Origin of the sequence: Halodesulfovibrio marinisediminis DSM 17456, assembly GCF_900129975.1 — a bacterium.
Taxonomy (GTDB): domain Bacteria; phylum Desulfobacterota; class Desulfovibrionia; order Desulfovibrionales; family Desulfovibrionaceae; genus Halodesulfovibrio; species Halodesulfovibrio marinisediminis.
Genome location: NZ_FSRG01000003.1, coordinates 288,358 through 344,022 on the forward strand (window position 1 = coordinate 288,358; position 55,665 = coordinate 344,022).

Below are 55,665 nucleotides of genomic sequence, written 5' to 3' on the forward strand. Positions count from 1 at the left end.
ACATGGTAGGTCACAAACTCGGTGAATTCTCCCCGACCCGCACTTACTACGGCCATGCTGCCGACAAAAAGAGCAAGGCTAAACGCTAGGGCAGGTGAAGTAATATGCAAGCTCAAGCAACCGCCAAGTTCGTACGCGTATCTACACGCAAAACCCGTCTTGTTGCTAAAAACATCGTGGGTCTGCCAGTAGAAGACGCTGTAAATATCCTTAAGTTCACCCCGAACAAAGGTGCAGCTGTAATTAATAAAGTGCTGCACTCTGCAATCGCCAACGCCGAACAGGTGCCTGGCTCTGATGTGGATGCTCTCGTGGTGAAACAGGTTATCGTCAACGAGGGTCCAACCTGGAAACGCTTTATGCCTCGTGCACAGGGTCGCGCAACTCGCATCCTGAAGCGTACCAGCCACATCACTGTCATTCTCGAAGAAAGTTAGGATACAGTTATGGGACAGAAAGTACATCCATATGGTTTCCGTCTTGGTTTTAACAAGAACTGGAGATCCCGCTGGTTCAGCAAAAAAGAATATCCTGCCTTTGTCTTCGAAGATAGCAAGATTCGTAAGTACGTAAAAAAGGCCCTGTATCATGCAGGTATTGCTGACATTGAAATCGAACGTGCTGGCGGAAAAGTTCGTCTTATTCTTAGCACAGCACGTCCGGGTATTGTCATCGGCCGTAAGGGCGTAGAAATCGAAAAGCTTCGTGCTGATCTTCGTGGCAAATTTAAGCGCGAATTCTCTATCGAAGTAAACGAAATCCGTCGCCCTGAAACCAATGCTCAGCTTGTAGCTGAAAACGTTGCTATGCAGCTGGAACGCCGTGTTGCTTTCCGCCGCGCTATGAAACGCACCGTTTCTATGGCTCGCAAGTTTGGCGCAGAAGGTATCAAAGTGTCTTGTGCTGGCCGTCTGGCAGGCGCCGAAATCGCACGTACCGAATGGTACCGTGAAGGTCAGGTTCCGCTTCAGACTCTGCGCGCTGATATCGACTACGGTTTTGCAGAAGCTTCTACCACTTACGGTATCATCGGTATTAAAGTCTGGATCTACAAAGGCGAAATCCTTGACAGTGAGGTAGGGCAGTAATGCTTCAGCCTAGAAAGACTAAATTCCGTAAGCAGCAGACTGGTCGCCTTAAGGGTAAAGCTACCCGTGGCAACAGCATTGCTTTCGGTGACATCGGTTTGAAAGCGCTCGAACATGGCAAGATCTCCAACCAGCAGATTGAATCTGCTCGTATTGCGATGATCCGTCACATTCGACGCGGTGGTAAAGTTTGGATCCGTATCTTCCCGGATCACGTAAAGACCTCTAAACCTCTCGAAGTTCGTCAGGGTAAAGGTAAGGGTGCTCCATGTGGTTGGTACGCACCTGTTAAGCCTGGTCGTATCCTGTACGAAATCAAGGGTGTTGATATCGAGCTTGCTAAAGAAGCGCTGAAACGTGCATCTTACAAGCTTCCTATCAAGACTACTATCGTGGTTAAGGAGGGGCTCTAGAATGAAAGCCGCAGAACTTAAAAAACTTAGCGTTGAAGAACTCAACACTAAGCTGGAAGAAGCACGCAAGGAACTTTTTGACTTGCGTTTCAAGCATGCAACTGCACAGCTTGATAATACTTCCGGTATTCCTGCTACAAAACGTGCTATTGCACGTATTTTGACCATTTTGAAGGAAAAGGGAGCGTAAAATGTCCGAAGCTATTGAACAGCGGAAGGGTCGCGCGCTCGTTGGTACTGTTGTGAGTGACAAGAACGACAAAACTATTGTTGTTCGCGTTGAGACACTCGTAAAGCACCCTCTTCTTAAAAAGTACATTCGTCGTCGTAAGAAGTTTACTGCTCACGACCCTAACAACGAGTGTGCAATGGGTGATAAAGTAAAAATCATCGAGTTCCGTCCACTCAGTCGCAACAAACGCTGGCATCTCGTTTCTATTTTGGAAAAAGCCGTTTAGGGGTTTGCTATGATTCAGGTAGAATCTACTCTTGAAGTAGCGGACAACTCCGGTGCCAAAAAAGTTGCTTGTATTAAAGTACTCGGCGGTTCTAAACGCCGTTATGCTTCCGTAGGCGACATCATCGTAGTATCCGTGAAAGAGGCTATGCCTCATTCTAAGGTGAAAAAAGGTGACGTGATGAAAGCTGTTGTTGTGCGCACGAAGAAAGAAATTCGTCGCGTAGATGGCACTTACATCAAGTTCGACACCAACGCAGCAGTTGTGCTGAACAAACAGGGCGAGCCTGTTGGTACACGTATCTTCGGACCAGTTGCACGCGAACTTCGCGGTAAAGGTTTTATGAAGATTGTATCCCTCGCACCTGAGGTATTGTAGGAGCAACCATGAAACAGTATCGTATCCATAAAGACGACAAGGTCATGGTAACCTCCGGTAAGGACAAAGGCAAAATCGGCAAGGTTACTAAGATCCTTCGTAAGAAAGATCGTGTAGTTGTCGAAGGTGCAAATATGGTTAAGCGCCATACTAAGGCGAACCCGTATGCACAGCAGCCTGGTGGAATCGTCGAAAAAGAAATGCCTATTCACGTTTCCAACGTAATGGTCATGTGTGGTGCTTGTGCTGAACCTACTCGCGTAGGTTACCGCCGCACCGAAGACGGTAAAAAAGTGCGCTTCTGCAAGAAGTGTAACGAAATTCTTGGGTAGGGTGAAAGACGATGACCCGTCTGAATAAGATCTACAAAGATAACGTGGTGCCGGCCCTGCAGAAAGAGTTCCAGTACAAAGGACCTATGCAGGTTCCCGGGCTGGAAAAGATCTCCCTCAATATCGGCCTTGGCGAAGCAAGCTCTAACAACAAAATCCTCGAAGATGCTGTTGTTGCTCTTACCGCCATTGCTGGTCAGAAGGCCGTTGTTACTCGTGCTAAGAAGTCTATCGCTGCTTTTAAACTGCGTGAAGGCATGCCAATTGGCTGTCGTGTAACTCTTCGCGGTAAAGTAATGTGGGACTTCCTCGATAAGCTCGTTAACTTTGCACTGCCTCGTGTACGTGACTTCCGCGGTATCCCTGATCGTGGTTTTGATGGTCGTGGTAACTTTACCTTAGGTATTAAAGAACACACCATCTTCCCTGAAATGGAAGCAGATCGTGTTGATAATGCCTTCGGTATGAACATCACCATCGTTACTACCGCTTCCTCTGACAAAGAAGGCAAATTCCTGCTTGATCAGCTCGGAATGCCTTTCAAGAAGTAAGGAGAACCAAAGATGTCTCGTAAGTCTCTTGAAGTAAAAGCTGCACGTAAGCCTAAATTTAGTGCACGTGCATATAATCGTTGTCCTATTTGTGGACGCCCACGCGCATTTATGCGTCGCTTCGGCATTTGCCGTATCTGCTTCCGCCAGATGTCTCTGCGCGGCGAGCTTCCAGGCGTTCGTAAATCGAGCTGGTAAGTCACAAGGAGTTTTAGATGCTGACTGATCCTATTGCTGACATGCTTACCCGTGTCCGCAACGCGCACTTGGCCCTTCATAAGGAAGTGAGTGTGCCGCGCTCGAAGATGAAGGAATCCATTGCCTCCATCCTCAAGGCTGAGGGTTACGTAAACGACTACACTGTTGAAGATCGTGAAATTAAGATCACTTTGAAATACGTAAAAGGTAAAGCTGTAATCGCTGGCCTCAAGCGTATCTCTAAGCCAGGTCGTCGTGTTTACGTAGGTGCTCAGGATGTACCATCCGTTCAGAACGGTCTCGGTATTTGTATCCTGTCCACCTCCCGTGGTGTACTAGAAGGAAACGCTGCTAAAGAAGCTAATGCTGGCGGCGAAATCCTCTGCGAAATCTGGTAGCGGGTGCAGTCATGTCACGTATTGGTAAGCAGCCAGTAGCAATCCCTTCCGGCGTTGAAGTTAAGATTGCTGGCGAAGCTATTAATGTAAAGGGCCCTAAGGGCAGCATTTCTACCCCTGTAGAAGCTACCCTCAATTACGAAATTGCTGATGGCAACGTAGTAATTACCCGCAAAGATGAGTCCCGCGTAGCACGTGCACAGCACGGTCTCCGCCGCACTCTCATTGCTAACTGCATCGAAGGTGTAAGCAAAGGCTTCTCCAAGACTCTCGAAGTTAACGGTGTTGGTTACAAAGTTGCGGTAAAGGGAAACAATGTTGAACTTGCAGTTGGGTTCTCCCATCCAGTTTCTATGCCTCTTCCAGAAGGACTCGAGGCAAAAGCTGAGGGTAACAAGCTGACAATTAGCGGCATCGATAAGCAGCTCGTAGGTGAGTTTGCAGCTACCGTTCGTCGTGTTCGTCCGCCAGAACCTTACAAAGGCAAGGGCATTAAATACGATAATGAGCAGATCCGCCGCAAAGCCGGTAAGTCTGCAGGTAAATAGGCAGGTGTAGACAGATGAAGTCCAAGAACGAAAAAAGGTTGCGTCGTAAAGTTCGCATCCGCAAAAAGATTTCAGGCACTGCTGAATGTCCGCGTCTCGTTGTCTTCAGGTCTAACCTGCATATCTACGCTCAGCTCGTGGATGACTGCAAAGGTGTAACCCTTGCAGCAGCTTCCACACTGACTCTTAGCAAAGACGGCGAAGCTCTTAAATCCAACAAGGCTTCTGCAGCCAAGGTTGGCACCGAAATCGCTCGCCTCGCTAAGGAACAGAAAATCGAGCGCGTCGTGTTCGACCGTAACGGCTACATCTATCATGGCCGCATTCAGGCAATTGCTGATGCAGCTCGTGAAGCAGGCCTGCAATTCTAACAGGTATAGGTATAGTCATGGAACAAAACGAACTCGGTTTGATTGAAAAGATTGTCTATCTCAACCGCGTTGCGAAAGTTGTAAAGGGCGGTCGCCGTTTCAGCTTCTCCGCATTGGTTGTAGTTGGCGACGGTCAGGGCAATGTAGGTTTCGGCCTCGGTAAAGCACAGGAAGTTCCTGAAGCTTTGCGTAAAGCCTCTGAGCGTGCAAAAAGAGACATGGTTCAGATCTCATTGGTTGACGGTACCTTGCCTTATGAGGTATTAGGTCGATTTGGCGCTGGTCGTGTACTTTTGAAGCCTGCTTCAAAAGGTACTGGTATCATCGCTGGTGGCCCGGTACGTGCGATCATGGAAGCTGTTGGTGTAACTGATATTCTTGCAAAAGCTATCGGTACCAACAACCCACATAACGTACTCCGTGCAACCATGGCTGGTCTGACATCCCTGCGCAGTGCTGACTATGTTGGCTCTCTGCGCGGTAAGAAGCTCGAAGCTCCTAGGAAGTAGGTATAGCCATGATCAAGGTTAAACTTGTACGTAGCCGGATCGGCTCTCTCCCTAAACAGCGTGCTGTACTGGACGCTCTGGGCCTGAAAAAGATCCGTCAGGAAAAACAGTTTAAGGACAATGCTGCAGTGCGCGGTATGATTGCTAAAGTTTCTCATATGGTGGAGGTTACGGAGTAATGCAACTTCATGAACTTTTCCCATTTAAAGAGGAACGCAAGCAGCGTCGTCGTATCGGTCGTGGCTCCGGCTCTGGCTGGGGTAAGACTGCAGCAAAAGGTCATAAAGGTCAGAATGCTCGTGCTGGTGGCGGCGTTCGTCCAGGTTTCGAAGGTGGCCAGATGCCTCTGGCTCGTCGTCTGCCTAAGCGTGGTTTCTCCAACGCTAAGTTTAAAGCAGTATACGACGTGATCAATCTTGATCGCCTTGTTGAAGCTTTTGAGGGTCAGAACTCTATCTCCCTCGAGGACATCTACGCACGCGGTCTTGCTAAGAACGGTGCAGCTGTAAAAATTCTCGGTCGTGGCGAAATTTCTGCTGCGCTGACTATTGAAGCTCACAAGTTCACTGCTTCTGCACTTGAAAAAATCCAAAACGCCGGCGGCGAAGCCAAGGCGCTTGAAGGGTAGGTAAAACGTGGCGCTCAGTGGTGTTGATAATCTGGCGAAACAGCCAGAACTGAAAAAGAAATTGTTGTGGACCTTCTTCTTACTCGCTGTATACCGTATCGGTATTCATGTACCTGTTCCAGGTGTTGACACAGCAGCGTTGTCTGATTTCTTTGCCAGCGTTCAAAACACCCTGTTCGGCCTGTTTGACATGTTTTCCGGGGGCGGACTTCGTAATCTGTCGATTTTCGCCCTCGGCATCATGCCCTATATTTCTGCCTCTATTATCGTGCAGCTTATGCAGGTAGTTTCACCTGATCTTAAGCGTATGGCGAAAGAGGAGGGGGCTTCTGGTCGTCAGAAGATTACCCAGTACACCCGTTATGGTACAGTTTTGATTACCATTATTCAGGGCTTGGGTATCGCATTTGGTCTGGAAAGTATGACCAGTCCAATTGGCGCACCAGTTGTACTTACAGCCGGATGGGCTTTCCGACTCACCACTATCATCACGCTTACTGCAGGTACCGTTTTGATTATGTGGATCGGCGAGCAAATTACCGAAAAAGGTGTTGGGAATGGTATTTCCTTAATCATCTTCGCCGGTATTATTGCTGGTCTTCCGGGTGCCCTGCTTAGATCCTTCAACCTCGTTGGTGCGGGTGAACTCAGCATTTTTGTTGGTATTATCATCCTTGCCATCATGGCTGCCGTTTTGGCATTCATCGTCTTTATGGAGCGTGGTCAGCGCCGTATCCCTATTCATTATGCTAAGCGTCAGATGGGTAGAAAAATGGTCGGCGGTCAGACAACTCACCTTCCACTGCGAATTAACACCGCTGGTGTTATTCCTCCAATCTTCGCATCCTCATTGCTTATGTTCCCGGCTACAATCGGTACATTTGCACCGGATGTAGAGTGGATTCAGCAGTTCTCAGCATGGTTCGCTCCGCAGACAATTATATATAACATCATTTTCGTAGCTCTCATTGTATTCTTCTGTTTCTTCTATACTGCAATTGTTTTTGATCCAAAAGACATTGCTGAAAACTTGAAGAACTCCGGTGGCTTTATTCCTGGCATCCGTCCGGGTATAAAAACCAAAGAGTACATTGATAAGGTTCTTTCCAGAATTACACTCTGGGGTGCCTTCTACATCGCGGCAATCTGTGTACTTCCTATGCTTCTCATTGCAAAACTCAATGTTCCGTTCTATTTTGGTGGAACAAGTCTTTTGATTATCGTTGGGGTAGCTATGGACTTTATGTCACAGGTTGAGTCTCACATGATCTCTCGCCAGTATGAAGGGCTTATGAGTAAGTCCAAAAAAGGTAGAAAGTAGAAGTGAAAAAATACCGCGGTGTTTTTTTAAAAAATGAGAAAGAAATTGGCCTCCTTCGGGAGGCCAATCGAATTGGTGCTATCATTCTTGACGTCCTGGGTGAACATGTTCGCCCAGGCGTTAAGACTATCTTTTTCCATGAGCTGACAATGAATTTGTGTAAACAGTTCAATGTCAAACCAGCATTCCTTGGTCTCTATGGATTCCCGTATTCTTTATGCTGCTCAATTAACGAAGAAATCGTTCATGGTTTTCCTTCTGATCGCGAGTTGAAAGAGGGCGATATAGTTTCCTTTGATGTTGGTGTCTGCTATGAAGGTTTTTATGGTGACAACGCCAGGACTTTTGCGGTAGGAGCTGTATCGGAAAATGCTCAAAAGCTTATCGATGTAACTCGTGAGTCTCTCATGTTGGGCATCGAGCAAGCTCGTCCTGGAAATAATCTTAATGATGTTTCCAGAGCTATTCAGGAACATGCTGAATCCCATGGTTTCGGTATTGTCCGTCGTTTCGTTGGGCACGGCATTGGTCGTAAGCTTCATGAAAAGCCGGAAGTTCCTAACTTTGTTCCGCAGGGCTCTGCGGGGCTCCCTTTGAAAGCTGGAATGGTTATTGCCATTGAACCTATGGTAACAGAAGGTTCATATGACGTTGATATTCTTGACGACAAATGGACTGCAGTTACTAAAGATAGAAAGCTTTCTGCTCATTTTGAGCATTCTATTGCTATTACATCAGACGGCCCAGTTATTTTGAGTTTGTCTGATTAATTGAGTCAATACTTGTTATTTGTGTTGACTACTTGTGGAACTTGGTGTTACTGACCTCAGTTCTGGGCTTGTTCAAGCTCAGTTTTTGTTGTGTCAGAAGATCCAGACTATGGAGTCAAAGATGAAAGTCAGGCCTTCAGTTAAGAAAATGTGCTCTAAGTGCAAGGTTATCCGGCGCAAGGGCATCCTGAGAGTCATTTGCGAAAATCCCCGACATAAACAGCGTCAGGGCTAAGCATACCAGGAGTAAATTGTGGCTCGAATTGCAGGTGTAGATCTCCCAAGAGGTAAGCGTGCAGATATCGCTCTTACCTACATCTTCGGCATCGGTCGTCATACCGCTCTCCAGATCCTCGACACCGTTGGTGTTGACTGGACACGTAATATTGATGACGTGACTGCAGAAGAAGTTAACGAGATCCGTAAAGTTATTGAGCAGGACTACAAGGTAGAGGGTGACCTCCGCCGTGAAGTTTCTTCCAACATTAAGCGTCTTATGGACTCCGGTTGTTACCGTGGTCTTCGTCACCGTCGCGGTCTTCCTGTGAACGGTCAGCGCACTAAGACCAACTCACGTACCCGTAAAGGTCCACGTCGAGCTGTTGTTGGTAAGAAGAAGAAGTAAGTCCATCCTCATGTAGGATCAGGCGTGGAATCTCTCCCGAGCTAAGGGTGCTTTCAGATGATGCAACTCCTTAGACCCGGCGTATCACGGCTTAGTCATACTAAGCTCGTATGAGGTTCCCAACCCCATCTATCAATTAATCTAGTTGAGAGAGTATAGTTATGGCTAGACCCAAGCGTACGGGCAAGAAAAAAGAAAGAAAGAATATTCCCGTAGGGATCGCCCATATCCAGGCTACCTTCAACAATACCATTATTACCTTTACCGACACCCGTGGTAACGCAGTAAGTTGGGCATCCGCAGGCCAGTCTGGCTTTAAAGGTTCCCGTAAGTCTACTCCGTTTGCTGCTCAGGTTGCAGCTGATACTGCAGCTAAAAAAGCACAGGAAAACGGAATGCGTACTGTCGGTATCTACGTCAAAGGTCCAGGTACCGGTCGCGAAGCCGCCATGCGTGCTATCAACGCTGCTGGATTCAAGGTTGCGTTCATTCGTGACGTAACCCCGATCCCTCACAATGGCTGCCGTCCACCTAAGAGACGTCGCGTCTAATACAAGAGGAGATTGTTTTGGCTAAATATAATGGTGCTAAGTGTCGTATTTGTCGACGCGAAGGTTCAAAGTTATTCCTGAAAGGCGATCGCTGTTACACTGATAAATGCGCATTTGACCGTCGTCCATACGCACCTGGACAGGCTGGTCGTGCTCGTAAAAAAGTAAGCGATTACGCAGTAATGCTGCGCGAAAAGCAGAAAGTTCGTCGTATGTACGGCATTCTCGAAAAGCAGTTCCGCAGCTACTTTAAAAAGGCTGACATGCAGAAAGGCGTTACTGGTGAAAACCTCCTCGCTCTTCTCGAACGTCGTCTTGACAACGTGGTTTACCGTCTCGGTTATGCTAACTCCCGTCAGCAGGCTCGTCAGATGGTTCGTCACGGCGTATTTACACTCAACAACCGTCAGGCAAACATTCCTTCTATGCAGGTGAAAGTTGGTGACGAAATCGTTGTTGTAGAAAAACATCGTAAAGATCCAGTTCTGGCGGAAGCTCAGGAAGTTATCGCTCGTCGCGGTTGTCCAAATTGGCTGGAAGTTGACGCCCCTAACTTCAAGGGTTCCGTTAAGGCTCTGCCTCAGCGCGAAGACATTCAGTTCCCAATTCAAGAACAGCTGATTGTCGAGCTCTACTCCAAATAAGCGGGTTTAAAGCATGCTCATCAAACAAGGCGACAGAACTATTAATACTCGCAACTGGTCTGAGTTGGTTAAACCGGACACCATTGCGCGTATCGGCGAAGGCAACACTCAGTACGGCAAGTTTGTATGCGAGCCTCTCGAACGTGGGTACGGTAACACTATCGGTAACTCATTGCGTCGAGTGTTACTTGCATCCCTTCAGGGCGCTGCCGCTGTTGCAGTAAAAATGTCTGGCGTACATCATGAGTTCACCACCATTGAAGGTGTACTTGAAGATGTTACTGACATTGTACTGAACCTTAAGTCAGTACGTTTTGCTATGGACACTGAAGAGCCTCAGCGTATTGAGTTCACAGTGAACAAGCAGGGCGCTGTAACCGCCGAAGCCATTCAGGGCAACCAGCACGTAATGGTTCTCAATCCGGAACAGCCATTGTTTACTCTGACCGAGGACAAAGAAGTTACCTTTGAACTCGAAATCAGAATGGGTAAGGGCTACGTGCCAGCTGACATGCACGAAGGACTTAGCGATGAGATTGGTCTTATCAAACTTGACGCAAGTTTTTCTCCAGTTCGCAAGGTTGCCTACACTGTTGAGCAGGCCCGTGTCGGCCAGATGACCAACTATGACAAGCTCATCCTCGAGGTTTGGACTGATGGTTCAGTTTCCCCTGAGGATGCCATTGCCTACAGTGCAAAGATCATTAAAGAACAGATCTCTGTTTTCATTAACTTCGACGAACGTATCTCTGAAGAAGAAAACGAACAGGCTGCTGCTGATAGCGGTCTGAACGAAAACCTCTTCAAAGGCATCGACGAGCTCGAACTTTCCGTTCGTGCTACTAACTGCCTGAAGAGTGCAAACGTTGCATTAGTTGGTGAACTTGTTCAGCGCACTGAATCTGAAATGCTTAAAACCAAAAACTTTGGCCGTAAGTCACTCGATGAAATCCGTCGTGTACTTGGCGAAATGGGTTTGGATTTCGGCATGCAAGTTGAAGGCTTTGAGAAGAAATACCAGGATTGGTTGAAGAGGAAGCAGCAAAATGAGGCATAGCAAATCTGGAAAGAAATTCAGCAGAACTCCTGCACATCGCAAGGCTATGTTCCGTAACATGGCGAAGTCTCTGCTGACTCATTACTCTCTTCGTACCACCGTGGTTAAAGCTAAAAGCCTGCGTGGCGTTGTTGAGCCCCTGATTACTCTTGCTAAACGCAATGATCTTCATGCTCGCCGTCAGGCTTACAAAGTTCTTGGTTCTCACCAGCTCGTTAAGGCTCTGTTCGATGAAATCGGACCGCTTTTCGAAGGTGTACCAGGCGGCTACACACGCGTTATTAAGCTCTCTACTCCACGTAAAGGCGATAACGCACCTATGGCTGTTATTGAACTTATCCGCAAGCCCGGTGTAGAAGAATCTGAGTCCGCAGCTCCTATGAGCAAGGAACAGAAAGACGAAGCAGTTAAACAGGCTGTAGAAGCTGCAACCGCAGCTGAATAATCTGTTATACTGAATCGCACTATGCATATCAAAGGCCGTTGTTTTACAACGGCCTTTTTTTATGTCTGTTGCAGTATTTTGTTTTTCGATGTATTCAATAGATATGATTGATTACAGAAAGTTAGAAGCGTTTTGTAAGGTTTATGAGTTGCAGAGTTTTTCCCGCGCAGGGAAAGACCTTTTTTTATCGCAACCGACTATAAGTGCTCATGTTTCAGCTCTTGAGTCTGAGTTAAACGTCCCGCTTTTGGATAGGATGGGGCGAACCGTTCTGCCTACAGAAGCGGGTACAATTCTGTATAAATATGCCAAGAAAGCTTTCTCGGCTCTTGATGCTGCCCGCGCTGAAATTGCACAGCTGCATGACGAGATTGCCGGTGAAATTATTATTGGTGGCAGTACAATACCTGCTCATTATCTATTACCACGAGTGATGGCTAAGTACATGTTGAAAAATACCAACGTGGACGTTTCGCTTAAAGTTGCAGATTCTGAGGCAGTTATTCAAATGCTGTCACAAGGTGAGCTTTCTGTCGGAGTGGTAGGTGCTTTTGAGAATGACCCTGAACTGACTTTCATCCCTATTGTTGATGATGAGTTGGTTGTTATCGCTTCACCTTCTTATGCTTCGATAAAAGAACCATTGTCTGCAGAAACATTGGCAGAGCATAGTTGGGTGATGCGTGAGCGTGGCTCAGGTACGAGAAAAACCTTTGCGAATGCTCTTGCCGAGCATAATGTTGATATCCGTTCACTTCCTTCTGTGGTTCAGGTTGAATCAACCAATGCGGTTATTCAATTTGTTAAGGCGGGAATGGGGTTATCTATTACTTCCAAGCTTGCAGTTTCGGCAGAGGTTGAGCGAGGAGATTTGGTAATTCTTCCCGTTTCAAACATGAAGCTTAAGCGTCAATTTTTCTGCGTTTATCACAATCGTCGTCATTATTTCCCTGCTATCCATAGCTTTATTCAATTTTTAAAGGATGAAACACGCTCTATGCGAGTTGATTCAGGTGCTGTGCATGACTAAGCCTACTGTTAAAATGGTAGATACTGTTAAAGCTGCTGGTTGAGCAGCGAAAATTTCTCCAGGGGACCTGGAGGAGATTTTACAGTCCCTGCCGCATGCTAGAGAGAATGAACAGGGTAGGGTGCTCACCGGTACAAGTAACAATGAGGATGCAGCAATACTGTCTTTTCCGGCAGGAAAGGCAATTGTGCAGACTCTTGATTTTTTTACTCCCATTGTGAACGATCCATATCGCTTCGGGCAAATTGCTGCAGCGAACTCGCTATCTGATGTTTATGCGATGGGTGGTACTCCCTGGTGCGCGATGAATATCGTATGCTTCCCGGTGAAAAGTATGTCCAAGGATATGCTGAGTGAAATTATTCGTGGTGGATACGATAAGATTGTCGAGGCAGGAGCAGTGCTTGCGGGGGGACACAGTGTCGAGGATGCAGAAATCAAATACGGATTGTCTGTAACAGGCTATGTTGAGCCGGATGCATATACATCCAATGCTGGTTTGCAGCAGGGAGACGTGCTTATTCTTACTAAACCTGTAGGTACCGGTGTCCTTGCTACTGGTGTAAAAGCCAGTTGGGATGGCTGTGAAGAAATGGAAGAGCTTCTGTATAGCTGGGCTGCAAGATTGAACAATGTTGGTGGCGAGCTTATTCAAAAAATGAAGTTGAAAGCAGCGACGGATGTTACAGGTTTTGGACTGGGCGGGCATCTTGTTGAAATGGCACAAGCATCAAAAGCACTTGTAGCTATTGACTCTGAGGCCATTCCTGTGCTTGATAAGGCGCTTGAGCTGGCAAGTATGGGACTAGTGCCGGAAGGTAGCCACGCAAATAAACAGCATTGTAAAAATGCAACAGAAGTTGCTGAGGGTGTTGACTCTTTGCGGGTTGATCTTATATTTGACGCTCAGACATCAGGTGGGCTGGTCTTGGCAGTTCCTGAAGAGCGTGTCGAAGAGGCCGTTTCTTTCCTTACAGAACGGGGCGAGATGGCTGCTGTGATCGGCAAGGTGTTAAAAAGCGGTACAGAATGCGGAACGTTACTAATCAGATAGTAATAATGAGGCAAGAAGGTTTGTAAGTACCTTCATCTACTTAGAGCTTTTTTTCACAAGAAATGCAAAAAATCGCATTTTAATGCTTGAACTCTGTGCGCAGCAATGGTAAATGTCTGCGCCTTCGACATGTTACCAACCAAGCAAACAAGAACATACAAATTTTTGTTTCGGTAAATGTCATACATATGAATGAATGCGAGAGTGGCGGAATTGGTAGACGCACCAGATTTAGGATCTGGCGGTTAATCCCGTGAGAGTTCGAGTCTCTCCTTTCGCACCATATATTTCTATCCGGTACTTAACATCGTTGATGGCCGGAGAATTTTTCTAATTTTCCACTGGACAAGAAGGAGCGTGTGCCATGGAATATAAAGTAGAAGATCTGTCTCCGGTTAAGAAACAGATTAATATTACTGTTCCTGTGGACGAGGTTAATGCTGCACTTGCTGCAACAATCGCAATGTACCGTACCAACGTAGACCTCAAAGGTTTCCGTAAAGGTAAAGTACCTTCCAGCGTAATCGAAGGTCGCTTCAAGAAAGAAGTTTATTCTGAAGCAACTCAGGACCTCGTTAACGTACACATCAACGAAGTAATCGGTCAGGGTGAATTCTCTCCGGTTTCCCGTATTGACTTCGACGGCGGCGAACTCGTTCGTGATGAAGAGTTCACTTACGCTATCTCCTTTGAAGTAATGCCTGAGTTTGACCTTCCAAACTACGAAGGTATTGATGTTGAAGAAGAAAAAGTTGTTGTAGACGAAACAGAAGTTGACGAAGTAATCGACCGTATCCGTGGCAACATGGCGGAAACTGTAGCAGTTGCTGAAACTCGCGCTGCGAAAGACGGTGAAATTGCTGTAATCGACTTTGCTGCTTACGAAAACGGTGAGCCTGTTGAAGGTGTATCCGCAGAAAACTTCCAGATGACTCTTGGCGACAAGCAGGCTCTCGAAGATTTCGAAGCCCTCGTTAAAACAATCACTGTTGGTGAGTCCGGTGAAGGCGAAGTTACCTTCCCTGAAGACTTCATCAATCCTGAGTTTGCAGGTAAATCTGTAACCATGAAAGTGACTGTACACGCTATTCAGGAGAAAAAACTTCCTGAACTCAACGACGAACTCGCTAAGAAAGCTGGTGGTTTCGATTCCGTTGAAAAAATGCGTGAAGCTGTAGTAGAATCCTACAAAAGCAGCCGCAATCAGCTCAACAAATCTCAGGCTCAGAAAACCATGCTTGATACCCTCTTGAAAACTGTTGAATTTCCTCTTCCAGATTCTATGGTTGACGGTCATGTTGACAGCCTTATTCAGGAACGCATCGAACGTCTCGAGCGTCAGGGTAAGTCTATTGAATCTCTTGGTAAAACTCCTGAAGAGCTTCGCGCAGAAGTTCGTCCAGAAGCAGAAGAGATTGCAAAAACTCAGGTTTTCCTTATCTCAGTAGCTAAGAAAGAAGGCGTTGAAGTAACTGACCAGGAAGTTGATATGCAGCTTCACCAGATCGCAATGCGTGCAGGTCAGGAATTCCACGTAGTTAAAGATTACTACTCCAAAAACAACCTTCTCTTCAGCCTTCGTGACCGTCTCCTCGCTGACAAAGCTATGGACGCAATCTACGAAAAAGCTAACGTTACTGAAGTTGAGCCAAAGAAAGAAGAAGAAAAAGAAGACTAAGCTTTCTCTTTCCTTTCTTCAGACTTTACAATCTAAACGGGGCGGCATATATGCTTGCCCCGTTTTTTGCTTTATATTGCAAGTTATCACAAATTGAGTCTCTTTGCTTCTTGAGCAGTTGGGTCAACTTCTGCTAGGTTGCTATAAGTCCGTTTGTTTGGACGGGTGGTACGCGTCAGTTATATATAATGCGTACATTCGCTGCCCTTTCTTTTTCCAAGCCTACAACACATACTTTTTTACCACTGTTAGGAGTGCGTTATGGCAGTGCCTATTGTTATTGAAACCACCGGTCGGTCTGAACGTGCCTACGATATTTACTCCCGTTTGCTTAAAGACCGGATTATTCTCCTTGGAACTCCAATTGACGATCAGATCGCTTCTTTGATTTGCGCTCAGCTCCTGTTCCTGGAATCAGAGAATCCTGAAAAAGAAATTTACATGTACATTAACTCTCCCGGCGGCTCTGTAACCGCAGGGATGGCAATTTACGATACCATGCAGTACATTTCTGCGCCTGTTGCGACGCTGTGCATGGGACAAGCTGCAAGCATGGGCGCATTGCTGCTCGCTGCCGGTGCTGAAGGCAAACGTTTTTCTTTGCCTCATAGCCGTATAATGATCCATCAGCCTCTTGGTGGAATTCAGGGGCAGGCAACGGATATTGATATCCACGCTAAAGAAATTTTGCGGTTGAAAGACTCCTTGAACGGTATTCTTGCTCATCACACAGGCAAGGCGATTGAAACCGTTGTGGAACATACAGAACGTGATTACTTCATGGGTGCGGAGCAAGCTAAGGACTTCGGCATTATCGACGAAATCCTCGTATCCCGTAATGACATTCTCAAAAACGAGAAGTAGTGGAATAGCCTATGGATAAAAACTCTATCGAACAAAACGAAGAGCTCAATTGCACTTTCTGTGGCAAGAGTCAGGAGCAGGTTGCTCGACTTATCGCAGGTCCGGAAGTCTACATTTGTGACGAGTGTATCGCTCTTTGTAACGAAATTATCGCGCAGGAAGGCGCTGAAGTCACTGAAGATGACGGTAAGCTACTTACTCCTGAGGAAATTAAAAGTAAGCTCGACGAGTATGTTATCGGGCAGCATCAGGCAAAGAAAATTTTGTCTGTAGCTGTACACAACCACTACAAGCGTGTGTTCTATGAGCATAAGCTTGGTGATGTTGAGCTTGAAAAAAGTAACATTCTTCTTGCTGGTCCTTCCGGTAGTGGTAAGACCTTGCTTGCAAAGACCTTGGCGCGCACTCTCAACGTTCCATTTGCCATTGCTGATGCAACGACCCTTACTGAGGCTGGATATGTTGGTGAAGACGTAGAGAACATTCTTGTGCAGCTTTTGCAGAATGCTGATTACGACATTGAAGCCGCTTCCAAAGGCATTATCTACATTGATGAGATCGATAAGATCTCCCGTAAAGGTGACGGACCATCCATCACCCGTGACGTATCCGGTGAAGGTGTACAGCAGGCACTGCTTAAAATTATTGAAGGTACAGTAGCAAACATTCCTCCTAAAGGTGGCCGTAAGCATCCACAGCAGGAGTTTATCCGCATGGATACGTCCAATATCCTGTTTATTGTCGGTGGTGCGTTCATTGGTCTTGATAAGATCATTGAAAACCGCATGAGCGGCAAGGCAATGGGCTTTGGTGCAAAGATTACCTCCAAGGAAGATTTGTCTTACACTTCTTTGCTGACGCAGGTACAGCCGAACGATCTTGTTAAGTTCGGTCTGATTCCTGAATTTATTGGTCGTATTCCTGTAATTACTTGTGTTGAAGAACTCGGTGAAGATGACCTCGTACGCATTCTAACTGAGCCTAAAAACGCACTTGTTCGTCAGTACCAGAAACTCTTTGAATTCGACAAAGTTTCATTACGCATTACCACAAATGCCCTTAAGGCTATTGCTCGTCAGGCAATTGACCGTAAGACCGGTGCGAGGGGGCTGCGTAACGTTATGGAAACTATAATGCTCGAGATTATGTACCACCTTCCTTCCCTCAAAGGGGTTAAGGAGTGTGTTGTAAACAGAGCGGTAGTTGAAGAAGGAAAAGAGCCAATGCTCATTTATGAGAATGAGGCGAAAACGGCATCCTAATCAGGTAGTTATCAAAATGCATCACATGTATTTGTGATGCATTTTGAGTATATTCAGCTGAAGCAATTGACAATTCGGCACCGAGACTTAACTATCTCGTTGTGCCTCTTGTCTTCCTTGCGGAAGAGTGCATGGCACGAAACGAGGAGGATATATGACTGAGATTGGATCAAGCGACGAGAAGCGCCTTGCTACCATTCAACTCCCACTGATGTCCCTGCGGGAAGTAGTAATGTTCCCGCGTTCGATTATTCCTTTGTTTGTAGGTCGTGAGGCCTCCATCAAAGCTATCGAGCATGCAATTGCTGATAGCAGTAAAGAAATCTTTCTTGTAGCTCAGCGTGAGCCGGAAATGGAAGTGCCGGAAGCAGAGGACCTGTTTGAGGTTGGTACTGTTTCTAAGGTGCTTCAGATGCTCAGACTGCCTGACGGTACGATAAAAGTCTTGTTTGAAGGTTTGTATCGTGCTCGTTGGACATCTGCCGGTGTTGAAAAGCTTGAGGTGGAAGAAGAGGGCGAAGAAGAAGTTTCTTTTGTTCTCGCCAACGTAACTCCTGTAGAAGAAAATGACATTGAGGGTACAGAGGCAGAAGCGCTTGCCCGTGCTTGTCATGAATCTCTGGAAGAATACGCAAAAATTAATAAAAAACTTGCTCAGGAAACTCTGCTTGCTATCAACGCTGTAAGCTCTGTTGGCAAACTGGCTGATGCCATTATGCCGCACCTTAAAGTTGATTATCGTGTGAAGCAGGAAGTGCTTGAGCTTACAGATCCTGTTCAGCGACTTGAGAAAGTATATGAGCTTCTTCAAGGTGAAATTGCGATTACATCTATGGAAAAACGCATTAAAAACCGCGTTAAGCATCAGATGGAACGTAACCAGAAGGAGTACTACCTCAACGAGCAGATTAAGGCGATCAATAAAGAAATGGGTCGTGATGACGATCCGCAGGAAGAACTTAACGAGCTTGAAGCTAAGCTACGCAGCAAAGATATGCCTGACGAAGCCCGTGATCGCGGCTTGCGTGAGCTTAAAAAGTTGCGTGGTATGCCTGCATCTTCTGCAGAATACACCGTAGTCCGTAACTACATTGACTGGATTGTAGATCTTCCTTGGAACAAGCTGAAAGAGACTCCGATTGATATCGACGGAGCACGTTCTATTTTGGATGAAGACCACTTTGGTCTTGAAAAGCCTAAAGAACGTATCTTGGAGTTCCTCGCAGTACAGAAGCTTGCAACCAAGTTGAAAGGTCCTATTCTCTGTCTTGTAGGCCCTCCGGGTGTTGGTAAAACTTCACTTGCACGTTCTATTGCACGCGCAACTAACCGTGAGTTTGTTCGTCTGTCTCTTGGCGGCGTGCGTGACGAAGCGGAAGTGCGTGGTCATAGACGTACTTACGTTGGTGCATTACCGGGTAAAATTATTCAGTCTCTCAAGCGAGTAGAGTTCAATAACCCGCTCTTCTGTCTTGATGAAATTGATAAAATGAGCACTGATTTTAGAGGTGACCCTTCCGCGGCGCTTCTTGAGGTGCTTGATCCGGAACAGAATGGCACCTTTAATGATCATTACCTTGATCTGGACTACGATCTGTCTCAGGTATTTTTCATTACGACAGCCAACAGTTTGCAGTCTATTCCGCTTCCACTTCAGGACAGAATGGAAATTATTCAGTTGCCTGGCTACCTTGAAACTGAGAAGAAGCGCATCGCTCGTGACTTCCTGCTGCCAAAACAAATTGACCAGCACGGTATCAAGAACGAAAACCTGCGCATGTCTGATAATGTAATTATGGATATTATCCGTTACTACACTCGTGAAGCTGGTGTACGTAGCCTTGAGCGCGAAATTGCATCTATTTGCCGTAAAGCAGCTATGCGTGTGGTAGAAGCGGATGATATGGATAAAGTGATTTCCATTACCACTCAGAATCTTCCTAACATGCTTGGTGTTAAAAAATACCGTTATGGTGAGCGGGAAGATGAAGCACAGGTTGGCGTAACTACAGGACTTGCATGGACTGAACTTGGCGGTGAACTGCTGCTGGTTGAAACTGCAATTATGCCGGGTTCCGGCAAGGTTTCTACTACCGGTAAGCTTGGTGAGGTTATGACTGAGTCTGCACAGGCAGCTCTTTCATATATCCGCTCTCGCTCCAGTTTGTTTGGTTTGAAGCCGAACTTCCATAAGGGCATCGACATTCATGTTCACGTACCGGAAGGCGCAACTCCTAAGGATGGACCTTCTGCCGGTATTACCCTGTGTACCTCAATGGTATCTGCTCTTCTGGGTATTCCTGTACGGAATGATATTGCGATGACCGGTGAGATTACGTTGCGTGGTCGCGTACTGCCAATCGGCGGTTTACGTGAAAAGCTTCTGGCTGCTCGACGCGGACTTATTACCACAGTGCTTATTCCAAAAGATAATGAAAAAGATCTTAAGGATATTCCAGCAGACGTTCTTAAAGGTATGACAATTGTTCCTGTTGAGAATGTCGATGAAGTGCTCCCGTACGCACTTAACTCTGCGGAGCTTTATCAGGGAAAGTCGCAGACTAGAGAGTTACTAGACTCTCTGAAGATTTGCGAACCTGAAGCAACACAAGTTACGCATTAAGCATGTGTATTGAATATGTACTTAAAAAGACCGTCCAATGGGCGGTCTTTTTTTTGCTCTGTTAACCTATGATATTCTATTTAAGTTTTCCTGCCTGACGCCGATAGTGAATGTAACTCGGTAAACAATGAACGTACCTTAACTAGTACGAACTGATATGGAGGACTGGCATGTCTAATGCTTTTCGCAGCGTAGGTATAGCGCTCTTGGTTATTATGGTTGGTGTCCCGCAGGTATGGGCAGAAGAACAACCACCGCAGAAGGTCTATGGTGCTGTTGAGAGCATGGTTCCTGAATCGGCAGATGCTACTTATCAGGAAGACACATCACTGACTTCCGTTACGACCGTTGTTAATTATGATAACGGGGTAATGCTTCCGGATGGAACTGGTGGCATGCTGTGGCGTAAAGGTAATGTTCAGTCAGATATTCCAGCTGTTGATAATGCTCGCGAAGTAAAGCTTAAAGTTCGTGAACTTGCAGATCAGCTATTAACTGATCTTGACTGGGAGATTTTTAAGAATGCAAGCATTCTTCCAGTCACTTTTGTAGAGCAGGATGACTTTGAACGAAGCTCAGCGTTCGGTCGTTATATTACAGAAGCACTTATTTATGAATTCAACCAGCGTAATGTGCCTGTAAAAGAATATCGTATTGGTAATGAGATTAAAGGACGCAAGGGTGAGGGTGAGTTTATGCTGACTCGTAACCATCGTACTTACGTCAAAAATAGACAGTCCTTGGCTATTGTCGGTACTTACTACCAAGTAAAAGGCAATGTTTTTGTGAATGCCCGTATGGTGCGTGTCTCAGACAACGCTGTATTACGCACAGCGCAGCTTGTGTTCCGACAGACTGATGTTGTTCGTAGAATGCTGGCAGATACTGGGCCTAAATTAAGTTCAGGATATGTTTCAATGCGTGACTTTGAAACTATGACCAGAGCAAATGACCTGACAGCCATCGATCTTGGTGAAGACCTGCATTAGGAGTTGATATGAAACGTGTTTTAATACTCATAGCGATGGTTGCACTTTCAGGCTGTGCGCTGAAAAGCAAAAAGCCGGTGGCAGTGCAGCGCCCTGCAGAATACAAGGTCGTAGCGTCCCCTTACAGCAGTAATTCTATGCAAAACTTATATATTGGCAGACAGTATGTCGCACAACAGCGGTATGAACTCGCAAGAGAGCATTTCCTGCTTGCGTTGGCGTCTGCTGAACATGAAAACATGCGTGAGCAGCTTGTTTCAGAGATTACAGCTGTGAATCGCTTACTCGAAACACTTCGGTAGAGGGAGGCCAAAATGATTCGTTGTATTTTTACCGCACTGGTGATGTTTGTGTGCCTGTTGCTTCCTTTTGCCGCTTCAGCTGGAACATATGAAGACTATATGGCAGCAAAACAAAAACAGGCTGAGGCCACAAAGCCAGCTATAAGAAAGACTATCCCTGTCGTTGCAGACACTCTTGCAGCACAGTTAGATGCCCAGCTGCGTCAGAAGCTTGATTTGGATGAAGGTGATGTAGAGGGCTACGGTGTCATTGTAACTACTCCGGTAGCACTTGAGGATTTGGAAGAAACCAGCTCTCTTGCTCGACAGATGAGTGAAGAGGTTTCTCGCTGGCTTGTAAATTCCGGTTACAACGTGCAGGAAATTCGCAAAAGTCGCTCTGTTCTTTTTGAGCCACGCGGTGGAGAATTTGTTCTGAGCCGTCGTACCCATGTGCTTGCTAACGAAAACGTTCGTGCAACCATCATTGTTACAGGTACCTACACACAGACTTTGAATCGTGTACGATTTAATATGCGCTTTATTCATGCACCAACAAACGAGGTGCTTGCCATGGCAACTCAGACCTTGCCGTTGAACGCTGAAATGCGGCTGCTTACTGCAAGCAGTAACGACAACCGAGGAGTTCTCCCTAGTGTTGGCACTAGCTTCTAAGTTATCCGACCTGAAGTGAAAGAAAAGCCCCTGTACATTTTGTGCAGGGGCTTTATTTGTGGTGTATTGCTATGTCTTGCTGGCACGATAGTTATGGAATTGTTCAATTCCAACTACTGCGAAGAAGGTGGCTGAAGCAACAGCAATGATGCTCGCGCCGGAGGTTAGGTTGAACCAGTATGCTAGTCCTAGTCCGAGGGTGCAGAATACCATGCTCCAAAAGACAGCAGTTCCCATCATCCAAGCAAGGTTGCGTGCTTTACGTTCTGCAATAAATGGCGGGATGGTCAGCAGGGCGATAACAAGAATAAGTCCTACTACGCGGATGATCATAACAATTGATAATGCAGCCATACATACGAGCACTGTGTGAAGGATAGAGGCAGGCAAGCCACGGGATTCGGCATACTCGGCATCAAATGAAATACTGAGCAGACCGGGGTAGGCCAGAATTGTTGTACCTAGAATGAATATATCCATCCCGAACATGAGCCATAAGTCAGACGCGGATACTGTGAGAATAGAGCCGAAAAGAAAGCTCATAAGATCGACGTTATACCCCGGTGTAAGATCTATGAGAATGATACCAAAGGCCATACCAGCTGCCCAAAGCACTCCTATGACAGTGTCTGCTTTTTCTTTATATTTTCTGGCGATAGTGGACATGGCAACGGACGAACCAAGCGTAAAGCCAAGTGTGCATGGGAGCACTGGCAGTCCCCAGAAAAACGCCAGACCTACCCCACCGTAAGCTGCGTGTGCAACTCCACCTGCAAGAAAAACAAGGCGGTTAAGGACGATCAGAGTACCGACAATGCCACATGCAATGGATGCCAGCAAAGAGGCTGCAATAGCGTTTTGCATGAAGGGGAGTGTGAGTATGTCCATTTCACTTACTCCTCGGTGTCAGGAAAGTTGATGTTTTTTGTAAACGGCTTGAATGAGAGTATCTGAGGTACATTGTTCATAAAAGCCCCCATCGGACAGGTACTGTCGTGTGTTCCATATAGATGGGCAAGGAAGTCCGGAGAAAAATCTTTTCCTTCGTGATACTTCAGGTCTTGGTTCACAACGGCAATGCCGGTAAACGGTGAAGCTGCGATGGAAATGTCATGGCTAACCACAATGGTTGTAATGTTATCTGGAAGACCTGCGAGAAATTCGTAGAAGCAGAATTTACCGCTTGGGTCAAAGTTCGAAGTCGGTTCATCCAGAAGCAGCAATCTGGGGTCAGACATAAGAGCTCTAGCAACAATAACTCGCTGACGTTGTCCGCCGGAAAGGTTGTGCAGTTTTTCTTTTTCTAGTCCAACAAGGCCAACTTTTTTTAATGCCTCAACAGCTTTTTTCTCATTATGCTGACGCTCTTTTCGCGAAAATGAGATCAGTAAGGGACTGGTAATTGCGCCCATCATGACAATATCAAGTAGTGTGGCTGGAAACAGGTCTTTAGTAGTAGCGTACTGTGGAACATATCCGATGTATCGTATGCTTTCCGATGGCTTTCTTCCAAAGACCTTGATGTTGCCAGATTGTGGTGTAAGAAGGCCTAAAATGCATTTCAACAGGGTAGTTTTTCCTCCACCGTTAGGACCTAAGATTGCAATGTACGCACCTTGCGGCACTGTAAAGTTTAGATTTTCCAATACAGTGACATGTGAGGCATTAGGGTATGCGTAGGTAAGTCCTGATATGTCGATGGCTGGTTGATTCATAGCTATTCACAAAGGATAAAAGATGCTGCGAGCTTTTTAGAAACGTCGCGTAAATTTTCTTCCCAGTTTTCGGCAAGTGGGTCGGCAGTTACAACAGAGCCGTTTATTGAACCTGCAATGGCTTTTGCGCTCGCTTGCGAGAATTGTGGCTGCACAAATATTGTCCGAAGATTTCGTTTTTTTGCAATAGCTGTGATTTGTTCAAGATCCTTAGGAGACGGAGCCTTACCTTCGAACTCAATTGGAATCTGGATGAGGTTGTATGTCATGGCATAGTATCCCCATGAAGGGTGGAAAGTCATAAAGACACGTTGTTCTGCTGGAATAGCCTTAAAGATTGCGTGAATGTCTTTGTCCAGAGCGTCCAATCGTTTTGTGAAACGGCGTGTATTGATACGGTATTGCGTGGCGTGATGTGGTGCCACCTTGGTGAGGGCAAGACGTGTTGGCTTTGCCATAGCTTTTACCCAGCGGGGAGATAACCATATGTGCGGGTCGAGCATGCCTTCATGATTATGAACTTGCTTCTTCTGGTCGTGGGCTGAGGCGTGCGCATCGTGCTCGGCTTTAGAGTTTCTGAAGTTAAGCAAAAGAGCACCACGTGGATTGGTGTCGACTTCTATTGCATTGGAAGTCATAGGGAGCTTGCGGAGAGTCTTGTCTATGTAGATAACTGCGAGATCAGGATTGGTGGCTTTGATGCGTGGAAGCCAGGTGCGTTCAAAAGGTACTCCGATGGCAAGGTACATATCAGCTTTTGCAAGCATAGTCATTTGCCGTGGCAGTGGTTCATAGGTGGCAGGGCTTGCACCGGGCTTAACCATAACCTCTACTTGAACAGTGTCACCGGCGATTTGTTCCACAAAATATTTTTGCGGGAGAATGCTGACAAAGACAACAGGCTTTTGAGCCAGCGCGGTGCTTGATAACGGGGCAGTAACTAGAAGCGTGAGAAAAAGAAGGGCTAGTGCTTTTTTATATAACTGCATGGTGGTTCTCTTTACTGTGTCTGAAGTTAAAAAGTTTGGTGATACAGAGAGTTAGCATATTGTAACGTATTTTTTGAGCACAAGGCAATGCAGGTTCGGAACCTATAATCTTAAAATTTATGAGAGAAATACGCGTAGCATCATAATAGTGACCTCACTGTGTTACTTTGCAGTTGGGGATTCTTAGGGATAGGTCGCACTCACAGTAGTAGTCAGTGAAATGACAAAATAACGTATCTTCCTTATTAGATATTTAGTCTATCTGCGAATGTTTTTGAGAATGACATTCACTCCTGTTTTGTCAATACAAAATCAGCTTACCATTCCTCTTGGCTTGCTATATGAAATGCAGTAATGAGAATGGATTGTTTTTGAAACATTCATGGGGAAATTTAGGATAGAAAAGCAGAGTTCGTAAGTAGAATAGTTGTTTTTTGGTAAGCCGTTATGTTTCTGCATTAGAGTGAGTAATCGCGTTAGCTTGATGTTGTTTTCAGGTTGCGTCTGCGTAAGACAAAAAAAGAGCGGTAAGAATCTGTTTGTCGCGTAGTATCTTTTTTTTTGGGATTGCAGCGGATTGTAAGATTGAGAATTTATATAAGTGTAACCGATAGCTACTCTTTAAAGCGCAGGCAGGAATATGCATAGGCGAAACAGCGTATTAGTTTTTTGAACGACTCTGCATAGTAAGGAGTAAAAGGAAGCTATGTCCTTAGAAAGAAGAAAGACTCGTGAAGTGACCGTAGGGGCACTTAAAATCGGTAGTGAGCATCCTGTAGTTGTGCAGAGCATGACAAACACAGATACTCGCGACGTAGAGTCAACCGTTGCTCAGATTGAGGAGCTTGTAGCAGCTGGGTGTGAGCTGGTACGTGTTGCTGTTCTTGATGAGCAGGCTGCATGGGCAATTTCCCGAATCAAGGATCAGATTTCTATTCCACTTATTGCTGATATTCACTTTGACCACAGGTTGGCAATTAAGTCTTTGGAGGCCGGTGTAGATGCATTACGTATTAACCCGGGTAACATTGGCGGTGAGAAAAATGTGGATAAAGTAGTGGACGCTGCTAAAGCACACAATGCAGCTATCAGAGTCGGCGTTAACAGCGGCTCTGTAGAAAGGGCATTATTGGACAAGTTTGGTGGTCCGACTCCTGAAGCCATGGTAGAAAGTGCGATGCAGCACGTTGCCATGCTTGAAAAGCGTAAATTTTATAACACCAAGATTTCTTTGAAGTCTTCTTCTGTTCTGCATACCATTGACTCTTACAGACTGCTTGCAGAGAAGTGTGATTACCCGCTGCATATTGGTGTGACAGAAGCTGGTACGCTGTTGCGTGGTGCCATAAAATCTTCAGTAGGTCTTGGTGTATTGCTCTGGCAGGGCATTGGTGATACTTTGCGCGTTTCCCTGACGGACGATCCTGTTCAGGAAATGACTGTCGCCTGGGAACTCTTACGTTCTCTCGGTTTGCGTCATCGTGGACCGGAGATTATTTCCTGTCCCACCTGCGGTAGAACCGAAATTGGCCTTATTAATCTTGTTGAAGTCGTAGAAAAACGCCTTGAAGGCGTTGTCGACCCTATCAAAGTAGCTGTAATGGGCTGCGTTGTTAACGGGCCGGGCGAGGCTCGGGAGGCTGATATTGGTATTGCCGGTGGCAGAGACAAAGGTATTATTTTCCGTAAAGGAAAAGTTATTAGAACGGTAAAAGGCGGAGCAAACTTGCTTAACGCCTTTATGGAAGAATTAGATAAATTTCTTATAGAACGAAATAAAGGATAGCTATGCGCTGGAGTCGTTTCTACATTCCTACGCTTAAGGAAGCACCAGCTGACGCAGAAGTTGTCAGCCATAAATTGCTTACCCGTGCGGGTATGATTCGTAAACTTACATCCGGTATCTACACATACATGCCGCTTGGTTTACGTTCCATCACTAAAGCTTCTGCTATTGTCCGTGAAGAAATGGACAAAGCAGGTGGTAACGAAGTGAGCATGCCAATGGTGCAGCCTGCCGATTTGTGGCAGGAATCTGGACGCTGGGACTTTTATGGTAAAGAATTACTTCGCCTGAAAGACCGTCACAACCGTGATTACTGTCTTGGCCCGACACACGAAGAAGTTATTACTGATATCGTGCGCGGCGAAGTACGTTCCTACCGTCAGCTGCCTATGAATCTTTACCAGATTCAGACTAAGTTCCGCGATGAGGTTCGCCCTCGTTTCGGTCTTATGCGTGGTCGTGAATTCATCATGAAAGATGCTTACTCTTTCGATAAAGATCAGGCAGGTCTCGATGAAAGCTATGACGCAATGTATGCAGCATACAATGCCATCTTCTCCCGTATGGGACTTGAGTTCCGTCCGGTAGAAGCAGACAGCGGCTCCATCGGCGGCAGCTTCTCTCACGAATTTATGGTGCTTGCAGAAACAGGTGAAGATACCATCGTAGTATGTGATTCCTGTTCCTACGCAGCAAACGTAGAACGTGCAGAGATTTTATGTTCAGGTGAAGAGTGCGCAGCGCTTGAAACCCCAATGGAAGAAGTTTCAACCCCGAATGCACGCACCATTGAAGAAGTTTCCAGCTTCCTTAATGCTCCTGCAACTGCATTTGTTAAGACTCTTCTTTTTGATGCAGACGGTGAGCCTGTTGCAGCGCTTGTTCGTGGCGACAGAGAGCTTAACGATGTTAAACTCAAGAACCTGCTTCAGGCAGACACTCTTGAGATGGCAACACCTGAGCAGGTTCGCGAATGGACCGGTGCTCCAGTAGGTTTCGCAGGCCCTGTGAAACTCAACGTTAAGCGTATTTATGCAGATAATGAGCTGCGTTTTGCGACTGACTGGATTGTTGGTGCAAACAAAGCTGACGCGCACCTCAAGCACGTTTGTCTGAAGCGTGATGTTGAGCTTACCGGTTACGCAGACCTTCGCGTTATCACCGAAAATGACGTATGTCCTAAGTGTGGCAAAGAAATTAGCCTCCCTAAAGGCATCGAAGTTGGTCACGTTTTCAAACTCGGTACTAAGTACTCAGAATCTCTTGGTTGTACTTTCCTTGATGAGAACGGCAAAGAGCAGGTAATGCTCATGGGTTGTTACGGTATTGGTGTTTCTCGTGTTGTTGCTGCTTGTATTGAGCAGAACCACGACGAGAACGGTATCTGCTTCCCGCCTCCGATTGCTCCATTTGAAGCGCTTGTTGTAAACCTCGACATTAAGAGTGACGAAGTTAATGACAAAGTAGACGAGATCTACACCTTCCTGAAAGAGCAGGGCATTGACGTGCTTGTGGATGATCGTAAAGAGCGTCCGGGGGTTAAGTTCAAAGATGCGGACCTCATCGGCATCCCAATGCAGCTTGTTGTTGGTGGCCGCGGTCTTAAAAATGGCATCATTGAAGCTAAAGACCGTCGTACAGGTGAGAAAACAGAACTTCCAGTTGAAGGCTTCATTGAAGCATTTAAAGAGTGGAAAGAAAAAGTATACGCAGGATGGAACATCGGTTAGTCAACCGTTCCTGTCTACTGGGTATTTCTCTGTATATTACTTGCGCAGTAATAAAAGTGAATACACGGTAGCTGTTACCTGAGTAAAATATGATGCTCCTGTTGCGCATGCACGCAACAGGAGCGTTTTTCTAGCATTCGTGTAGAATGGTAAGCGTCTCACCTAATCGGTGATGCGGATGTAAGGCAGGTTCTGCCCGTCGAGACTTGCCGGAGGCAAACTACGGAATGAGTCAGATTTTAACAGTCAGAGAATTAACAGACGCCCTCAAGAAGACCATTGAGGGTGCGTTTCCGTTTGTGTGGGTGCGCGGTCAGGTTTCTAACCTTTCGCGTCCTGCTTCCGGTCACTTATATTTCTCTCTCAAGGACACAGATGCTGTGCTGAACTGTGTCTGGTTTAAGGGGAACCAACGCGGCGATGAGCGGTTCGATCCCCTTACCGGTGAAGTTTTTGAAGATGGACCGAGACCCTGCCTTGCCCGTACCATGCAGAATGGTTCGGAGATTATGTGTGCTGGCAGATTGAATGTGTACCCTCCGCGCGGCAGCTATCAGCTTGTTGTTGAGCTTGCACAGGATGTGGGGCTTGGTAAGCTCTTTATGGAATTTGAAGAACTGAAGAAAAAGCTGAGCGCAAGAGGTTTCTTCGACTCCACGCGCAAGCGTTCTCTGCCGTACCATCCTGAAAAGGTTGCTGTAATTACCGCTCCTTCAGGTGCAGCTATTCAGGACTTTTTACGTATCTCTGCTACCCGTGGCTGGGGTACCCATATTAGAATTTATCCGGCCTTGGTGCAGGGAGATCTTGCAGCAGGGCAGTTAGCAGCGCAGATGGATAGAATTAATGCTGAAGGATGGGCGGATGTTATAGTGCTCATTCGTGGCGGCGGTTCTATTGAGGACTTGTGGGCGTTTAATGATGAAACGCTTGCTGAGAAAATTTTTGGTTCCAGAATACCTGTTATTGCCGGTGTGGGGCATGAAGTAGATACGACGATTGCTGATATGACAGCAGATGTCCGTGCTGCGACCCCAAGCCATGTTGCCCAGCTGCTATGGCCTGAACGCTCCATGTTGATTCAGTCTCTGGATGAATTGGAGATTCGCTTAGCTCGCAGAATAGAGCAGCAGTTGGGTGCAAAAGAGCATAGTCTGACCACGTTGGAACGTGGGCTGGGGTGGTTGTCTCCTGTGCAGCGCTTGAAACGGCTGGATGAGCAGTTTGTTGGGCTTACTGAGCGTCTTGAAAGAGCTGTTGTTCTGAAACTTGAAAACGCTGAACGGGCCGTGACATACGGTGAAGAGCGGATAAAGCGTGCTTTCGGTGAAGATTCGATCAACTACCAGTTGCAGAAGGTGCAGAGCTTAAAGAGTCGTTTACAATGGGCTGGGGATGGAATGCTTGCAACGGCTGAACGCACACTTGATCGTTTTTCTATCATGCTAGAAAGTCTTGATCCTCGAAAGCCTTTGGAGAGAGGATACAGTTTAGTTCAAAAGGCTGATGGTACATTTGTCCGTAGCGTTGATGATGTCGCCAAGGGTGAGCATTTGAATGTGATGGTGGCGGACGGTTCTGTTGGTGTTCAAGTTGAAACTGTGGAAAAGAATGGGAGTGATGAATGATTCGTCGTACTATCTTATTGATCTGTTTTGTTCTGCTCAGTGTTGTTCCTGCATTGGGAGCACTACGCATTGATTTGCCTGAACATGCCATGAACGGCAGAGCGTTTTTAGTTACAGTACACACAAACGCTCAGGCTCCTGTTTGTTTGAAGTGGAACAATACAGAAATTTCCGTAAGTTGTGTGAAAGATAGTGACGGGTACCGGGGTGTTGCATTGTTGGCGCTGCCTCGTGATTTTTCAGAAAAGACTCTGCAAGTTTCTGCAGTAGAAGAAACAGCTGCGGGGACTAATATTGTGACTCGTACAATTCCGGTGCAGCATAAAAAATATCGAGAGCAGCATCTTAATGTAGATAGGAAATACGTTGAGTTAAGTAAAAAGAGTCTGGATCGACATTATGCAGAGCGGGCAACTGTTCGCAGTATGATGACATCTCTTGCGGCAGAGCGAAAGTGGGATGCTGATTTTCTTCGTCCTGTTCCGGGAGGCGTAAGTAGTGAATTTGGTGTTCAACGGTTCTTTAATGGTAAGCCACGTAAGGCACATAGTGGTATTGATCTGCGCGGCAAAAAAGGGACATCAATTAAGGCATGTGCAGACGGTGTTGTACGAATAGCCGCTTCACATTTTTTCTCCGGTGAATCAATATATATTGATCACGGGCAAGGCGTTGTCAGTATGTACTTTCACATGTCAAAATTGCTTGTACGTGAAGGGGAAACTGTTAAGAAAGGGCAGGTCATTGGTCAGGTTGGTTCCACAGGTCGTGTAACTGGTCCACACCTGCATTTTGGCTTGAATGTTTCAGGCGTAGCCGTTGATCCTATTCCGCTTTTTACAGCGAAGAAATAAGAGAGTTACTCATGGCAGCAAAAAAGAAAAATTTTGAAGCGCAGCTAAAGCGGCTTCAGGCTATCGTTGAGTCTTTAGAAACAGGTGAGCTTGCTTTGGAAAAAAGTGTGGCATTGTACAAGGAAGGAATGACCCTTTCTAAAGAATGTCGTACTCAGCTTGAAAATGCGCGCAATGAGATTCGTCTTTTTACAGAAGAAGGCGAGGTTCCGTTCGAAGAAGAAACAGCAGCTGCTACCACAGCAGACTAGGTGGAATATACGATGACTATGATGAGTGTGCAGGAGTTTAAATCTGCACTGAAGACTGAGGCTGCATCTGTTGAAGAATTTCTTTCTACCTGTTTGCATAACAGAAATATTCCTCAGCGCTTACTTGATTCAATGGAATATAGTCTGCTTGCTGGCGGCAAACGTTTGCGTCCTGTGTTGTGCCTTTTCGTTGCGGCTATGTTTGGCGCAAACAAAGAGCATGTAATGCCGTTTGCTTCTGCTATTGAATGTATTCACTCTTACTCTCTTGTGCATGATGATCTGCCAGCGATGGACGATGATGATTTGCGTCGTGGAAAGCCTTCCAACCACAAGGCTTTTGACGAAGCAACTGCAATTCTTGCAGGTGACGGTCTGTTAACAGAAGCTTTTGTCTTGATGACAGAGACAGCGGAGCATATTTCTGCAGCTTCCGTGTTGGCAGCTATTAATACAATGGCAGTTGCGGCGGGCTCTGGCGGTATGGTCGGTGGCCAGCAGCTTGATATGGCTTTTACCGGTCGTGATAATGTCTCTCTTGAAGAATTACAGACAATGCACGCAATGAAAACAGGCGCGCTTATTCGATGCTCATGTGAGTGTGGTGCAATTTTGGGTGGAGCCAGTGCTGAAGATCTCGAACGCATTCGTACGTATGGTGCAAACATCGGTGCAGCGTTCCAGATTGTAGATGACATTTTAGACGAAACTGGAACTGAAGAAGAACTTGGTAAGCCTGTAGGCAGTGATATTGAACAGGGTAAAAACACTTACCCAAGCATGCTTGGTATCGAAAAAAGCCGCGAGCTGGCTCAGCAACTTGTTGATAATGCAGTAGAACAGCTTGCAGGGGGCGACGGTGCAGAAGCACAGTTTTTGCGTAAGCTTGCCCAGTACATTGTTGACAGAGTTTCATAAAGAGTACACTACCTTTGTCTGCAACGGTTTGAAGCTTCATTCCTAACTAATAGCACCCCGGATTTATAATGCCTGATAAGAGCCAATCTTCTCCTCGCCTACTGGACAGCATGAATTTGCCGTCTGATGTCCGCAAGCTTGATCTATCACAGCTTGAGCGGCTTGCAGGGGAGTTGCGTGAAGAGATAATTTCCGTAGTTTCTCAAACTGGTGGTCATCTTGCTCCTTCTCTTGGAGTTGTTGAGCTGACCCTTGCATTGATGTCAGTTTTTGATTTCGATCATGATAAGCTTGTATGGGACGTCGGCCATCAAGCCTATGCTTGGAAGCTGTTGACAGGACGTAAGGATGATTTTCATACCTTGCGTACCAAAGACGGCGTAAGCGGTTTTCCAAAAATTGCAGAAAGCTCGTATGACCATTTTGGAGTAGGGCATTCATCTACTTCCATTTCAGCTGCCTTAGGTATGGCTGTCGCGCGAGATTTGGCTGGCAAGAAAAATGAAGTGATCTCTATTATCGGAGATGGTTCCATGACAGCGGGCCTTGCTTTCGAGGGGCTTAATCAGGCTGGTCATATTGATAAGAAAATGCTCGTTATTCTTAACGATAACGAGATGTCTATCTCCAAGAACGTTGGGGCGATGTCGCACTTTATGTCCCGTAACCTGTCTTCCCGCTGGGTGCGCAGGTTTAAAAAGGATGTAGAGACGATCCTTAACGCGGTTCCTGCTATTGGTGAAGAAATGCTCAATTATGCTCGTCGTAGTGAGCATAGTTTAAAAAGTTTCTTTACGCCGGGGATGCTGTTTGAAGCGTTCCAGTTTAACTACATGGGGCCGGTTGACGGTCACGATATTAAAGCCTTGCAGCGTGCATTCAGACTGTATCAGGATCTTGATGAGCCTGTGCTGTTGCATGTTCTTACCAAGAAGGGCAAGGGCTACGCTCCTGCTGAATCTAACCCGACATTCTTTCACGGTGTAGGACGCTTTGAACCTGAAACTGGTCAGGCTAAGAAAGCAGCCAAGATTAACACTGTGCCTACCTATACAGAAGTTTTCGGCAATACCTTATGTGATCTTGCAGAGCAGGATGATCGCATTATGGCGATTACTGCGGCAATGCCAGAGGGTACTGGTACGGCCTGCTTCGAAAAGAAATTTCCGGATCGGTTTATCGATGTGGGCATATGTGAGCAGCATGCTGTAACCTTTGCAGCAGGTCTTGCTACTCAGGGATACCGTCCATGTGTAGCGATTTACTCCACCTTTATGCAACGCGCGTATGATCAGATTGTTCATGACGTTTGTTTGCAGAATCTGCCGGTTGTTTTCTGTCTGGATCGTGGTGGTATTGTGGGTGAAGATGGCCCGACACACCACGGTGTATTTGATCTGAGCTTCATGCGCCATATTCCAAATATGACAGTGCTGGTTCCTTCCAGTGAAGCTGAATTGGCGGACTGTATGGCAACAGCGCTTAAGCATGACGGTCCTGTGGCTATCCGTTACCCGCGTGGCGCTGGCTACGGCGTTCCTTTAAAAGAGAAGCCGGAACCGTTTGCTATTGGTACCGGTGAAATACTGGTTCAGGGTGAAGGGGTAGCTGTTGTCGCTGTAGGTTCCAGAACATACCCTGCAGTTGAGGCAGTGAAAGAACTGGCTGCAGAAACAGGAAAACAGGCCACTGTCTTTAACGCTCGTTGCGTAAAACCACTTCCTGAAGAGCAGTTGCTTGAACTTGTGAACACACATGACTCCTTGTTGTTGCTTGAAGAAAATGCGCTGCAGGGCGGCTTCTCCTCTGCTGTGCTTGAATTTTTGTCTGACAGTGGCGCTTTAGGTAAGTGTAAAGTAAAGCGCTTGGGTATCCCTGACAAATGGATTGAGCACGGATCACAGATTGAATTGCGTGAGCAACTTGGCCTTAATAAGAGTGGCATTAAAGAAGCTGTTCAGGAATTGTTTGATAAAAAATAGAATGTACCTGTGCGATGCAGACGCATTGTTAGGTGTCTCTGTATGAGAATAAAGAAAAGCCGGAGCAAAATGCTCCGGCTTTTTTTCTGGCGCAAAAGCCAGGATGGGATGAGCCTGACTTTTTGCTGGGGATATGACCATATTTGGGTCATTCTTCCTGATGCGTATATTTCGCCGCTAAGAGGCCTTAGCGTTTATTTATGTAGTGTACGGGCATAATTACCGTGGTACTTGTAGGCGAAGTATGTGCCGTAGTCACTTCCGGCGTCTGTGAGCATATCTTCAGTTGTCGGGGAGATCGATGGTAGTTGTTTACGTTGCACCTTAGGATTTGAGAGCTTTTGGGAAAGCATTTGCTTTAGAAGACGATCTTTTTCTTTGCGTTCCATCCAGATGCCGTTTCCGTCTGTATAGCGTTCTATCTTCCCGTTAGTATTGTTAATTATAGTGCGATCTACATTATAGTTATGGCATGTCATAATATTCTCCTTAAACGCACTTTAGTAACTATGTAGTCGTGCTGGTAATGTATATGTTTATCCGTATTAATACGTTTTGTTTGTTTCAGTAGTGTTGCAGTAGCTATTCATCTTATAGTCTTATTCGCTCATTTGAGCGAACCATCAATGATTGATGTGGAAGCTGTTGCTTGTTCTTGTTTGAGTTAGAGCAAAGTACGTGCCGAAAATGAAAAAACTATGAGACTAGTATGTTACATGTTCAAGAATATAGCTGCTTCTGCTGATGTTTGAAAATTGCTCAGATAGGTGTCATTTGTGCATTGTAAGCGACTAAAAATTGCACAAATTTTTTGTAACATGCAGTGAATACAAGAAAGGGGTGAGTTTTTTTGAACTCACCCCTTTCGCGTTTTTCGAATAGTACGTTTTGTTTTTCTTTAGGTAGTAGTTAGTTGCTTTTACTCAGGTGTGTGATGTGTGATCGCGGGCTGTGCTACCGCAAGTGTGTAGGGAGCCAGCTCTCCCCTCTTGCTTGTTTCAAGTTGTTTGTTCGTCATTTTGGGATGATTAACTAATCTATGTAAAAAAGAGCTGCAGGTAATACTTTGAATGGTAGAGCCAGTAAATGTTGCTGCCGAGGAGGGGTACTGTTTTAACAAATTACTTGTATGTAACGTAGCGGGGCAGTTACATGTCCGTATGTATTATCCTGCGGCTCTTTGTATGAAGGTCTTTAGTCAAATAGATCCATAAACCAAGGCTTACGGTGTTTTTTATGACCGTATTTATGGTTGTGCGAATCGTATTGCTCTCGATGGTGTATTTCTGGGAAACCATTTGGAGAAACTTGTACGCCTTGCTGTGGTGTTCGTATCTGGTGATGCTCTTGTTCATCGGCTAGAGTCTTTTCCACAATTTTATCCAGTTCCCCTCTGTCGAGCCAAATACCGCGACAGTCTGGACAATAATCTATTTCAATTCCCTTTCGTTCAGTCATATGCAGTTTGGTATTGCAATTTGGACAATTCATAGGCGTCCCTCCCCCTTGTCGTGCAGTAAATTTTTATTGGTGATAATATTTTTGTATATAATTACTACTGTGTTTGTTTTATAGATAGCATGATGGCTGCATTAACAATGCACAGTGCATTGGATGCTAACGGATAGAGTGAAAAAAACGATCTACAAAATTGTAGTGAGGTGACATCGTATTAATGCAGCCATCATGTTACGTGCACAGTGTGTTGCACATGCTTTGTTTTAGCAATAGCTATGCCATTTTTTTTGTGTACGGTATTTCAGCTAGTTGCAGTGTTGCAATTCCACAATGTTCAAATTGTGTACAAAATATATGCAGGCATGTGTATTTATTTGCACATCGGGCAAGGGGAATGAGCAAGATAATTCAGGTGGTTAAGGGGAAAGGCGAATGAAAACAGCGTATTGTTTGTTTTTGTATGTGCAGTGCTGTGTGCAAGAATTTACTTAAAGCACAGCGTGTTATGGGGGTATAGTGAAGAGAACAAGAAAAGCTGGGGCACGTAGAAGGGGGCATTGTGGTTCTTACAAGGCTATGCGAGCTTGCTTGAGAGGAATAGTCGGTGCAGATATTTCAACAGATGATCCGAAAAAAGATATTATCAGCATGCGGTATGCTTAGTGGGGCTTAATTGCGATAGTGGTATTACATTCTCAGAGAATGGGAAATAAAAAAAGCCCCTCTTAAATTGTAAGAGGGGCTTAGTTGTTTAAGAAGGAATCTTAGAATGTCTCTACGAACATACGGATACCGTCTTCAAGCATTTGAACAGCCATAAAGATGAGGATAAGCCCCATAAGGCGTTCTGTTGCTCGCAGTCCTCGTTGTCCCAGAATTTTAGTGAGAGATGAGGAGCAGAGTAGGATAATTGCAGTAACAAGCCATGACAGGAAAATAGCCACCAGCAACTCTGTGTTACCGTGTGGGCTTTCCTGAGAGCGTGCTGCGTAGAGCATTACTGCTGCCAACAGTGAAGGACCGGCCAGAAGAGGAACCGCAATTGGTACAATAAACGGATCTTTTTCAAGGTCAGCTGAAGAGCCGCTTCCCTGTGGAAATACCATCTTCATGGAAATAATTAGCAGAATGATGCCGCCCGCAATACGCAGGGTAGAGTGGTGGATATTAAGTAGGCCCAGCAGGTTGTCGCCAAGGAAGGTGAACAGAAGGATGATTCCAAGCGCAATAACAACTTCACGCAGCATAATTTGTCGCTGCTGTTTGGGCGTAAAAGCACCAAGCATCGGCAGACACACTGCAGCGTTACCCAGTGGGTCAAAAATCAGAAAGAGCGTAATGGAAATTTCAAAAATAACCTGCCAGTTCAAATCCATCATGTCTTACAACTCCAGATAGGTCGCAGACTGTGCAGCTTTTTCAGACACAGTTACGGAGTAGACCCGCACACCGTATGACTCGATGCGCTTGCCAAGCTCTTGATAGATGAAGCGGGCAAGATTCTCAGAAGAAGGGTTCATTTTGTCAAAAGGAGGTGTGCAGTTCAAATCTTTATGATCAATAAGCTCTGTTACTTCTTTCAGTTTGTTTTTCATTACTTTGAAATCAAGCAGAATTTCAACATCTTCAGAAAGCTTGTCACCTTCTACCACAGCTTCAACAGCAAAGTTGTGTCCGTGAATATTTTCGCACTTACCATCATAGTTGCGCAGTGCGTGTGCGGCTGCAAAATCGGAACGCACAGTAAGCCGCCAGATACCTTTAGCCATGGACAACTCCTTTCCAATTGGCATAGTCTTTTTCGAATTGTGGGCCCGGATGAATAGAGTATGCTTCATCCAGACTAAAAATAGCATCAGAGTCACTGATCATGGCCCGTACGTATACCGGAACGGGACCATTATGTTTTACTAAAATTTCTTTAAGTTCTGCGATGGCTTGAACGCAAAGTTTATTATGTGGTATGTCAATTGTTGTCGGCTCAAGATTGCACTGACATGCTTCAGAGAGTGACTCAACTTTCTCACATAACAGCTTAATTTCTTTTACAGCATCTTCATCGTCAGAATCTTCGTTGTTCTGTTGGTCGCTGATTCTGGCGGTCAGTAAAAGCGGCTGTTCACTCTGAAAAAGTTCTTTGCCTTCGGTATAGGCTTCAGGGAAAACAACAAGCTCGCCGGATGCAGTCAGGTCTTCAATATCCATGAAGGCCATTTTGCTTCCTTTCTTGGTAATGTGTTCCTTCATGGCGGTTACAAGAACTGCACATTTGATTTCGGCACCTTGCTCAAGGTCGGCTGCTTCTTCCAGAGGTTGCAAGTGCAGGCGGTGTAATTCACGACGGAAAGGCTGCAACGGATGGCTTGTTAAGTAGAAGCCTAGAGCATCTTTTTCAAAGCGCAGCTTCTGTTCGTCGTCAAATTCTTCAAGGGTCTGTTCTTCACAGTCAAATCCGATGCCTCCGATAACTTTCGGCTCTTCAGAGATCATGGTGAACAAGGAGACTTGATTGGAATCTTTGTCCTTGGCTTTCTTTTGTGCCTTGGCAACAACGTTGTCCAAAGCTGCCAACATGCCGCGGCGGGAAACACCGAAGCAGTCCATTGCACCGCCCTTGATGAGGTTTTCCAGTACGCGTTTGGTAACTTTTCTCAGGTTAACGCGGCAGGCAAGGTCGAGCATGGATTGGAATTCGCCATCTTCTTCCCGAGCTTCGACTATTTCGCGGATAGCTTCATCACCCACTGTTTTAATAGCGCCGAGACCAAAGATAACTTCGCCGTTATGCACCGTGAACTGTCGCCGGGATGCTTGTACGTTTGCCTGTTTAACGGAAACGCCCATGTCGCGACAAGCTGCAACGTATTTAAGTACCTTGTCTTGGTTGCCCATCTCTGAAGTCATGAGGGCAGCCATGAACTCTACAGGATAGTGAACTTTTAAGTACGCAGTCCAATAGGAGATAAGCGCGTATGCAGCAGAGTGGGATTTGTTAAAACCGTATGCTGCAAACTGTTCCATGAGGTCGAAGATTTCGTCGGCCTTTTCTTTTGGAATATTGTTTTCAGCAGCACCGGCAACGAACTTGGTACGCTCCTGCGCCATTGCTTCCGCAATCTTTTTACCCATTGCGCGACGTAGCAAGTCCGCACCACCAAGAGTGTAGTTGCCAACAATCTGCGCGATCTGCATTACCTGTTCCTGATATACGATAACGCCGTATGTAGGTTTCAGGCAGTCTTCCAGAGAAGGAAGTGGGTAAACAACAGGCACTTCGCCGTGTTTACGCTTAATGAATTCATCTACCATACCGGAGTTCAAAGGCCCCGGTCGGTAGAGGGCGAGCATCGCGATAATATCGTCAAAACAACTTGGCTTGAGCATGCGCAGGTAGGTACGCATGCCAGACGATTCTACCTGGAAAATACCGTCGGTATCACCGCGCTGGTAAAGTTCATATGTTGCTTCATCATCGAATGGCAGTGTGTCGAGGTCTGGTTGAGGCTTACCTGCAAGTCCGATGTTATCGACCGCATCCTGAATAACAGTCATGGTACGCAGTCCGAGGAAGTCGAATTTTACAAGGCCGACTTCTTCAACCTTTTTCATATCGAACTGTGTAACCCTGCCGCCTTTTTTATCTCGGTACAATGGCAGGTATTCAACCATTGGTTTGTCGGAGATAACAACACCAGCCGCGTGGGTGGACGCGTGACGACAGAGACCTTCAAGACGAAGGGAAATATCGATGAGCTTGGTAACGGAAGGATCGTTGCGGTACAGAGTTGCAAGCTCAGGTTCCGCTGCCAACGCTTTTTGGATGGTCATTTTCATTTCATCAGGGATAAGTTTGGATATCTTATCACCTTCTTGGAATGTTAGACCTTGAGCACGAGCAACGTCTTTAATTACCGCTTTTGCCTTCATTTTACCGAAGGTCGTGATCTGGGCAACTTTGTCTTCGCCATATTGCTCCATGGTATATCGGATAACTTCACCACGACGGCGTTCGCAGAAGTCAACGTCGATATCCGGCATGGATACACGCTCAACGTTCAGGAATCGTTCGAAGAGCAGGTCATACGGAATAGGGTCAAGGTTGGTAATACGCAGAGCCCACGCGACAATGGAACCTGCAGCGGAACCACGACCCGGCCCTACAGGAATACCATTGTCCTTTGCCCAGTTAATAAAGTCCTGTACGATGAGGAAGTAGGCAGGGAAGCCCATGTCGTTAATAACTTTAAGCTCAAGCTCAAGTCTGTCCCAGTACACTTTTTTATCAATTTCGTACGGAACGACATCAATACGTTTTTGCAGACCCTCTCGGCACATGCGGCTGAATTCTTCCGCCATGGTCATGCCTTTAGGCAGGTCGTATTCAGGGAAGTAATATTCGCCCAGTGTCAGCTCGATATCAATCTGATCTGCAATTTTGACTGTGTTGGAAATAGCTTCCGGAACATGGGCAAAGGCAGCCTTCATTTCTTCCGGAGACTTGTAGTACAGTTCTGTGGTGTCAAAGCGCATACGTTTTTCATCCTGCACTTTTGCACCGGTCTGGATACAAAGCAGGGTGTCGTGCGCTTCAACGTCTGAGGCGTTTAGGTAGTGGCAGTCGTTAGTTGCCACAAGCGGAAGCCCTGTGCGTTTTGACAGCTCAATAAGCTTATCATTAAGCTCATCCTGTTCTTTAAGCCCGTTTGATTGCAGTTCAAGGTAGAACCTGTCAGGAAAAATTTCTGCGTATTCTTTTGCGACTTCTTCTGCTTCTTCCATGCCGTTGTTTAACAGATAACGAGGAACTTCACCCGCAAGACAAGCGGAAAGAGCAATAAGGTCGTCACTGTGCTCGCGCAGCACTTCTTTACTTACACGTGGCTTGTAGTGGAAGCCGTTAACACAACCTTCCGTTACGATTTTGCAAAGATTTTTGTACCCATTCTCGTTTTTAGCAAGTAGCACCAAGTGGTAGCGCCTTTTGGCGAACTCACTGGCTTTGTCTGTATGGTCACCGTGCGAAACATAGACTTCGCAACCGATAATAGGCTTGAGACCGGCTTTTTTAGCCATGAGGTAAAAGTAGACGGCACCATACATGTTGCCGTGGTCAGTAATGGCAACGGCAGGCATGTTGAACTCAGAAGCCTTTTGACAAAGGTCTCCTAAACGGATAGCGCCATCAAGAAGGCTGTATTCAGTATGGCAGTGTAAATGTACAAAATCTGACATGGTTCGCAACTACTGTGGAAGGTTTTTGAACAGGGTTTATGGGACTAGTTTTACGGAATAACTGGTACTAGTTAGTATCAAAGGAACGTAGCAGAATCAAAACATCGGGACAACAGGATTTCCAAGTCCTTATTTGTACTCTTTTGAAAAAATAGAAGAATGTTTTTTCATATGTACGAGTTTGATGTTGTATGAAGTTAATTCTGCTATGCTTGGATTCAAAGAGCAGGTGTAATACAGGAGGTTCGAGTGTTTGAAAAGTTTTCATCGTGGCTTCAGAGTGTTGTTGAATCAAAGAGTCTTGACGAAGCCATAACAAACTTTATTTCCACAAAGTACGGGCAATATGCGCTAATATTTATCTTTTTCATGTTCATTATTACCTACCTGCGGGTTCTTTTTGGACCGAAAGGCTTTTTCAGGGAAAAACAGTGGGATGAGTGGAATGAAGATGCAAAGGCTAGACGTGAGGCAGAGATAGCTGAGCGTGAGGCTGGAGCTCAAATTGAAGCAGAGAAAAAATCTTAAGTAATACAGAATAGCCATGGCACCAGATATCACCACCTATCAAGAATGGTTTGCACAGTATGTAGCAGGATATGTGCAGGCTGGCAGCGACGATCAGCAGTATATCGACTTAAAACGCGATCATACGTTGCGGGTCTTTGAGAATGCAAAACAGATTGTGGATTCGTTGCAGCTGGATTCTATGACGATGAAAATTACGCTGCTTGGTGCGTTGTTTCATGACGTAGGGCGGTTTGAACAGTTCAGGCTGTATAAAACTTATAGCGATCGGGAATCTGTGAATCACGGTATTCTTGGCTGTCGTATTTTAAAATATGAGCAGGTGTTGGGGCATGAGCCTGTAGAAATTCAACGTGCTGTACGATCTGTCGTTGCCATGCATAATAAATTTGTTCTGCCTTCAGCACTTCCTGAACACATCCGTGTTGCCACCCATATTGTGCGCGATAGTGACAAGCTGGATATTTTTCCAGTGTTGGTATCTAATTTTACACATGATGGTTCGATGAACGATGTTGTAAACATGGGGCTGGAAGAGGGCGCAACTCTGTATACCCCTGAGGTGTTGTACAATGTTCTTAATGGTGAATCTGTAAAGTACGGTGATATGCAGTACGTTAATGATTTCAAACTGCTGTTATCCAGTTGGGTGTTTGGACTTGAGTACCGTGCTTCTATGCGGTTGTTAGATGAACGTGGTTTGATGGTGCGTCTGCTTGATACGTTACCTGCCTTGCCGGAGATGGAACAGGTGAAGCAGGTCGTACGTGATGAAATTCAGCGGGTGCTTGCAGATGGTGTGTCTTAAGAAGAGGAAGTTAGCGTGAAAGCCATTACAGCATTTTTATGGAAAACAATTGTCACAAGTACGGTCGAGCAAACCGTGAGACTTGTGCGTAAGGCTCGTGCCCGTAGAGTGTTTGTGATTGGTGAGAATACAGATGCGCTGTCGTACGCCTTATCTAACGTTGTTGAGCAACTTGAAGTCCTCAATCATGATGGGTTGCACTCAGTGCTGGCGCGCTCTCAAACGGAACTGCAAGAGGGGCGTTCTTTTTTGAGCGCAAAAGACGATTCGTTTGATCTTTGCATTGTGAACTTCGAGCTGCATCAGGTTGACCCGGAAGTGGCAGAACAGATCGTGCGTGAATGTAAACGAATTGCACCTAATGCGCTGCTTGTAGATTTTGCACTTGCAGAACGGAATATTGAGCTGCCATCTCAGTATGTATGCTCACTTGCAGAACAGTTCCTTCATAGAGGGCATTGGGATATTTATAAAAATTACATTCGTGTTGGTGCACTGCATGGTATTGCACATCGCGCTCAGGCAAGTGAATTTGCTAACAAAACCATATGGGGTGGCGGTATCCGTTTGTTGCTGGTTGGATAGAAAAAGAATTTATTGAAAGCAGATTATCTCATCAACGGTTATCAATATTCTTCTGCTTTCAAAAGAAAAGGCACGACGTTTATCCGTCGTGCCTTTTTTTATTAGTTTTTGGGTAGCGGTATGTTTGGAGTAACGATGTTGAACCAGAACGGGAAGTTGTCGAGCATTCCTAGAAGCGCGTGAAGCTTTTTCTCGTCGCCGGTGACTTTTATTTCGCTTGTTTTGACTGCATCTGCGAGTGTGGTTTCTTTAAGGAATACTTTATTCAATAGTGCACGCGGCATCTCGATGGTGAGGTCGGCGTTTTCGGCTGCTCCAGTCCGGTTGGATAGTGCTGAGTTTTGAAGTTCCAGTACGAACTTTTCAGAGGTGTCAGTAAGCACTAGATTAATGATGATATTTTTCCCAGCGGCTTTTTCCGGATTGAGGCGAATGCCTGTGTAGTCCAGCAACATGGATGTGTCCATTGCCTGAATAAAATCCAGCGAGGCAGTGTTTGGTGCAGGCAGCTCTTTCACACCGTTTCGTAACTCCTGTGCACCAGTAAGGTAGAAGTTACGCCATGGGCCGGATTCAGCCTGATATCCAAGTTGTTCTAATGCATCTGCCACGAGCATACGTGCTTCCTTGTTGGAAGGGTCGGCAAAAACGACGTGGTTACCTACTTCAGCTACCCATCGGTATTCGCCGTTTTCGTAGGCCTTGCGTGCTTTGGAGAGGACTTCTTTTGCTCCGCCCATGTATTCAACATACTTTTTGGCTGCTTTAACAGGAGACAATACGTGCAGTTTAGATGGGTTGCCGTCGAACCAGCCAAGATAGAACACATATGTAGCTTTGACGTTATGATATACTGATCCATAATAGCCGCGCATTGCCCAGTGTTGAGCCAGTTTTTCAGGGAAGCGGATTTGTTCTGCAATTTGATCTGGAGTGTATCCCATGTTGGCAAGGCGGAGGGTCTGGTCGTTGATGTATCGGTATCCGTCACGAGCCATTTTAAGGTTTTTAATAACCGCTTCATTTCCCCATACTGGCCAATGATGCATTGCGTAGAGGACTTCAGCATTTTTACCCCACAGCTGGATAGTCTGGTCGAGGTATTTGGACCATGCGAGTGGGTTGCGGATTTTGGCACCACGCAGTGTGTACGTGTTATGCAGGGTATGGGTGCAGTTTTCAGCTGCAGAAATGGCTTTAAGCTGCTTTACGTACCAGTGCATTTCTGCCGGTGCTTCAGAACCCGGAGCCATGAGGAACTCGAAATCAAGTCCGTCAATAGTCATTTTTTGACCGGTTTCTTTAATGAGGTCGGTAGGAAGAATCAGAGTAACCGTGCCAGTAGACGTAGTAGTGCCAAGACCTGCCCCTACTTGTCCTTTTGGAGATGGGGGAAGCAGGTTGCCATACATATATGTGGCTCTGCGACTCATGGCATTACCCGCATAGATGTTTTCTGAAACGGCGGCTTCGGTAAAACCTTCTGGGGCGATGATTTTTATTTTACCGTCGCTAACGTCTTTTTCATCGATAATACCGCGTACTCCACCAAAATGGTCCACGTGGCTATGGGAATAAAATACCGCTACAATCGGTTTTTTGGGGCGATGTGTGTAGTAGAGATCTAACGCTGCTTTTGCTGTTTCTGCAGAGATGAGCGGGTCTATGACAATAATGCCTGTATCCCCTTCAATGATCGTCATGTTTGAAAGGTCAGCATTACGTACTTGGTAGAGCCTGTCGCAGACTTTGAATAAGCCACCCTGCATGACAAGTTGCATTTGACGCCATAGGCTAGGGTTGACGGTGTCAGGCGCTTTCTTTTCTTTCAGAACAAACTGGAATGCCTGCATATCCCAGACAACTCGCCCCTTGGTATCTTTAATGATGCCGTTGTTTGGCAACGGAGTAATGAGCCCTTTTGCGGCATCCTTAAAATCCTGTTCGTTAGCAAAAGGTAGAATTTCCAACCACTGGGCATTCGCTGCTTTTGTGAAGTCCGTTGCCGGATTCGGTGAAACAGTTGCAAATGCGGGATTTGAAATAGCAGAAATAGTCAGCCAGAAAAGAAGCAAGAGCCGTATGCCTTTCATGGTATTCTCCTGATAAGCTTTTAGGGAGGGTACTGCGTGATTGTACCGCGTTAAACTTGTCAGTCAGTGATAATTAGGCGTGGTTGTAGCTGCTTGTCTTTTTGTGTTGGCTTTTATTTTTCAAATTTAGCAAGCTGCAAGAATAGATCCCAACAGTCTGCTGCTATAAAGTCTGGGTTTTCTGCTTCAAATTCTTCTCGGGTGGCTTCTCCGGTGCAGACTCCTGCGGTAAGGGTTCCGGTAGCTTTGCCAGTATGAATATCCATCAAATGGTCACCAGTCATGATTGCTTCATGAGGCAGGCAGCTAACCAGAGCAAGTGCTCTGTGCAGGTGGTCTGGATCTGGTTTTACGATAGGGACATCGTCTCGGGTGAGAACTACAGGGCAATATTGATCTACATCCGGAAAAACAATGCGGACAGCTTCTGTGCAGTTGCGTGTAACAATACAAGGGGTAATGTCTCTTTTGCGCAATTCAGAAAGCAGGTTTCGAGTCCATGTGAATACATCGCTCCGTGCTGCGGCTTCGAGTTCAACATCTTTAGCAGCGCTGATGGCCGCCTTATCCATTGCATCGAGGATGGAAAGGTTTTCCTTTGCGGCCTGTTTTTTTGCCATATCAAGCCATTCAAGAAGAGGGAGGCCGTTAAGGTCAGGAAGGTTTGGGTAGATTGTTTTTACTGCGTCATACGCCCGTTGTTTCATTTCATTAAAGTCAATGGTGGGGATCGCAAGGGTTCCGTCAAAGTCGAAAACAACAGCTTTGAGTGAATGTAGCATGGTTATCCTTGTGTATTGAGGAGAGTTCCTCAAGGGTGCGTATAGCTGATTATGAGTTGTGGCTTTTGTTTTTCTATAGAGCGCACTCAGTAAGGTCAACACGTCAGTTGTGGCGGGAGCAGAGTTATAACCGGTCGGGTGGTTAGATATTGTCTTTAAAAATATGAGTGCGGGTAGGTTGGGATACTAAATGACGTAAAGGTGCCGGGGATATATTCTGGGAAGAGGTGTGTAGGTAAAAAAAGACCCTTTAAAAGGGTCATAGTAATTAAAAGCCGTGAAGGATTTGTTAGGCCATCAGTAGGTGATATTGTCTTGGCATTAAAGGTAAAGAGCAACAGCACTATTCGTTGATAATAATGATGTCTTGTTCAGATGTGTCGTTAATAATGACTACGTCCGGTTCGTGCCGATCGTCGATAATAATTACATCCGGTTCAGGGCTTTCGTCGATAATGACGATGTTTGGCTCTTGTCTATCATCAATGATGACGACATTTGGATCAATATAATCGATGACTGAATCGATTATGATTTCTTCCTCAGAGATGTCGTCATAAACCATTACATCTGGGGCATCATCTTCCAGAATAATTATTTGATCAGCAGTTGCGATGTTAGGGATGGTAAGTGCAATTAACAGCAAAAGAATGTGTTTCATCTCTTCTCCTAAAGTTATATTTGAGAGAATTACGCTGCTGTCAGTTAATTTTGGGTAAAGGATTATTTTGACAATAAAAAAGGATCATAGACGAAGTCTATGATCCTAGTTTGTCTAATGGTAGCGAGGGAGGGAATTGAACCCCCGACACTGCGGATATGAGCCGCATGCTCTAACCAACTGAGCTACCTCGCCATCAATTGTATGCACTAACCAAGTTCTGAAGAACGTGATTACTAAGTGCGAGATGTCTTTTGAATAAAACGGACGAGAAAGTCAAGCGAAAAATAAAAAAAGCATGGAAAGGTTATCTTATCTGCACGTGCTGAAGACAGTGTATAGATAGGGTTGCCGGTTGTACTTCCTAAAAAACTTCAGGAGATACTATGAGATTTTTTATTGATACCGCTAAGATAGAAGATATTAGGACTGCGGCTGATCAGGGTTTGATTGATGGTGTGACCACTAATCCTACACTTCTTTCTCGTGAGGGAGGGGATTGGCGCGATCGGGCAAAAGAAATTTTAGAGGTGGTAAAAGGACCTGTGAGTTTGGAAGTAGTTGCAGAAGATGCCGCAGGTATGATCTTACAGGCTCATGATCTAAAAAAGATGGGCGATAATGTTGTTGTAAAAATCCCTATGACTCCTGAAGGACTGAAGGCAGTCAAAACGCTTTCCAGTGAAGGTATCGATACGAATGTTACACTTATTTTTTCTCCATTGCAGGCGTTACTTGCTGCAAAGGCAGGTGGAACTTACGTAAGCCCGTTCATCGGACGTCTTGATGCAATTGCCGAGAACGGAATGAGCTTGGTGGAAGATATTCGAACCATTTTTGACAACTACGGATTTACTGCAAAAATTTTGGTCGCGAGTGTACGTCACCCTATGCATGTGTTGGAAGCTGCTCTAATAGGTGCGGATGTAGCTACTGTGCCGTTTGCTGTGTTGCAGCAGTTTGTTCATCATCCGCTCACGGACAAAGGACTTGCAAGTTTCCTTGGTGACTGGAAAAAACTGACAGGCGGGAAATGGTAGGGGGAAGCTAGATAAGGCTGTTTTGCAAAAGGATCACTGACGCTTTAATCGAGAACAGGGAATATTATTTTGAACCTGATTAACATTGTCGGGCACCTGCATGATGTAAAATGAAGTCACGTATGCAGGGGGTATCTTTTTTTATAATCTGTTTTGTTGTGATGATACTGATTGTGCACAAAAAAAGAGAAGCCATGAGGCTTCTCTTTTTTTGTGACTAAACTGTATCTTAATGGTTCAGAATCTGATCAAGGAATGCTTTACAACGCTCTTCGCGAGGGTTGGTGAAGAATTCTTTTGACGGTGCGTACTCAACAATCTGGCCTCGATCCATGAATACCATTGTGTCCGCAACTTCGCGTGCAAAACCCATTTCGTGGGTAACGCAGATCATGGTCATACCCTGATCTGCAAGTTCACGCATTACATCAAGAACTTCTTTAATCATTTCTGGGTCGAGTGCAGATGTCGGCTCGTCGAAAAGCATGATCTTTGGCTGCATAGCAAGCGCGCGGGCAATTGCCACACGCTGCTGCTGTCCACCGGAAAGCTGACCGGGGAATTTGTTTGCCTGCTCGCCGATGCCTACGCGCTCAAGGAATGTGTACGCAATTTCTTCAGCTTGTTTACGTGGCATCTTACGAACCCATACAGGACCGATTGTAACGTTATCCAGAATAGACAGGTGCGGGAATAGGTTGAACTGCTGGAATACCATACCTACTTCACGACGAATTACTTCGATGTTTTTGGTGTCGTTTGTCAGTGTGGTTCCATCAACGATGATGTCACCTTCCTGATGTTCTTCCAGACGGTTCAGTGTGCGGATCAGGGTGGATTTGCCGGAGCCGGAAGGGCCGCAGATAACCACCTTTTCCTGTTGGCGAACCTGAAGGTTGATATCTTTTAATACATGGAACTGGTCGTACCATTTGTTTACGCCGTCCATTTCAATAATGACTGACTTATCAGCAAGATGGGTTGCTGTATGTACTTGGCTCATAATTATATCCTTACTTGTCTACTTGGACGCGTATTTCTTTTCTAGATGCTGGCTGTAACGGGAGAGTGTGTAGCAGAGTATCCAATACCAGAGTGCTACAAACACGTATGCTTCTTCCAGTCTGCCAAACCACTTAGGGTTTGAGGTGGTCGCAAAGGCAATCTGCAACAGGTCTACTAAGCCCACAATACCAACCAGTGATGTGTCTTTAAGAATACCGATAAAGTTATTTACCATCGGTGGAATTACAATGCGGAGAGCTTGTGGCAGAACGATGAGTATTGTTTTCTGCCAGTATCCCATGCCAATGGCATCGGCCGCTTCGTATTGTCCTTTGCCAAGTCCTTGTAAACCGCCGCGGATGTTTTCTGCAAGGTAGGCAGAAAAGAACATTGTGATACCGACCATGGCTCGTAACACTTTGTCCAGCTCAACATCTGTCGGGAGGAATAATGGGAGCACTACGGATGCCATAAAAAGAATGGTAATAAGTGGTACACCGCGAACCAGTTCAATGTATGCTACGCAGAATGACTTAATGACCGGCATGTCAGATGTTCGACCGAGCGCCAGCAGGACACTTATTGGAAATGCAAACAACATTGCTACAGAGGCGAGAATAAGTGTGAGCATAAGCCCGCCCCAGTAGTGGGTGTCTACTACTTCCAATCCGGTGAACAAGCCTCCATGGATGATTAAGAAGACCGCTATCGGAGAAAGTCCCCATAGAGTGTAGAGCCAGTTTGTACCGCGGAACTTGCGGACGAGTGTCAGCATGATCAGCGACAGTACAATCAGCAGGGCAACAGCAGGGCGCCAGCGGTGTTCTTCCGGATAGATACCTACCATAAAGACGGGCCACATATCACGGATAAAGCCCCATGCGGCACCGGAATATTCTTTAGCCACTGTTGGATCAAGTGTGATCGTAGCGTTTACGATAGCCCATTTAATAAACGGCTTAACTGCGGAGTAAATAGCCCAGCTTGCAACGATGGTAAGCAGTGCGTTGTACCATGGGAATAACAGGTTGGCGCGTATCCAGCCAAGGGCACCGGTTTTTGTCACAGGTGGACGGCGGTCGTGAATTATGTCTGCCATCTTAACGCTCCACGAGTTTGATTTTGGCGTTGTACCAATTCATTCCAAGCGAAATAAGAAGGGAGAGGGATAGGTATACGCCCATCCATATGCCCACAATTTCAACAGCTTGACCTGATTGGTTGAGGATGGTGCCACCCACACTTACGAAATCCGGATAGCCGATGGCAACGGCGAGAGAGCTGTTTTTCGCAATAGCAAGATATTCACTAGTCATTGGTGGCACAATAACGCGCATGGCCTGAGGCAGGATTACAAGGCGCATGACGTGGCGCTCTTTTAGCGCCAGAGCTCGTGCTGCTTCACGCTGTCCATTTGATACAGATTGAATACCGGAGCGGATGATTTCTGCGTTGAATGCAGAAACATAGACTGTCAGACCTATAAGTAACGCTGTGAATTCTGGTGTAAGGTCAATACCGCCACGGTAGTTGAATCCTTTAAGCACCGGATAGTCCAGAGTGAAAGGGGTACCTGCAATAAGCCATGCAAGCGCAGGTAGGCCGATAAGTACAGCAAGAGATGGCAAAAGAATTTTGCCAGGAGTCCCGCGTTCATTCAGTAACCGAATGGAACGACGGCAGATAAAGTATACACCAATTAAGGCTGCACCGATGGAAAGGCAGAACAGCCATGCGCCGGATTGTGCAACCGGTGCAGGCAGGAACAGTCCGCGCTTGTTAAGTATAAGCCATCCGCCAACATCGATAGACTGTCGAACAGAGGGCAGCTGTTGTAATACAACAAAGTACCAGAAAAATAGCTGTAACAGCACTGGCAGGTTTCGGTTTAATTCAACGTACCAACTGCATAACTTGCTGATGAGCCAGTTTGGGGAAAGTCTGCCAAGGGCAACGAACAGTCCAAGTATGGTCGAAAGGATGCAGCCGAGAATGGTAATTTTAATAGTGTTGGCAAAGCCGGTGAGCAGGGCTGTTACATAGCTGGAAGATTCGCTGTACCGCGTAAAAGAAATAGAATCACTGCCGAGAAAGAGGACAAGAACCGGAATGATGCCGACAAATGCGATGACGGCAAAAACGGTTTTGTCGCTTGCTGTGATGGTGGTGCCTTTTTTCTTAAGCCAAACTGCAATAGCGCGTGATGCAAAAAGTCCTACGATAAGAGCGGCAATAAACCAGAGAAATCCTCCTTGTAAAACAGGGATTGGAGGAGTCTCACCGATATTGAATCCTGCTTCGTTTTGTAAGAAGCCAAATCCGGAACCGATGCCGCGTTTTTCAAGGTTCGCCAATGTATTTTGATACATGGAGAACGCGACCCACAAGAGACCCCCGAGCATGATACACTGGTATATCCATGCACGAATCTGTGGATTTCGCCAAAAAGGGACGCCGGCATTTTCGAGTGCGTGTTGTGACATAATAATTCGTGAAGATTGTGTGTCGGGATTTACAAGAACTGTATGAGCGAATCAGTTCTTAAGCGGAGGAGGCTGCATTGTATGCGGTTTCCTCCGGCATCAAATTAAAAACTGCCGGAACAGAAAAGCATTATGTTGCTTCTGTCCGGCAGTAAATAGTAGTTCGGTTTAGCGGAAAGGAGGAGCGTAAATGAGGCCGCCTTCGTTCCACTGGCTGTTGTAACCGCGTTCAAGACGAAGCGGGGTGTTTACACCAAGGTTGCGTTCAAAGATGTCGCCGTAGTTACCTACAGTTTTGATGATGCGAACTGGTGCGTCTTTATCAAGACCAAGGTTCTGCCAGAGAGTGCCGGTAACGCCGAGCATGCGCTGAACTTCTGGGTCTTTGGTTTCTTTCGCCATTTTGTCTACGTTGTCAGCAGTAATGCCTTTTTCTTCAGCTGCCATGGTGAGCCAGATGGTCCAGCGAACAATGTCGCCCCACTGGTTGTCGCCGTGGCGTACTACAGGAGCAAGAGGCTCTTTGGAAATGAGTTCTGGAAGAATGATGTGTTCTTCTGGTTTTTCCATGAGGGAGCGCTGAGCAGCAAGGCCGGAAACGTCAGTTGTATGAACGTCACAACGACCGGTGTCGTATGCTTTGCGTACGTCTGGCTGTTTGTCGAAAACAACTGGAGTAAATTTCATGTTATGCTTGCGGAAGTAGTCCGCAACGTTGAGCTCGGTGGTGGAACCGGTCTGGAGACAGATGGTTGCGCCATCAAGTTCGCTTGCTTTGGTAATACCGAGTTCTTTACGAACCATAAGGCCCTGACCATCGTACAGAGTTACAACGGTGAAATCGAGACCAAGGTTAGTGTCGCGACTCATGGTGAGAGTTGTAGTACGGGAAAGCAGGTCGATTTCACCGGACTGGAGGGCTGGAAGGCGCTCTTTAGATGTGAGCGGGGTGTATTTAACATCAACGTTGGTTGCTGCACCTACAGCGCGGCAGAAATCAACATCAAAGCCGATACGGTTACCAGAACTGTCCAGTGCGGAGAAGCCCGGGTTTTCAATGTGAGTACCACACTTGAGGTAACCACGCTTTGTCACGTCTTCAAGAGTAGACGCGAATGCGCATGATGCAGTGAGGACAAAAGCAAGAACGAGAGCAAGAGTGCGTGTTGTACGCATAATAAGAACCTCCCATAAAAGAAACATTTGAGCAGGCCACGCAGTGAATAGTGTTTACTAGGCAGTGGCAGCATACCTATACCGTATGTGAATGTCTGCAATCCGTTGTGCAGGCTGCAGACACTTCATCACCATGCGATTCGAACTGCTTATAGCAGAGGGGATCGTAAGGAAAAGGTTATGAAAGTAATGTGTCGGAAAAGAAAAAAATCCTTCACGTTGTTTACTAGAAGGACTTCATACTTTTTAGAAATGTCAGGGCATATATTTGAAAAGTATATGCAGTGACAGTTTGTAGAAAGAACAGTGTTAATAGAAATTCTTCTAAGAAAACAATTAGTATAGCCTACTAAAGAAATTCTATCTTCGCAATCTGCTTTAATAAAAACAGTGTGTTACATAGTTACAGAAACAATGTGTATCATTCTCAGTTTTGAATAAAGCAAGACATTTTTTGATGGGTTATTTTGTTTCAACAAATCGTATTTGTTACGCTTTTGATGTTGCGTTTGCCCAGATCTTTTGTGCGTTTTTGTTTATTTACTTTTGAGTCATTTGATTCATCTTATCTAATGTATCTTTTTCATTTTTGCTTGGTTTGAAACAAGCTTGTTAATAATTATGCAATAAAAATGGCGGGTAACGTGGCTGCGATAACTAGTGTTACCTAAGCGAACTTCCTAACACAAATCAGAATGGTGAACGAGTAACCGCCATATATATCGGAATGTTGTCTGGTTAAGGTGCGATTGAGAGTTATGGGAAGTCTTGTTTTTTTGATATGTCGCGTGATGTTTTTATGGCTGTGATTAATAAAATGGCCAAGGAGGCATAGTAACAGATCGTTATGTGTATGCTATTAGCGGGGGAGTTTTCTATGCAAATCATATTCAGCATGAACAAGTTGCGTATGCTAATGGGATAGACATGGAGGGCGCCGATGTTACGTGATGTACTATGGGCAATAGCGACAATGTGTTTTTTAGCAGCTGTCTTTTTTGCAGGGCTTGTGGCCTTATGGCTTTTGCCTTTTATCTTGCTTTTTATGGTGCTGACGCGCCGGTATTAATACGTGTAAAAAGCCACAGTGTTATCACTGTGGCTTTTTTTTATTTTACATTACAAGTGGTAATAACTTTATTAAAAGTAAACTTCGTTTTCTGTGTGTATGTATGTTCCGGCATTAGCACTGTCGATGGGAAATCAGGTCTGTTTGGCGAGTTGGGAAAGTGCTGTGTTTCAAATGAGATTGCCCCATGCCTCGGCACGGTAATTCCATCGCGATAGGTAGTGTTCCCGTTTAGTTTGTTTGCTGTGTAAATGTGTATTCCCGGTTCAGATGTTGCGATGCTGATGCTGCGTCCGGTGTCTGGGTGAGTAAGCATAGCTGCTAGACGAACGATATTATCATGATCTTTTGAAAGTACGTATGTGTGATCAAAGCCTCCGGCAGAAATAAGCTGAGGGTCTTTTTTATACAGTCTGTTTCCAATAACTGTTGGTAGTGTAAAATCCATAACCGTGCCTTCAACACACTGGGGAGCTTCAGGGATAGGAATACATTCCTCGTTTATTGGAAGGTAGTCCTCAGCATGAACAGTAAGGATATGTTCGGAGATTTTAGACCCGATTTTCCCAGATAGGTTGAAATAGGTGTGGTTGGTGAGATTGATCACCGTAGGCGCATCTGTGAACGCGGAGTAATCAATTGTCAGGGTATCCATTGTGTCAAGAGTGTATGCAACCTGAACGGAAAGTGTACCCGGAAATCCCATATCTCCATTAGGGGAAATGTGCTGCATAACAACAGTAGCACTGTCATCATTCTCTATCACATGTGCGTTCCACACGTATTTATCAAATCCTCGGGAGCCGCCATGGATGTTGTTCCTGCCGTCGTTTTGTTCAAGAGAATAGGTTACTCCTCCCAGCCGGAAGGAAGCTCCCTCAATTCTATTTGCATATCTTCCAACAATAGAACCGAAATGATGGTTCCTTGTCACATAATCTTCTAATGAATCAAACCCTATTGTAATATCACCCATATTTCCGACACAGTCGGGGGTTGTGATTTTTAGAATTGTTGCACCAAATGTAATTAACTCTACGGTTATCCCTCTTTCGTTATCAAGAGTATACTTCTCTACAATTTCTCCAGAGGGAGTAATCCCAAAAGAATCAATTGCTACCTTCATACTGCCTCCAAAAAATGCTGCAAAACTATGACTAAGAGCGTACTCAACGTTTCCTTTTGAAGTAAGGATTTTTCTCTCTGAGAGTGACTGAGCAAGATGGTACTCGAAAATAAACAAAATTGTGATATTTGTAACAAGGTCTGTGAATGCCTGCTGGGCAAGGGCATTAGAAGAATTGGTTTGGTGTAGAATTTCAGTGTATTAATTGTGAATAAAAGAACGATCTTTTGTTTTTGCTTAACTTTTAGAAAATGCAAAATGGGTCGTATTGTGAGTAAAAAATTTTTATTTGTGAGCGTGGACTCTCGTATGTATTTTTAAACTACGACACAGGTTATCTACTTCGCAGCGTAGCGAATGTAATAACAAATTTCATACACTTAGACTTACTACGGAGATATCAAATGGCTGTACGTGAAGAAGTGAATGGATTCTATATCCCAAGTGTTACTTTGTTAGGAATTGGTGCTCACAAAGAAATTCCATCTAAAATTCGTGCTTTGGGTGGCAAAAAGCCTCTCTTAGTTACAGATAAAGGAATTACTGCAGTAGGAATGACGCAACAAATCGTTGATCTACTTGCATCTGAAGGCATGGAATGTGTAGTTTATGATGAAACTATTCCTAACCCAACAGACACTAATGTTCATGACGGCGTTGATGTATATCGTAAAGAAGGTTGTGACTCTTTGATCACTCTCGGTGGTGGTAGTGCGCACGACTGTGGTAAAGGTGTAGGACTTGTTGTTGCAAACGGTGGTAAGATTCATGATTATGAAGGCGTAGATAAGTCTTCAAATCCAATGCCTCCATATGTTGCAGTTAACACAACAGCTGGTACTGCTTCAGAAATGACTCGCTTCTGTATTATTACTGATACTTCCCGCAAAGTTAAAATGGCGATTGTTGACTGGCGCGTAACTCCAACTATTGCTCTTGACGATCCAATGCTCATGGTTGGCATGCCTCCAGCACTTACAGCTGCTACTGGTATGGATGCGCTGACTCACGCAGTTGAAGCATACGTTTCTACCGCTGCGACTCCACTTACAGATGCATGTGCAGAAAAAGCTATTAAGCTTATTGCAAAGCATCTGCGTGCCGCTGTTGCAAATGGTCAGGATATCGAGGCTCGTGACGGTATGTGTTATGCCCAGTACCTTGCAGGTATGGCATTCAACAACGCAAGCCTTGGTCATGTTCACGCAATGGCTCACCAGCTTGGTGGTTTCTATGATCTTCCACATGGCGAATGTAACGCTATCCTTCTTCCACATGTTGAAAAGTTCAACATGATTGCTAAGATGGATCGATTTGCAGAAATGGCTGTTTGGATGGGTGAAAATATTGATGGCCTGAGTGAACGTGAAGCAGCAGAGAAGTGTCTCAAAGCTATCCGTGAACTTTCACAGGACGTAGGTATTCCTGAGGGCTTGGTTGCTCTTGGTGAACGCTACGGTAAAAAAGTAAGCTCTGCTGATATTCCTACAATGACAGCGAATGCTCAGAAAGACGCATGTGGCCTTACTAACCCTCGTCGTCCTACTGATCAGGATGTAATGGAGATTTACGAAGCAGCTATGTAACTATTACTAACAATAAAGAGAAAATAGAGCGGAGGGATTTCCCTCCGCTTTTTTTATGCGTATATTAATAGCCAGTGGAAAAGTGAGGCAGAGAAGAGGGCACTTGTATGAAGTGCTCTAACATTATATAGTCTAGCTAACTCTGATGATATGCATACGCGTAAGGGAAAGGTTTAGCGAGCAGATCGGAATAAACTATCCGGAGGCACTATGAAATTTGTAGCTGGAGACGTTATTCAATTGAAATCTGGTGGACCGGAGATGACTGTAATTAAATTTGATGCCGCAGCAGGACTGGTTAGCTGCAGCTGGTTTGTAGGTAGAGAATTGAAAACAGCGTCGTTTCCTGTTGAAGCCGTTGGCGAATGTAAATTGTTCGTAGAAGGTGCATATTAAAGGAAAAAAGCCTTGTCAGATGACAAGGCTTTTTGTTTAGATC

The 55,665-nt window shown here is 45.6% G+C and carries 64 protein-coding genes and 2 tRNA genes (1 of these 66 only partly in view); 49 read left to right on the forward strand and 17 right to left on the reverse strand.

All coding sequences use genetic code 11. From position 1 onward, the window contains the following. From rpsS to BUR09_RS16765, 34 genes are all read left to right on the forward strand, one after another. On the forward strand, positions 1-89 hold the 3' end of the coding sequence (gene rpsS, locus BUR09_RS01375) for a 30S ribosomal protein S19 (protein WP_074215176.1). Its footprint begins 193 nt before the window's first position; the window shows 89 of its 282 coding nt (coding positions 194-282); the start codon falls outside the window, past its left edge; it ends in the stop codon at positions 87-89. 15 nt (positions 90-104) lie between these two features. After that, a complete protein-coding gene (gene rplV / locus BUR09_RS01380) occupies positions 105-437 on the forward strand; it encodes a 50S ribosomal protein L22 (protein ID WP_074215177.1) in 333 nt (110 codons plus the stop codon). A gap of 9 nt (positions 438-446) precedes the next feature. Next, complete coding sequence (gene rpsC / locus BUR09_RS01385) at positions 447-1,088, forward strand: 30S ribosomal protein S3 (protein WP_074215178.1); 642 nt, start codon at positions 447-449, stop codon at positions 1,086-1,088. Beyond that, positions 1,088-1,501, forward strand: coding sequence for a 50S ribosomal protein L16 (gene rplP, locus BUR09_RS01390; RefSeq protein WP_074215179.1), 414 nt, complete (start codon positions 1,088-1,090; stop codon positions 1,499-1,501). The genes rpsC and rplP overlap by 1 nt, the downstream gene beginning before the upstream one ends. Position 1,502: 1 nt before the next feature. Next, complete coding sequence (rpmC, locus tag BUR09_RS01395; RefSeq protein ID WP_020001426.1) at positions 1,503-1,691, forward strand: 50S ribosomal protein L29; 189 nt, start codon at positions 1,503-1,505, stop codon at positions 1,689-1,691. 1 nt (position 1,692) lies between these two features. Continuing rightward, the gene (gene rpsQ / locus BUR09_RS01400) at positions 1,693-1,959 is read left to right on the forward strand and encodes a 30S ribosomal protein S17 (protein WP_074215180.1); all 267 of its coding nucleotides are present in this window, start codon (positions 1,693-1,695) and stop codon (positions 1,957-1,959) included. 9 nt (positions 1,960-1,968) lie between these two features. Then, a complete protein-coding gene (gene rplN / locus BUR09_RS01405; RefSeq protein ID WP_020001428.1) occupies positions 1,969-2,337 on the forward strand; it encodes a 50S ribosomal protein L14 in 369 nt (122 codons plus the stop codon). A gap of 8 nt (positions 2,338-2,345) precedes the next feature. After that, positions 2,346-2,669 carry a 50S ribosomal protein L24 gene (gene rplX, locus BUR09_RS01410; protein WP_066851508.1) on the forward strand — a complete coding sequence of 108 codons (324 nt, stop codon included), beginning with the start codon at positions 2,346-2,348 and terminating at the stop codon, positions 2,667-2,669. Positions 2,670-2,680: 11 nt separating this feature from the next. Continuing rightward, on the forward strand, positions 2,681-3,220 hold the full coding sequence (gene rplE / locus BUR09_RS01415; protein WP_074215181.1) for a 50S ribosomal protein L5: 540 nt from the start codon (positions 2,681-2,683) through the stop codon (positions 3,218-3,220). Positions 3,221-3,232: 12 nt separating this feature from the next. Further along, positions 3,233-3,418, forward strand: coding sequence for a type Z 30S ribosomal protein S14 (locus BUR09_RS01420; protein WP_020001431.1), 186 nt, complete (start codon positions 3,233-3,235; stop codon positions 3,416-3,418). A gap of 17 nt (positions 3,419-3,435) precedes the next feature. After that, positions 3,436-3,816 carry a 30S ribosomal protein S8 gene (gene rpsH / locus BUR09_RS01425; RefSeq protein WP_074215182.1) on the forward strand — a complete coding sequence of 127 codons (381 nt, stop codon included), beginning with the start codon at positions 3,436-3,438 and terminating at the stop codon, positions 3,814-3,816. 11 nt (positions 3,817-3,827) lie between these two features. Next, entirely contained in the window at positions 3,828-4,364 is a 537-nt protein-coding gene (gene rplF / locus BUR09_RS01430) for a 50S ribosomal protein L6 (RefSeq protein WP_074215183.1), read from the forward strand. A 14-nt stretch (positions 4,365-4,378) separates the two neighbouring features. Then, the gene (gene rplR / locus BUR09_RS01435) at positions 4,379-4,735 is read left to right on the forward strand and encodes a 50S ribosomal protein L18 (RefSeq protein WP_074215184.1); all 357 of its coding nucleotides are present in this window, start codon (positions 4,379-4,381) and stop codon (positions 4,733-4,735) included. A gap of 17 nt (positions 4,736-4,752) precedes the next feature. Next, on the forward strand, positions 4,753-5,244 hold the full coding sequence (gene rpsE, locus BUR09_RS01440; protein ID WP_020001435.1) for a 30S ribosomal protein S5: 492 nt from the start codon (positions 4,753-4,755) through the stop codon (positions 5,242-5,244). Between the two features lie 8 nt (positions 5,245-5,252). Further along, positions 5,253-5,423, forward strand: a complete 171-nt coding sequence (gene rpmD / locus BUR09_RS01445; protein WP_020001436.1) for a 50S ribosomal protein L30 — start codon at positions 5,253-5,255, stop codon at positions 5,421-5,423. Beyond that, positions 5,423-5,872, forward strand: a complete 450-nt coding sequence (gene rplO / locus BUR09_RS01450; RefSeq protein WP_074215185.1) for a 50S ribosomal protein L15 — start codon at positions 5,423-5,425, stop codon at positions 5,870-5,872. The genes rpmD and rplO overlap by 1 nt, the downstream gene beginning before the upstream one ends. 7 nt (positions 5,873-5,879) lie before the next feature. Next, positions 5,880-7,193 carry a preprotein translocase subunit SecY gene (gene secY / locus BUR09_RS01455; protein ID WP_074215186.1) on the forward strand — a complete coding sequence of 438 codons (1,314 nt, stop codon included), beginning with the start codon at positions 5,880-5,882 and terminating at the stop codon, positions 7,191-7,193. A gap of 2 nt (positions 7,194-7,195) precedes the next feature. After that, positions 7,196-7,963, forward strand: a complete 768-nt coding sequence (map, locus tag BUR09_RS01460) for a type I methionyl aminopeptidase (protein ID WP_074215187.1) — start codon at positions 7,196-7,198, stop codon at positions 7,961-7,963. Positions 7,964-8,084: 121 nt separating this feature from the next. Next, complete coding sequence (gene rpmJ, locus BUR09_RS01465) at positions 8,085-8,198, forward strand: 50S ribosomal protein L36 (protein WP_020001440.1); 114 nt, start codon at positions 8,085-8,087, stop codon at positions 8,196-8,198. A gap of 18 nt (positions 8,199-8,216) precedes the next feature. Next, on the forward strand, positions 8,217-8,588 hold the full coding sequence (rpsM, locus tag BUR09_RS01470) for a 30S ribosomal protein S13 (RefSeq protein ID WP_074215188.1): 372 nt from the start codon (positions 8,217-8,219) through the stop codon (positions 8,586-8,588). A gap of 161 nt (positions 8,589-8,749) precedes the next feature. Next, positions 8,750-9,139 (forward strand): 30S ribosomal protein S11, encoded by a 390-nt coding sequence (gene rpsK / locus BUR09_RS01475; protein WP_020001442.1) that lies wholly within the window; start codon positions 8,750-8,752, stop codon positions 9,137-9,139. Between the two features lie 17 nt (positions 9,140-9,156). After that, positions 9,157-9,783: a 30S ribosomal protein S4 gene (rpsD, locus tag BUR09_RS01480; protein ID WP_074215189.1), complete on the forward strand. Its 627-nt coding sequence runs from the start codon at positions 9,157-9,159 to the stop codon at positions 9,781-9,783. 13 nt (positions 9,784-9,796) lie between these two features. Next, positions 9,797-10,840 (forward strand): DNA-directed RNA polymerase subunit alpha, encoded by a 1,044-nt coding sequence (locus tag BUR09_RS01485; RefSeq protein WP_074215190.1) that lies wholly within the window; start codon positions 9,797-9,799, stop codon positions 10,838-10,840. Then, complete coding sequence (gene rplQ, locus BUR09_RS01490) at positions 10,830-11,285, forward strand: 50S ribosomal protein L17 (protein WP_074215191.1); 456 nt, start codon at positions 10,830-10,832, stop codon at positions 11,283-11,285. Before BUR09_RS01485 ends, rplQ begins: the two co-directional genes overlap by 11 nt. A 61-nt stretch (positions 11,286-11,346) precedes the next feature. Next, complete coding sequence (locus tag BUR09_RS01495) at positions 11,347-12,315, forward strand: selenium metabolism-associated LysR family transcriptional regulator (RefSeq protein ID WP_245796687.1); 969 nt, start codon at positions 11,347-11,349, stop codon at positions 12,313-12,315. Further along, positions 12,308-13,369, forward strand: coding sequence for a selenide, water dikinase SelD (gene selD / locus BUR09_RS01500; RefSeq protein WP_084539281.1), 1,062 nt, complete (start codon positions 12,308-12,310; stop codon positions 13,367-13,369). The genes BUR09_RS01495 and selD overlap by 8 nt, the downstream gene beginning before the upstream one ends. 198 nt (positions 13,370-13,567) lie before the next feature. Then, a tRNA-Leu gene (locus tag BUR09_RS01505) sits at positions 13,568-13,652 on the forward strand. 81 nt (positions 13,653-13,733) lie between these two features. Beyond that, entirely contained in the window at positions 13,734-15,047 is a 1,314-nt protein-coding gene (tig, locus tag BUR09_RS01510) for a trigger factor (protein WP_074215194.1), read from the forward strand. Between the two features lie 261 nt (positions 15,048-15,308). Next, positions 15,309-15,911 (forward strand): ATP-dependent Clp endopeptidase proteolytic subunit ClpP, encoded by a 603-nt coding sequence (clpP, locus tag BUR09_RS01515; protein WP_074215195.1) that lies wholly within the window; start codon positions 15,309-15,311, stop codon positions 15,909-15,911. An 11-nt stretch (positions 15,912-15,922) separates the two neighbouring features. Then, positions 15,923-17,173 carry an ATP-dependent Clp protease ATP-binding subunit ClpX gene (gene clpX / locus BUR09_RS01520; protein ID WP_074215196.1) on the forward strand — a complete coding sequence of 417 codons (1,251 nt, stop codon included), beginning with the start codon at positions 15,923-15,925 and terminating at the stop codon, positions 17,171-17,173. Between the two features lie 154 nt (positions 17,174-17,327). Further along, complete coding sequence (gene lon / locus BUR09_RS01525) at positions 17,328-19,796, forward strand: endopeptidase La (protein WP_074215197.1); 2,469 nt, start codon at positions 17,328-17,330, stop codon at positions 19,794-19,796. Positions 19,797-19,966: 170 nt separating this feature from the next. Further along, positions 19,967-20,785, forward strand: a complete 819-nt coding sequence (locus BUR09_RS01530; protein WP_074215198.1) for a FlgO family outer membrane protein — start codon at positions 19,967-19,969, stop codon at positions 20,783-20,785. A gap of 8 nt (positions 20,786-20,793) precedes the next feature. Next, a complete protein-coding gene (locus BUR09_RS01535) occupies positions 20,794-21,087 on the forward strand; it encodes a hypothetical protein (RefSeq protein WP_074215199.1) in 294 nt (97 codons plus the stop codon). A 12-nt stretch (positions 21,088-21,099) separates the two neighbouring features. Further along, positions 21,100-21,741 carry a FlgO family outer membrane protein gene (locus tag BUR09_RS16765; RefSeq protein ID WP_074215200.1) on the forward strand — a complete coding sequence of 214 codons (642 nt, stop codon included), beginning with the start codon at positions 21,100-21,102 and terminating at the stop codon, positions 21,739-21,741. A 69-nt stretch (positions 21,742-21,810) separates the two neighbouring features. Here BUR09_RS16765 and BUR09_RS01545 read toward each other — a convergent pair whose 3' ends face one another. From BUR09_RS01545 to BUR09_RS01555, 3 genes are read right to left on the reverse strand one after another with little or no spacing between them, the layout of a single operon-like run. Next, the gene (locus BUR09_RS01545; protein WP_074215201.1) at positions 21,811-22,629 is read right to left on the reverse strand and encodes a metal ABC transporter permease; all 819 of its coding nucleotides are present in this window, start codon (positions 22,627-22,629) and stop codon (positions 21,811-21,813) included. A 5-nt stretch (positions 22,630-22,634) separates the two neighbouring features. Then, on the reverse strand, positions 22,635-23,456 hold the full coding sequence (locus tag BUR09_RS01550) for a metal ABC transporter ATP-binding protein (protein ID WP_074215202.1): 822 nt from the start codon (positions 23,454-23,456) through the stop codon (positions 22,635-22,637). Between the two features lie 2 nt (positions 23,457-23,458). Continuing rightward, positions 23,459-24,445 (reverse strand): metal ABC transporter solute-binding protein, Zn/Mn family, encoded by a 987-nt coding sequence (locus BUR09_RS01555; protein WP_074215203.1) that lies wholly within the window; start codon positions 24,443-24,445, stop codon positions 23,459-23,461. Between the two features lie 706 nt (positions 24,446-25,151). Here BUR09_RS01555 and ispG point away from each other — a divergent pair. The 7 genes from ispG (at position 25,152) to dxs (ending at position 33,594) form a co-directional block, all read left to right on the forward strand. Beyond that, the gene (gene ispG / locus BUR09_RS01560) at positions 25,152-26,231 is read left to right on the forward strand and encodes a flavodoxin-dependent (E)-4-hydroxy-3-methylbut-2-enyl-diphosphate synthase (protein ID WP_074215204.1); all 1,080 of its coding nucleotides are present in this window, start codon (positions 25,152-25,154) and stop codon (positions 26,229-26,231) included. Positions 26,232-26,233: 2 nt separating this feature from the next. Then, positions 26,234-27,961, forward strand: a complete 1,728-nt coding sequence (locus tag BUR09_RS01565; RefSeq protein WP_074215205.1) for a proline--tRNA ligase — start codon at positions 26,234-26,236, stop codon at positions 27,959-27,961. A gap of 227 nt (positions 27,962-28,188) precedes the next feature. Continuing rightward, entirely contained in the window at positions 28,189-29,589 is a 1,401-nt protein-coding gene (gene xseA, locus BUR09_RS01570; RefSeq protein WP_074215206.1) for an exodeoxyribonuclease VII large subunit, read from the forward strand. After that, a complete protein-coding gene (locus tag BUR09_RS01575; protein ID WP_074215207.1) occupies positions 29,586-30,443 on the forward strand; it encodes a M23 family metallopeptidase in 858 nt (285 codons plus the stop codon). Before xseA ends, BUR09_RS01575 begins: the two co-directional genes overlap by 4 nt. 11 nt (positions 30,444-30,454) lie before the next feature. Continuing rightward, positions 30,455-30,694, forward strand: a complete 240-nt coding sequence (gene xseB / locus BUR09_RS01580; RefSeq protein ID WP_074215208.1) for an exodeoxyribonuclease VII small subunit — start codon at positions 30,455-30,457, stop codon at positions 30,692-30,694. A gap of 18 nt (positions 30,695-30,712) precedes the next feature. Then, positions 30,713-31,612 carry a polyprenyl synthetase family protein gene (locus BUR09_RS01585; RefSeq protein WP_074215762.1) on the forward strand — a complete coding sequence of 300 codons (900 nt, stop codon included), beginning with the start codon at positions 30,713-30,715 and terminating at the stop codon, positions 31,610-31,612. A 68-nt stretch (positions 31,613-31,680) separates the two neighbouring features. Continuing rightward, positions 31,681-33,594 carry a 1-deoxy-D-xylulose-5-phosphate synthase gene (dxs, locus tag BUR09_RS01590; RefSeq protein ID WP_074215209.1) on the forward strand — a complete coding sequence of 638 codons (1,914 nt, stop codon included), beginning with the start codon at positions 31,681-31,683 and terminating at the stop codon, positions 33,592-33,594. A gap of 194 nt (positions 33,595-33,788) precedes the next feature. Here the strand turns inward: dxs and BUR09_RS01595 are convergent, their stop codons facing one another. Together BUR09_RS01595 and BUR09_RS01600 are read right to left on the reverse strand one after the other, a co-directional pair. Then, positions 33,789-34,073 (reverse strand): hypothetical protein, encoded by a 285-nt coding sequence (locus BUR09_RS01595; RefSeq protein ID WP_074215210.1) that lies wholly within the window; start codon positions 34,071-34,073, stop codon positions 33,789-33,791. 715 nt (positions 34,074-34,788) lie between these two features. Beyond that, positions 34,789-35,085: a TFIIB-type zinc ribbon-containing protein gene (locus BUR09_RS01600; protein ID WP_074215211.1), complete on the reverse strand. Its 297-nt coding sequence runs from the start codon at positions 35,083-35,085 to the stop codon at positions 34,789-34,791. Between the two features lie 483 nt (positions 35,086-35,568). Here BUR09_RS01600 and BUR09_RS16770 point away from each other — a divergent pair, with 483 nt between their 5' ends. Continuing rightward, complete coding sequence (locus BUR09_RS16770; RefSeq protein WP_175565967.1) at positions 35,569-35,715, forward strand: hypothetical protein; 147 nt, start codon at positions 35,569-35,571, stop codon at positions 35,713-35,715. Positions 35,716-35,816: 101 nt separating this feature from the next. On the opposite strand, the gene BUR09_RS01605 is transcribed toward BUR09_RS16770, so the two are convergent. Genes BUR09_RS01605 through dnaE form a run of 3 tightly spaced genes read right to left on the reverse strand, consistent with a single transcriptional unit; the run spans position 35,817 to position 40,284 of the window. Further along, on the reverse strand, positions 35,817-36,431 hold the full coding sequence (locus BUR09_RS01605) for a MarC family protein (protein ID WP_074215212.1): 615 nt from the start codon (positions 36,429-36,431) through the stop codon (positions 35,817-35,819). Between the two features lie 3 nt (positions 36,432-36,434). Beyond that, positions 36,435-36,821, reverse strand: coding sequence for a 6-pyruvoyl trahydropterin synthase family protein (locus BUR09_RS01610; protein WP_074215213.1), 387 nt, complete (start codon positions 36,819-36,821; stop codon positions 36,435-36,437). Continuing rightward, positions 36,814-40,284 (reverse strand): DNA polymerase III subunit alpha, encoded by a 3,471-nt coding sequence (dnaE, locus tag BUR09_RS01615; protein ID WP_074215214.1) that lies wholly within the window; start codon positions 40,282-40,284, stop codon positions 36,814-36,816. Before dnaE ends, BUR09_RS01610 begins: the two co-directional genes overlap by 8 nt. Before the next feature lie 249 nt (positions 40,285-40,533). Between dnaE and BUR09_RS01620 the strand changes: the two genes are divergently transcribed. The 3 genes from BUR09_RS01620 to BUR09_RS01630 are packed head-to-tail and all read left to right on the forward strand — an operon-like array spanning position 40,534 to position 42,205. Further along, positions 40,534-40,812 (forward strand): hypothetical protein, encoded by a 279-nt coding sequence (locus BUR09_RS01620; RefSeq protein ID WP_074215215.1) that lies wholly within the window; start codon positions 40,534-40,536, stop codon positions 40,810-40,812. Between the two features lie 16 nt (positions 40,813-40,828). Then, complete coding sequence (locus BUR09_RS01625) at positions 40,829-41,620, forward strand: HD domain-containing protein (RefSeq protein WP_074215216.1); 792 nt, start codon at positions 40,829-40,831, stop codon at positions 41,618-41,620. Positions 41,621-41,635: 15 nt separating this feature from the next. After that, positions 41,636-42,205: a class I SAM-dependent methyltransferase gene (locus tag BUR09_RS01630; protein WP_074215217.1), complete on the forward strand. Its 570-nt coding sequence runs from the start codon at positions 41,636-41,638 to the stop codon at positions 42,203-42,205. A gap of 101 nt (positions 42,206-42,306) precedes the next feature. On the opposite strand, the gene BUR09_RS01635 is transcribed toward BUR09_RS01630, so the two are convergent. From BUR09_RS01635 to BUR09_RS01650, 4 genes are all read right to left on the reverse strand, one after another. Then, positions 42,307-44,298 (reverse strand): alkyl/aryl-sulfatase, encoded by a 1,992-nt coding sequence (locus BUR09_RS01635; RefSeq protein ID WP_074215218.1) that lies wholly within the window; start codon positions 44,296-44,298, stop codon positions 42,307-42,309. Positions 44,299-44,411: 113 nt separating this feature from the next. Continuing rightward, complete coding sequence (locus BUR09_RS01640) at positions 44,412-45,080, reverse strand: HAD family hydrolase (RefSeq protein WP_074215219.1); 669 nt, start codon at positions 45,078-45,080, stop codon at positions 44,412-44,414. A 343-nt stretch (positions 45,081-45,423) separates the two neighbouring features. Further along, on the reverse strand, positions 45,424-45,741 hold the full coding sequence (locus BUR09_RS01645) for a hypothetical protein (protein ID WP_074215220.1): 318 nt from the start codon (positions 45,739-45,741) through the stop codon (positions 45,424-45,426). Between the two features lie 118 nt (positions 45,742-45,859). Further along, a tRNA-Met gene (locus BUR09_RS01650) sits at positions 45,860-45,936 on the reverse strand. Positions 45,937-46,127: 191 nt separating this feature from the next. Here BUR09_RS01650 and fsa point away from each other — a divergent pair. Further along, complete coding sequence (gene fsa, locus BUR09_RS01655; protein WP_074215221.1) at positions 46,128-46,781, forward strand: fructose-6-phosphate aldolase; 654 nt, start codon at positions 46,128-46,130, stop codon at positions 46,779-46,781. Positions 46,782-47,010: 229 nt separating this feature from the next. Here fsa and BUR09_RS01660 read toward each other — a convergent pair whose 3' ends face one another. From BUR09_RS01660 to BUR09_RS01675, 4 genes are all read right to left on the reverse strand, one after another. After that, complete coding sequence (locus BUR09_RS01660; protein WP_074215222.1) at positions 47,011-47,784, reverse strand: amino acid ABC transporter ATP-binding protein; 774 nt, start codon at positions 47,782-47,784, stop codon at positions 47,011-47,013. 18 nt (positions 47,785-47,802) lie between these two features. After that, on the reverse strand, positions 47,803-48,885 hold the full coding sequence (locus tag BUR09_RS01665) for an amino acid ABC transporter permease (RefSeq protein ID WP_074215223.1): 1,083 nt from the start codon (positions 48,883-48,885) through the stop codon (positions 47,803-47,805). 1 nt (position 48,886) lies between these two features. Continuing rightward, on the reverse strand, positions 48,887-50,269 hold the full coding sequence (locus tag BUR09_RS01670; protein ID WP_084539282.1) for an amino acid ABC transporter permease: 1,383 nt from the start codon (positions 50,267-50,269) through the stop codon (positions 48,887-48,889). Positions 50,270-50,437: 168 nt separating this feature from the next. Then, entirely contained in the window at positions 50,438-51,445 is a 1,008-nt protein-coding gene (locus BUR09_RS01675) for an amino acid ABC transporter substrate-binding protein (RefSeq protein WP_074215224.1), read from the reverse strand. A 940-nt stretch (positions 51,446-52,385) separates the two neighbouring features. On the opposite strand from BUR09_RS01675, the gene BUR09_RS17105 reads away from it, so the two are divergent. Beyond that, entirely contained in the window at positions 52,386-52,514 is a 129-nt protein-coding gene (locus BUR09_RS17105) for a hypothetical protein (protein WP_281248124.1), read from the forward strand. Positions 52,515-52,554: 40 nt separating this feature from the next. Here the strand turns inward: BUR09_RS17105 and BUR09_RS01680 are convergent, their stop codons facing one another. Next, complete coding sequence (locus BUR09_RS01680; RefSeq protein WP_074215225.1) at positions 52,555-53,640, reverse strand: aldose epimerase family protein; 1,086 nt, start codon at positions 53,638-53,640, stop codon at positions 52,555-52,557. A gap of 404 nt (positions 53,641-54,044) precedes the next feature. Between BUR09_RS01680 and BUR09_RS01685 the strand changes: the two genes are divergently transcribed. Continuing rightward, positions 54,045-55,226 (forward strand): iron-containing alcohol dehydrogenase, encoded by a 1,182-nt coding sequence (locus tag BUR09_RS01685; protein WP_074215226.1) that lies wholly within the window; start codon positions 54,045-54,047, stop codon positions 55,224-55,226. 210 nt (positions 55,227-55,436) lie between these two features. Continuing rightward, positions 55,437-55,622, forward strand: coding sequence for a YodC family protein (locus BUR09_RS01690; protein ID WP_074215227.1), 186 nt, complete (start codon positions 55,437-55,439; stop codon positions 55,620-55,622). Positions 55,623-55,665: the final 43 nt, after the last annotated feature.

Excerpts from the sequence above, each read along its gene's own strand:
- rplV (WP_074215177.1), top strand. The coding sequence starts at position 105 with ATGCAAGCTCAAGCAACCGCCAAGTTCGTACGCGTATCTACACGCAAA.
- rpsC (WP_074215178.1), top strand. The coding sequence starts at position 447 with ATGGGACAGAAAGTACATCCATATGGTTTCCGTCTTGGTTTTAACAAG.
- rplP (WP_074215179.1), top strand. The coding sequence starts at position 1,088 with ATGCTTCAGCCTAGAAAGACTAAATTCCGTAAGCAGCAGACTGGTCGC.
- rpmC (WP_020001426.1), top strand. The coding sequence starts at position 1,503 with ATGAAAGCCGCAGAACTTAAAAAACTTAGCGTTGAAGAACTCAACACT.
- rpsQ (WP_074215180.1), top strand. The coding sequence starts at position 1,693 with ATGTCCGAAGCTATTGAACAGCGGAAGGGTCGCGCGCTCGTTGGTACT.
- rplN (WP_020001428.1), top strand. The coding sequence starts at position 1,969 with ATGATTCAGGTAGAATCTACTCTTGAAGTAGCGGACAACTCCGGTGCC.
- rplX (WP_066851508.1), top strand. The coding sequence starts at position 2,346 with ATGAAACAGTATCGTATCCATAAAGACGACAAGGTCATGGTAACCTCC.
- rplE (WP_074215181.1), top strand. The coding sequence starts at position 2,681 with ATGACCCGTCTGAATAAGATCTACAAAGATAACGTGGTGCCGGCCCTG.
- BUR09_RS01420 (WP_020001431.1), top strand. The coding sequence starts at position 3,233 with ATGTCTCGTAAGTCTCTTGAAGTAAAAGCTGCACGTAAGCCTAAATTT.
- rpsH (WP_074215182.1), top strand. The coding sequence starts at position 3,436 with ATGCTGACTGATCCTATTGCTGACATGCTTACCCGTGTCCGCAACGCG.
- rplF (WP_074215183.1), top strand. The coding sequence starts at position 3,828 with ATGTCACGTATTGGTAAGCAGCCAGTAGCAATCCCTTCCGGCGTTGAA.
- rplR (WP_074215184.1), top strand. The coding sequence starts at position 4,379 with ATGAAGTCCAAGAACGAAAAAAGGTTGCGTCGTAAAGTTCGCATCCGC.
- rpsE (WP_020001435.1), top strand. The coding sequence starts at position 4,753 with ATGGAACAAAACGAACTCGGTTTGATTGAAAAGATTGTCTATCTCAAC.
- rpmD (WP_020001436.1), top strand. The coding sequence starts at position 5,253 with ATGATCAAGGTTAAACTTGTACGTAGCCGGATCGGCTCTCTCCCTAAA.
- rplO (WP_074215185.1), top strand. The coding sequence starts at position 5,423 with ATGCAACTTCATGAACTTTTCCCATTTAAAGAGGAACGCAAGCAGCGT.
- rpmJ (WP_020001440.1), top strand. The coding sequence starts at position 8,085 with ATGAAAGTCAGGCCTTCAGTTAAGAAAATGTGCTCTAAGTGCAAGGTT.
- rpsK (WP_020001442.1), top strand. The coding sequence starts at position 8,750 with ATGGCTAGACCCAAGCGTACGGGCAAGAAAAAAGAAAGAAAGAATATT.
- BUR09_RS01485 (WP_074215190.1), top strand. The coding sequence starts at position 9,797 with ATGCTCATCAAACAAGGCGACAGAACTATTAATACTCGCAACTGGTCT.
- rplQ (WP_074215191.1), top strand. The coding sequence starts at position 10,830 with ATGAGGCATAGCAAATCTGGAAAGAAATTCAGCAGAACTCCTGCACAT.
- BUR09_RS01495 (WP_245796687.1), top strand. The coding sequence starts at position 11,347 with ATGTCTGTTGCAGTATTTTGTTTTTCGATGTATTCAATAGATATGATT.
- tig (WP_074215194.1), top strand. The coding sequence starts at position 13,734 with ATGGAATATAAAGTAGAAGATCTGTCTCCGGTTAAGAAACAGATTAAT.
- clpP (WP_074215195.1), top strand. The coding sequence starts at position 15,309 with ATGGCAGTGCCTATTGTTATTGAAACCACCGGTCGGTCTGAACGTGCC.
- clpX (WP_074215196.1), top strand. The coding sequence starts at position 15,923 with ATGGATAAAAACTCTATCGAACAAAACGAAGAGCTCAATTGCACTTTC.
- lon (WP_074215197.1), top strand. The coding sequence starts at position 17,328 with ATGACTGAGATTGGATCAAGCGACGAGAAGCGCCTTGCTACCATTCAA.
- BUR09_RS01530 (WP_074215198.1), top strand. The coding sequence starts at position 19,967 with ATGTCTAATGCTTTTCGCAGCGTAGGTATAGCGCTCTTGGTTATTATG.
- BUR09_RS01535 (WP_074215199.1), top strand. The coding sequence starts at position 20,794 with ATGAAACGTGTTTTAATACTCATAGCGATGGTTGCACTTTCAGGCTGT.
- BUR09_RS16765 (WP_074215200.1), top strand. The coding sequence starts at position 21,100 with ATGATTCGTTGTATTTTTACCGCACTGGTGATGTTTGTGTGCCTGTTG.
- BUR09_RS01545 (WP_074215201.1), bottom strand. The coding sequence starts at position 22,629 with ATGGACATACTCACACTCCCCTTCATGCAAAACGCTATTGCAGCCTCT.
- BUR09_RS01550 (WP_074215202.1), bottom strand. The coding sequence starts at position 23,456 with ATGAATCAACCAGCCATCGACATATCAGGACTTACCTACGCATACCCT.
- BUR09_RS01555 (WP_074215203.1), bottom strand. The coding sequence starts at position 24,445 with ATGCAGTTATATAAAAAAGCACTAGCCCTTCTTTTTCTCACGCTTCTA.
- ispG (WP_074215204.1), top strand. The coding sequence starts at position 25,152 with ATGTCCTTAGAAAGAAGAAAGACTCGTGAAGTGACCGTAGGGGCACTT.
- BUR09_RS01565 (WP_074215205.1), top strand. The coding sequence starts at position 26,234 with ATGCGCTGGAGTCGTTTCTACATTCCTACGCTTAAGGAAGCACCAGCT.
- xseA (WP_074215206.1), top strand. The coding sequence starts at position 28,189 with ATGAGTCAGATTTTAACAGTCAGAGAATTAACAGACGCCCTCAAGAAG.
- BUR09_RS01575 (WP_074215207.1), top strand. The coding sequence starts at position 29,586 with ATGATTCGTCGTACTATCTTATTGATCTGTTTTGTTCTGCTCAGTGTT.
- xseB (WP_074215208.1), top strand. The coding sequence starts at position 30,455 with ATGGCAGCAAAAAAGAAAAATTTTGAAGCGCAGCTAAAGCGGCTTCAG.
- BUR09_RS01585 (WP_074215762.1), top strand. The coding sequence starts at position 30,713 with ATGATGAGTGTGCAGGAGTTTAAATCTGCACTGAAGACTGAGGCTGCA.
- dxs (WP_074215209.1), top strand. The coding sequence starts at position 31,681 with ATGCCTGATAAGAGCCAATCTTCTCCTCGCCTACTGGACAGCATGAAT.
- BUR09_RS01595 (WP_074215210.1), bottom strand. The coding sequence starts at position 34,073 with ATGACATGCCATAACTATAATGTAGATCGCACTATAATTAACAATACT.
- BUR09_RS01600 (WP_074215211.1), bottom strand. The coding sequence starts at position 35,085 with ATGAATTGTCCAAATTGCAATACCAAACTGCATATGACTGAACGAAAG.
- BUR09_RS01605 (WP_074215212.1), bottom strand. The coding sequence starts at position 36,431 with ATGATGGATTTGAACTGGCAGGTTATTTTTGAAATTTCCATTACGCTC.
- BUR09_RS01610 (WP_074215213.1), bottom strand. The coding sequence starts at position 36,821 with ATGGCTAAAGGTATCTGGCGGCTTACTGTGCGTTCCGATTTTGCAGCC.
- dnaE (WP_074215214.1), bottom strand. The coding sequence starts at position 40,284 with ATGTCAGATTTTGTACATTTACACTGCCATACTGAATACAGCCTTCTT.
- BUR09_RS01625 (WP_074215216.1), top strand. The coding sequence starts at position 40,829 with ATGGCACCAGATATCACCACCTATCAAGAATGGTTTGCACAGTATGTA.
- BUR09_RS01635 (WP_074215218.1), bottom strand. The coding sequence starts at position 44,298 with ATGAAAGGCATACGGCTCTTGCTTCTTTTCTGGCTGACTATTTCTGCT.
- BUR09_RS01640 (WP_074215219.1), bottom strand. The coding sequence starts at position 45,080 with ATGCTACATTCACTCAAAGCTGTTGTTTTCGACTTTGACGGAACCCTT.
- BUR09_RS01645 (WP_074215220.1), bottom strand. The coding sequence starts at position 45,741 with ATGAAACACATTCTTTTGCTGTTAATTGCACTTACCATCCCTAACATC.
- fsa (WP_074215221.1), top strand. The coding sequence starts at position 46,128 with ATGAGATTTTTTATTGATACCGCTAAGATAGAAGATATTAGGACTGCG.
- BUR09_RS01660 (WP_074215222.1), bottom strand. The coding sequence starts at position 47,784 with ATGAGCCAAGTACATACAGCAACCCATCTTGCTGATAAGTCAGTCATT.
- BUR09_RS01665 (WP_074215223.1), bottom strand. The coding sequence starts at position 48,885 with ATGGCAGACATAATTCACGACCGCCGTCCACCTGTGACAAAAACCGGT.
- BUR09_RS01670 (WP_084539282.1), bottom strand. The coding sequence starts at position 50,269 with ATGTCACAACACGCACTCGAAAATGCCGGCGTCCCTTTTTGGCGAAAT.
- BUR09_RS01675 (WP_074215224.1), bottom strand. The coding sequence starts at position 51,445 with ATGCGTACAACACGCACTCTTGCTCTCGTTCTTGCTTTTGTCCTCACT.
- BUR09_RS17105 (WP_281248124.1), top strand. The coding sequence starts at position 52,386 with ATGTTACGTGATGTACTATGGGCAATAGCGACAATGTGTTTTTTAGCA.
- BUR09_RS01680 (WP_074215225.1), bottom strand. The coding sequence starts at position 53,640 with ATGAAGGTAGCAATTGATTCTTTTGGGATTACTCCCTCTGGAGAAATT.
- BUR09_RS01685 (WP_074215226.1), top strand. The coding sequence starts at position 54,045 with ATGGCTGTACGTGAAGAAGTGAATGGATTCTATATCCCAAGTGTTACT.
- BUR09_RS01690 (WP_074215227.1), top strand. The coding sequence starts at position 55,437 with ATGAAATTTGTAGCTGGAGACGTTATTCAATTGAAATCTGGTGGACCG.